General features: G+C 45.8%; 51 protein-coding genes and 1 pseudogene. 25 read left to right on the top strand and 27 right to left on the bottom strand.

Going from position 1 to position 56293, the window contains the following annotated elements; genetic code table 11:
* Positions 1–61: 61 nt before the first annotated feature.
* Positions 62–955 (bottom strand): DMT family transporter, encoded by an 894-nt coding sequence (locus BCT34_RS05575; RefSeq protein WP_076651048.1) that lies wholly within the window; start codon positions 953–955, stop codon positions 62–64.
* 124 nt (positions 956–1079) lie between these two features.
* Here BCT34_RS05575 and BCT34_RS05580 point away from each other — a divergent pair, with 124 nt between their 5' ends.
* Positions 1080–1562: a MarR family transcriptional regulator gene (locus BCT34_RS05580; protein ID WP_017054932.1), complete on the top strand. Its 483-nt coding sequence runs from the start codon at positions 1080–1082 to the stop codon at positions 1560–1562.
* 87 nt (positions 1563–1649) lie between these two features.
* Here the strand turns inward: BCT34_RS05580 and BCT34_RS05585 are convergent, their stop codons facing one another.
* Positions 1650–2090: a heme-binding protein gene (locus BCT34_RS05585; RefSeq protein ID WP_008220964.1), complete on the bottom strand. Its 441-nt coding sequence runs from the start codon at positions 2088–2090 to the stop codon at positions 1650–1652.
* 101 nt (positions 2091–2191) lie between these two features.
* Positions 2192–3817: a malate synthase A gene (gene aceB / locus BCT34_RS05590; protein ID WP_076651047.1), complete on the bottom strand. Its 1626-nt coding sequence runs from the start codon at positions 3815–3817 to the stop codon at positions 2192–2194.
* 314 nt (positions 3818–4131) lie between these two features.
* Here aceB and gcl point away from each other — a divergent pair, with 314 nt between their 5' ends.
* The 6 genes from gcl (at position 4132) to BCT34_RS05620 (ending at position 11767) form a co-directional block, all read left to right on the top strand.
* Positions 4132–5904, top strand: coding sequence for a glyoxylate carboligase (gcl, locus tag BCT34_RS05595; protein ID WP_076651046.1), 1773 nt, complete (start codon positions 4132–4134; stop codon positions 5902–5904).
* A gap of 115 nt (positions 5905–6019) precedes the next feature.
* On the top strand, positions 6020–6796 hold the full coding sequence (gene hyi / locus BCT34_RS05600) for a hydroxypyruvate isomerase (RefSeq protein WP_076651045.1): 777 nt from the start codon (positions 6020–6022) through the stop codon (positions 6794–6796).
* A gap of 37 nt (positions 6797–6833) precedes the next feature.
* On the top strand, positions 6834–7730 hold the full coding sequence (locus BCT34_RS05605) for a 2-hydroxy-3-oxopropionate reductase (RefSeq protein ID WP_076651044.1): 897 nt from the start codon (positions 6834–6836) through the stop codon (positions 7728–7730).
* Positions 7731–7988: 258 nt separating this feature from the next.
* Positions 7989–9299 (top strand): glycerate kinase, encoded by a 1311-nt coding sequence (locus BCT34_RS05610; RefSeq protein ID WP_076651043.1) that lies wholly within the window; start codon positions 7989–7991, stop codon positions 9297–9299.
* Positions 9300–9462: 163 nt separating this feature from the next.
* Positions 9463–10071: a TetR/AcrR family transcriptional regulator gene (locus BCT34_RS05615; RefSeq protein ID WP_076651042.1), complete on the top strand. Its 609-nt coding sequence runs from the start codon at positions 9463–9465 to the stop codon at positions 10069–10071.
* A 259-nt stretch (positions 10072–10330) separates the two neighbouring features.
* Positions 10331–11767, top strand: a complete 1437-nt coding sequence (locus tag BCT34_RS05620) for an amidohydrolase (protein WP_076651041.1) — start codon at positions 10331–10333, stop codon at positions 11765–11767.
* A gap of 88 nt (positions 11768–11855) precedes the next feature.
* Here the strand turns inward: BCT34_RS05620 and BCT34_RS05625 are convergent, their stop codons facing one another.
* From BCT34_RS05625 to uraH, 4 genes are all read right to left on the bottom strand, one after another.
* On the bottom strand, positions 11856–13217 hold the full coding sequence (locus BCT34_RS05625; protein ID WP_076651040.1) for an 8-oxoguanine deaminase: 1362 nt from the start codon (positions 13215–13217) through the stop codon (positions 11856–11858).
* 160 nt (positions 13218–13377) lie between these two features.
* Positions 13378–14829: a nucleobase:cation symporter-2 family protein gene (locus BCT34_RS05630; RefSeq protein ID WP_076651039.1), complete on the bottom strand. Its 1452-nt coding sequence runs from the start codon at positions 14827–14829 to the stop codon at positions 13378–13380.
* A 224-nt stretch (positions 14830–15053) separates the two neighbouring features.
* On the bottom strand, positions 15054–16397 hold the full coding sequence (locus BCT34_RS05635) for an NCS2 family permease (protein WP_076651038.1): 1344 nt from the start codon (positions 16395–16397) through the stop codon (positions 15054–15056).
* Positions 16398–16649: 252 nt separating this feature from the next.
* Positions 16650–17003, bottom strand: coding sequence for a hydroxyisourate hydrolase (gene uraH / locus BCT34_RS05640; protein WP_017069064.1), 354 nt, complete (start codon positions 17001–17003; stop codon positions 16650–16652).
* A 398-nt stretch (positions 17004–17401) separates the two neighbouring features.
* On the opposite strand from uraH, the gene puuE reads away from it, so the two are divergent.
* The 10 genes from puuE to BCT34_RS05685 all read left to right on the top strand — a co-directional run bounded on the left by puuE (position 17402) and on the right by BCT34_RS05685 (position 24708).
* Entirely contained in the window at positions 17402–18319 is a 918-nt protein-coding gene (gene puuE / locus BCT34_RS05645) for an allantoinase PuuE (RefSeq protein ID WP_076651037.1), read from the top strand.
* A 22-nt stretch (positions 18320–18341) separates the two neighbouring features.
* On the top strand, positions 18342–18857 hold the full coding sequence (uraD, locus tag BCT34_RS05650) for a 2-oxo-4-hydroxy-4-carboxy-5-ureidoimidazoline decarboxylase (protein WP_076651036.1): 516 nt from the start codon (positions 18342–18344) through the stop codon (positions 18855–18857).
* A 153-nt stretch (positions 18858–19010) separates the two neighbouring features.
* Positions 19011–19997, top strand: a complete 987-nt coding sequence (gene alc / locus BCT34_RS05655; RefSeq protein WP_017069066.1) for an allantoicase — start codon at positions 19011–19013, stop codon at positions 19995–19997.
* A 14-nt stretch (positions 19998–20011) separates the two neighbouring features.
* Positions 20012–20572 (top strand): ureidoglycolate lyase, encoded by a 561-nt coding sequence (locus tag BCT34_RS05660; protein ID WP_076651035.1) that lies wholly within the window; start codon positions 20012–20014, stop codon positions 20570–20572.
* A 14-nt stretch (positions 20573–20586) separates the two neighbouring features.
* A complete protein-coding gene (locus tag BCT34_RS05665) occupies positions 20587–21903 on the top strand; it encodes a urate hydroxylase PuuD (RefSeq protein WP_076651034.1) in 1317 nt (438 codons plus the stop codon).
* 411 nt (positions 21904–22314) lie between these two features.
* Entirely contained in the window at positions 22315–22587 is a 273-nt protein-coding gene (locus BCT34_RS05670) for a DUF4282 domain-containing protein (RefSeq protein ID WP_076651033.1), read from the top strand.
* Between the two features lie 196 nt (positions 22588–22783).
* Positions 22784–23107 carry a hypothetical protein gene (locus BCT34_RS24200; protein WP_131828348.1) on the top strand — a complete coding sequence of 108 codons (324 nt, stop codon included), beginning with the start codon at positions 22784–22786 and terminating at the stop codon, positions 23105–23107.
* A 76-nt stretch (positions 23108–23183) separates the two neighbouring features.
* Positions 23184–23423 (top strand): hypothetical protein, encoded by a 240-nt coding sequence (locus tag BCT34_RS05675; protein ID WP_076651031.1) that lies wholly within the window; start codon positions 23184–23186, stop codon positions 23421–23423.
* A 21-nt stretch (positions 23424–23444) separates the two neighbouring features.
* Positions 23445–23846 (top strand): hypothetical protein, encoded by a 402-nt coding sequence (locus tag BCT34_RS05680; RefSeq protein WP_017076957.1) that lies wholly within the window; start codon positions 23445–23447, stop codon positions 23844–23846.
* A 337-nt stretch (positions 23847–24183) separates the two neighbouring features.
* Positions 24184–24708 (top strand): hypothetical protein, encoded by a 525-nt coding sequence (locus BCT34_RS05685; protein WP_076651030.1) that lies wholly within the window; start codon positions 24184–24186, stop codon positions 24706–24708.
* Here BCT34_RS05685 and BCT34_RS05690 read toward each other — a convergent pair.
* The 9 genes from BCT34_RS05690 to BCT34_RS05730 form a co-directional block, all read right to left on the bottom strand.
* Positions 24705–25586 carry an AEC family transporter gene (locus BCT34_RS05690; protein ID WP_076651029.1) on the bottom strand — a complete coding sequence of 294 codons (882 nt, stop codon included), beginning with the start codon at positions 25584–25586 and terminating at the stop codon, positions 24705–24707. The two genes, BCT34_RS05685 and BCT34_RS05690, sit on opposite strands and share 4 nt — an antisense overlap.
* A 248-nt stretch (positions 25587–25834) precedes the next feature.
* The gene (gene guaD, locus BCT34_RS05695) at positions 25835–27169 is read right to left on the bottom strand and encodes a guanine deaminase (RefSeq protein ID WP_076651028.1); all 1335 of its coding nucleotides are present in this window, start codon (positions 27167–27169) and stop codon (positions 25835–25837) included.
* Positions 27170–27228: 59 nt separating this feature from the next.
* Positions 27229–28110, bottom strand: a complete 882-nt coding sequence (xdhC, locus tag BCT34_RS05700; protein ID WP_076651027.1) for a xanthine dehydrogenase accessory protein XdhC — start codon at positions 28108–28110, stop codon at positions 27229–27231.
* 49 nt (positions 28111–28159) lie between these two features.
* Positions 28160–30565, bottom strand: a complete 2406-nt coding sequence (gene xdhB / locus BCT34_RS05705) for a xanthine dehydrogenase molybdopterin binding subunit (protein WP_076651026.1) — start codon at positions 30563–30565, stop codon at positions 28160–28162.
* A complete protein-coding gene (gene xdhA, locus BCT34_RS05710; protein ID WP_076651025.1) occupies positions 30558–32003 on the bottom strand; it encodes a xanthine dehydrogenase small subunit in 1446 nt (481 codons plus the stop codon). The genes xdhB and xdhA overlap by 8 nt, the downstream gene beginning before the upstream one ends.
* A gap of 451 nt (positions 32004–32454) precedes the next feature.
* On the bottom strand, positions 32455–33189 hold the full coding sequence (locus tag BCT34_RS05715; protein ID WP_076651024.1) for a GntR family transcriptional regulator: 735 nt from the start codon (positions 33187–33189) through the stop codon (positions 32455–32457).
* Positions 33190–33383: 194 nt separating this feature from the next.
* Positions 33384–34070, bottom strand: a complete 687-nt coding sequence (locus BCT34_RS05720; RefSeq protein ID WP_076651023.1) for a DNA-3-methyladenine glycosylase I — start codon at positions 34068–34070, stop codon at positions 33384–33386.
* A 63-nt stretch (positions 34071–34133) separates the two neighbouring features.
* Complete coding sequence (locus tag BCT34_RS05725) at positions 34134–34760, bottom strand: HD domain-containing protein (protein ID WP_076651022.1); 627 nt, start codon at positions 34758–34760, stop codon at positions 34134–34136.
* A gap of 196 nt (positions 34761–34956) precedes the next feature.
* Complete coding sequence (locus BCT34_RS05730) at positions 34957–35616, bottom strand: HAD family phosphatase (RefSeq protein ID WP_008221043.1); 660 nt, start codon at positions 35614–35616, stop codon at positions 34957–34959.
* Between the two features lie 411 nt (positions 35617–36027).
* Here BCT34_RS05730 and BCT34_RS05735 point away from each other — a divergent pair, with 411 nt between their 5' ends.
* Positions 36028–37356: an anaerobic C4-dicarboxylate transporter gene (locus BCT34_RS05735; RefSeq protein ID WP_076651021.1), complete on the top strand. Its 1329-nt coding sequence runs from the start codon at positions 36028–36030 to the stop codon at positions 37354–37356.
* Between the two features lie 119 nt (positions 37357–37475).
* On the opposite strand, the gene BCT34_RS05740 is transcribed toward BCT34_RS05735, so the two are convergent.
* From BCT34_RS05740 to BCT34_RS05750, 3 genes are all read right to left on the bottom strand, one after another.
* Entirely contained in the window at positions 37476–37799 is a 324-nt protein-coding gene (locus BCT34_RS05740) for a DUF4144 domain-containing protein (RefSeq protein ID WP_076651049.1), read from the bottom strand.
* An 81-nt stretch (positions 37800–37880) separates the two neighbouring features.
* Positions 37881–38672: a CLCA_X family protein gene (locus BCT34_RS05745; protein ID WP_076651020.1), complete on the bottom strand. Its 792-nt coding sequence runs from the start codon at positions 38670–38672 to the stop codon at positions 37881–37883.
* A 120-nt stretch (positions 38673–38792) separates the two neighbouring features.
* On the bottom strand, positions 38793–39482 hold the full coding sequence (locus tag BCT34_RS05750) for a flavin reductase (protein ID WP_076651019.1): 690 nt from the start codon (positions 39480–39482) through the stop codon (positions 38793–38795).
* 297 nt (positions 39483–39779) lie between these two features.
* On the opposite strand from BCT34_RS05750, the gene BCT34_RS05755 reads away from it, so the two are divergent.
* The gene (locus tag BCT34_RS05755) at positions 39780–40187 is read left to right on the top strand and encodes a hypothetical protein (protein ID WP_076651018.1); all 408 of its coding nucleotides are present in this window, start codon (positions 39780–39782) and stop codon (positions 40185–40187) included.
* 69 nt (positions 40188–40256) lie between these two features.
* Here BCT34_RS05755 and BCT34_RS05760 read toward each other — a convergent pair whose 3' ends face one another.
* Positions 40257–41699 carry an N-acylglucosamine 2-epimerase gene (locus tag BCT34_RS05760; protein ID WP_076651017.1) on the bottom strand — a complete coding sequence of 481 codons (1443 nt, stop codon included), beginning with the start codon at positions 41697–41699 and terminating at the stop codon, positions 40257–40259.
* Positions 41700–41931: 232 nt separating this feature from the next.
* Between BCT34_RS05760 and BCT34_RS05765 the strand changes: the two genes are divergently transcribed.
* Both BCT34_RS05765 and BCT34_RS05770 read left to right on the top strand, forming a co-directional pair.
* A complete protein-coding gene (locus BCT34_RS05765; RefSeq protein ID WP_076651016.1) occupies positions 41932–42480 on the top strand; it encodes a DUF2975 domain-containing protein in 549 nt (182 codons plus the stop codon).
* Between the two features lie 10 nt (positions 42481–42490).
* Positions 42491–42724 carry a helix-turn-helix transcriptional regulator gene (locus tag BCT34_RS05770; RefSeq protein ID WP_076651015.1) on the top strand — a complete coding sequence of 78 codons (234 nt, stop codon included), beginning with the start codon at positions 42491–42493 and terminating at the stop codon, positions 42722–42724.
* A gap of 71 nt (positions 42725–42795) precedes the next feature.
* Here BCT34_RS05770 and BCT34_RS05775 read toward each other — a convergent pair whose 3' ends face one another.
* On the bottom strand, positions 42796–43443 hold the full coding sequence (locus tag BCT34_RS05775; protein ID WP_076651014.1) for a glutathione S-transferase family protein: 648 nt from the start codon (positions 43441–43443) through the stop codon (positions 42796–42798).
* A gap of 98 nt (positions 43444–43541) precedes the next feature.
* Between BCT34_RS05775 and BCT34_RS05780 the strand changes: the two genes are divergently transcribed.
* Positions 43542–44393, top strand: coding sequence for a LysR family transcriptional regulator (locus BCT34_RS05780; RefSeq protein ID WP_076651013.1), 852 nt, complete (start codon positions 43542–43544; stop codon positions 44391–44393).
* Between the two features lie 101 nt (positions 44394–44494).
* Here the strand turns inward: BCT34_RS05780 and BCT34_RS05785 are convergent, their stop codons facing one another.
* The 6 genes from BCT34_RS05785 to BCT34_RS05810 all read right to left on the bottom strand — a co-directional run bounded on the left by BCT34_RS05785 (position 44495) and on the right by BCT34_RS05810 (position 52322).
* Positions 44495–46609, bottom strand: a complete 2115-nt coding sequence (locus BCT34_RS05785; protein WP_076651012.1) for a methyl-accepting chemotaxis protein — start codon at positions 46607–46609, stop codon at positions 44495–44497.
* A 378-nt stretch (positions 46610–46987) separates the two neighbouring features.
* Positions 46988–48481, bottom strand: coding sequence for a deoxyribodipyrimidine photo-lyase (locus BCT34_RS05790; RefSeq protein ID WP_076651011.1), 1494 nt, complete (start codon positions 48479–48481; stop codon positions 46988–46990).
* A gap of 102 nt (positions 48482–48583) precedes the next feature.
* Positions 48584–49321, bottom strand: coding sequence for an NUDIX domain-containing protein (locus BCT34_RS05795; RefSeq protein WP_076651010.1), 738 nt, complete (start codon positions 49319–49321; stop codon positions 48584–48586).
* Positions 49322–49561: 240 nt separating this feature from the next.
* Positions 49562–49963 (bottom strand): hypothetical protein, encoded by a 402-nt coding sequence (locus BCT34_RS05800; RefSeq protein WP_076651009.1) that lies wholly within the window; start codon positions 49961–49963, stop codon positions 49562–49564.
* Positions 49964–50177: 214 nt separating this feature from the next.
* On the bottom strand, positions 50178–51017 hold the full coding sequence (gene fghA / locus BCT34_RS05805; RefSeq protein WP_076651008.1) for an S-formylglutathione hydrolase: 840 nt from the start codon (positions 51015–51017) through the stop codon (positions 50178–50180).
* Between the two features lie 156 nt (positions 51018–51173).
* The gene (locus tag BCT34_RS05810; protein WP_076651007.1) at positions 51174–52322 is read right to left on the bottom strand and encodes an S-(hydroxymethyl)glutathione dehydrogenase/class III alcohol dehydrogenase; all 1149 of its coding nucleotides are present in this window, start codon (positions 52320–52322) and stop codon (positions 51174–51176) included.
* A gap of 321 nt (positions 52323–52643) precedes the next feature.
* Between BCT34_RS05810 and BCT34_RS05815 the strand changes: the two genes are divergently transcribed.
* The 3 genes and pseudogenes from BCT34_RS05815 to BCT34_RS05825 all read left to right on the top strand — a co-directional run.
* Positions 52644–52988, top strand: coding sequence for an SMR family transporter (locus BCT34_RS05815; RefSeq protein WP_076651006.1), 345 nt, complete (start codon positions 52644–52646; stop codon positions 52986–52988).
* 275 nt (positions 52989–53263) lie between these two features.
* The gene (pflB, locus tag BCT34_RS05820; RefSeq protein ID WP_076651005.1) at positions 53264–55561 is read left to right on the top strand and encodes a formate C-acetyltransferase; all 2298 of its coding nucleotides are present in this window, start codon (positions 53264–53266) and stop codon (positions 55559–55561) included.
* 216 nt (positions 55562–55777) lie between these two features.
* Positions 55778–56260 (top strand): annotated as a pseudogene (locus BCT34_RS05825) (IS110 family transposase); the annotation flags it as partial.
* Positions 56261–56293 lie beyond the last annotated feature (33 nt).

Genomic DNA, 56293 nt, shown 5'->3' on the forward strand with positions numbered 1-56293 from the left:
TAAACGATCGGCATTACCTTAAATGAGGCGCGTTTTTTATCAATGAGTCAAGAGACTGTATCTACTGCGTAATAGGCTTAACTTGTTTGGACTGTCTTACTGCCAGAATAAGTTGTGGTAGCAGTGACATCACGATCATGCCTGTCATCAATGAATATTGGACTGCTGTAAATGATTCACCCATCAATACCATACCTGTCACGATACCGGCTACTGGGTTTGCAATACCACCGAAGGTAAAATCAACCACTGACATACGTTGCAGTAACCACACGTACATACCGTATCCCAGCGCTGTGTTTAGGCCAATCACCCACACTAGCCCCATTGCATTACGAGTATCGAAATGAGTCACGGCGTTAACATAAGGCTGCGGGTCGATGAAGGCATGAATGCCAGACGCGACAGACAAAATCGTACCGCCCAGAATGAGTTGCCATGTGAGTACCTTCCACCAGTGCATGCGATTACCCAATGATTTGGTAATGCTACTGCCGATAACGATACACATAATTGCGGCGAACATGGCACCTAAGCCTATTGGGCTTAAAGCGATCTGACTTGGGTCGAACAGTATCCAGGCTAAGGTGATTAAGCCAATACCAGACAAGGCTTGAATCAAGTGCGGGCGCTGCTTTTTCACTACCCAGTGAAAGATCATCGCAAATACAGGCACAGAGATCATACCCACGCCAGAAATCGCTGAAGGCAGCGTTAGCGCCATTACGAAGATCAAGCCAAAGAAGGTCGCGATATTGATAAGGCCCAGTGTGAAAATGATCTGCCATTCGCCTTTTTTAGGCAGCGTTGGTTTTACCGCTAGCAATAACAAACCAGCAGGTAACGCACGCAAAGCACCTAATAATAATGGTGGCCACTCCTGTAGCGTAAATTGCGTCACTGCATAGGTTGTTCCCCAAAAGAACGCGGGGATCATTGCTAATAATATGTTCATTTAAAATATCTTTACGTTAAGATAACTATTGTGTGAACTGTATACTGAGAACTAGTGGTTGTAAAGTATCTTTATGTTAAACTAGTTTGAAGTAAACAAGACTAATCACGGAGCTAGATTGCAAATGGATGCTATCGACCGCGTTGTAGAGCAATGGGCAAAGGAAAAGCCCGAATTAGAAACTGAGCCTATGGCAATGATGGGCCGAATTATGCGTATTGCCAAGTATATGGAGACGCAAGTTGCCGAGCTTCATAAAAAATACGACATGAAGCTGGGTGAGTTTGATGTATTAGCCACCTTGCGACGTTCTGGAAAACCCTACCGACTGACGCCATCTGAACTGATCGGCTCGATGATGCTGACATCTGGTGCGATGACCAATCGCCTTGATAAATTGGAAGCTAAAGGGCTGATCAGTCGTGAGCACAGCAAAGAAGACAGACGCAGTGTGAGTGTTCAGCTAACCAAAGATGGTCTCATTCTGATTGACCAAATGATGACTGAGCATGTTGAAATGCAGAAGAAGCTCGTTAAATCCCTGTCTGCGAGTCAGAAGAAGAACACTAACCAACTCCTGAAAACGTGGCTGAGTGCTTACGAATAGTTTTGCTGATTTTTCTTTAGATTCATTAAAAAACCGAAGCCTAATAGCTTCGGTTTTTTCTTTTGTAAATCCCGTAAATTATTGGACTTAAGCTTGCAGCATCTCGTCGCTAAACAGTTCTGCGCAACCAATTCCGTTGATGGCGCAGCTTTCATCGATGTCAGATATGTCACCGCTGACACCAATGGCACCGAGTACCGTTTTATCCTTGTCTCGAATCAGTAGCCCCCCTGGAACTGGCACCATGTTTCCGTGTGCGAGCACGTTTACGGCGGAGATGAATGCTGGTCGGTTGTCAGCATCTTGGGCGAGTTTTCTAGAGGAACAACCCAGTGCGAGTGCCCCCCACGCTTTAGCGATCGCGATGTCTGGTCGCATCATGCTAGAGCCGTCTTGACGTTGCAGAGAAATCAGCTTGCCACCGCTGTCTAAGACGGCGACCGTCAAAGGTTCTGTGTGGATCTTGTTTCCTGCTTTTAAGGTGCCATCGATGATGGTTAACGCTTGTTGTAGAGTCAAACTTCCCATGTTATCTCCTAGTTTTTCAAGGGGCCGTGTACCAAGCTAAGCCAGCCAATCACTACTCTGTTGTGAATAATCATTGACTGATTCAGCTCGGTACAAGAGTCCTAACTGGACTCTTGTAATAGCCCATAGCTGGGTAAAGTGAGGAAGGCAGCGAACTCTTCGGCTGTAGAAAGTTGATAGAAAAGATCAGCCGTCTCTTCAAATCGACCTGCTGCATAGCGCGAGTCTCCGACTTCATGTTTTATTGTGTCTAGCTCTTGGTAAAGCCAAGAGTGGAATAGTGATTTGGTAAAGGTTTGGCCATCATCGAGTGTTACCCCGTGGTGGATCCACTGCCAGATATTGGCTCTTGAGATCTCTGCGGTGGCGGCATCTTCCATCAGTCCGTAGATAGGTACACAGCCGTAGCCTTGGATCCAAGCTTCGATGTAATACAGCGCAATGCGTATATTCTTGCGCACCCCTGTTTCGTCGCGGCTGCCTTCACATGGTTTAAGTAAGGTGTCGGCATTGATGGTGTGTTCAGGGCTTTGGAAATTCATTTGATTTACTTTGCCATCAAGGTGCTTGTCGAAGATCGACATTGCTAAATCAACTAGGGCAGGGTGCGCGACCCATGTGCCATCGTGACCGTTTTGCGATTCTCTTTGTTTGTCTTCAATAACCTTGGCGGTAACACGTGCCATCTCTTGTGGATCTTTTGCTGGAATGAAGGCCGACATACCCCCCATCGCCAGTGCTCCTCGAGCGTGACAAGTACGAACCAGCAGCTGGCTGTAAGCGTTTAGGAACTCTTGATCCATGCCGATCCCGTGACGGTCTGGCAGGATACGATCTTTGTGATTTTTCAGCGTTTTGATGTAGCTGAAGATGTAGTCCCAGCGGCCGCAGTTCATCGCTACGATATGATCACGCATGGCATACAAAATCTCTTCCATCTGGAATACAGCAGGAAGCGTTTCAATCAATACTGTCGCGCGAATAGTGCCTTTTGGTACTTGGAAATAGCTTTCGGTGAAGCTGAAAATATCGTCCCACCACTGCGCCTCTTCCATGCTTTCAAGTTTTGGAATGTAGTAATAAACACCTAAATCTTTTTGTGCTCGTGATTGATAGTTATGGAAAAAGTACAAAGCGAAGTCCATCAAGCAACCGCCGATAGGCTGATTGTTGAATTGGATGGATTGCTCAGGAAGGTGGATCCCTCGTGGGCGTGCGATCAGCAGTGCAGGGTCGTCGTTTAATTGGTAACGCTTCTGCTTCTTCTCATCGAAATAACTAATGGTGCCAAGGTTGGCATCTCTTAGGTTGATTTGCCCTTCGACCATATTGGCCCAAGTAGGAGAAGACGCATCTTCAAAACAGCACATGAAGACTTTCGCACCTGAGTTTAATGCGTTGATCACCATCTTTCTCTCGATAGGACCTGTGATCTCTACGCGGCGATCTAGTAGCTCTGGTGGCGGTGTTGCGACTTTCCACTCTTTATTCTGACGAATAGAGACGGTGTCCTTTCTAAAATTAGGTAGCTCACCGTCATCATATTGCGCTTGTTTTGTGTCGCGATCATTTAGCAGGGCATGACGGCGATCTCCAAACTTTTTAATGATAGCTTCTAAGAACTTCAATGCATCTTTAGACAAGATCTCTTTGTACTTGGGGTTGTCCATATTCCCAAGTACCTGCATACACAGTGTTTCTTCTCTTTCTTTCACGTCATTCATCACTGCTTGTCTCCTTTACACAATACGATGTCATTTTGTATACAAAATGTTCTTTTTAACGGTATTTATATTGTAGAAATTGTAAACAAGCAAATGGTATTTAACATTTATTTATCATTTGATCTTTTTGTGATTTATTTTTACGTAAAGATATTTCATGTAAAGCAATGAATTGTAAGCTTTTCAGGCTTTATTGCTGTTCAGTAGGATAGGTTGATGTAACAAAATTGTTTCAAATTGGGCTTGATAAATGCTGAGGATGATTCATAGTACACAAAAGTTAGTTTAATTGTATACAATCTGAACTGGAGGTTCGAATGGCAATTATGAAAGCGATTGAAGCAGCGGTAGAAGTGCTTAAACGTGAAGGAGTAGACATCGCATTTGGTGTTCCCGGCGCAGCGATAAACCCAATGTACGCAGCGATGAAAAAGCTTGGAGGGATCGACCACGTCTTAGCTCGACATGTAGAGGGTGCCTCTCATATGGCTGAAGGCTACACACGAACTAATCAAGATAATATTGGTGTGTGTATTGGTACTTCTGGCCCGGCAGGAACGGACATGATCACAGGTCTTTATTCGGCATCGGCTGACTCGATCCCTATCCTATGTATCACTGGTCAGGCTCCGCGTGCTCGCCTTCATAAAGAAGATTTCCAAGCGGTCGACATTGAATCTATCGCCAAGCCAGTGACCAAGTGGGCAACCACGGTACTGGAACCTGCACAAGTGCCACGCGCATTTCAAAAAGCCTTTCATTTGATGCGTTCTGGACGTCCCGGCCCAGTGCTGATTGACCTACCTCTAGATGTACAGTTGGCTGAGATTGAGTTCGATATTGATACCTATGAGCCACTTGAACCTTACAAGCCACAAGCAACACGTGCTCAGGTTGAGAAAGCATTAACAATGATGGCACAAGCTGAAAAACCGCTGATTGTATCCGGTGGTGGTGTGATCAACGCAGGTGCATCTGAGCTGCTACAGCAGTTTGCTGAAATCACAGGTGTACCGGTGATTCCAACCTTGATGGGATGGGGCTCTATCCCAGATGATCATGAGCTAATGGCAGGCATGGTTGGGCTACAAACCTCTCACCGTTACGGTAATGAGACCATGTTGAACTCTGACTTTGTGTTTGGCGTTGGTAATCGCTGGGCTAACCGTCATACCGGCTCTGTCGATGTATACACTGAAGGTCGTAAGTTTGTTCATGTCGATATTGAACCAACCCAAATTGGCCGCGTGTTTTGCCCTGATTTAGGCATTGTTTCAGATGCAAAATCAGCACTTGAGCTAATGGTTGAGGTTGCACAAGAGTGGCGTGATACTGGCAAACTACCAAATCGAAATGCTTGGGCAAGCGAGTGTCAGGAACGTAAATCGACCATGCTACGTAAAACCAATTTCGATGAAGCACCAATGAAACCGATGCGTGTTTATGAAGAGATGAACAAGGCATTTGGTCGTGACACTTGTTATGTGAGTACCATTGGCTTGTCGCAAATTGCTGCCGCGCAGTTTCTGCATGTTTATAAGCCTCGACATTGGATCAACTGTGGTCAAGCAGGCCCGCTTGGTTGGACAACACCTGCCGCATTGGGTGTTCGAGCAGCCGATCCGAGTCGCGATATCGTTGCTATCTCTGGTGACTACGACTTCCAATTTATGATTGAAGAGCTGGCAGTAGGTGCTCAATTCAACCTGCCATATATCCATGTGCTCGTGAATAACTCCTACCTTGGTTTGATTCGCCAAGCGCAGCGCCAATTTGATATCGATTATTGTGTACAACTGGCGTTCGATAATCAGAATGCGCCAGAGCTTGAAGGCTACGGTGTTGACCATGTTGCTGTTGTTGAAGGCCTTGGTTGTAAGGCGATTCGTGTTCGCGAACCAGACCAAATTGCAGCAGCGTTTGAGCAAGCTAAAGAGCTAATGAACAAGCACAAAGTGCCTGTGGTGGTTGAGCTGATTTTGGAGCGCGTGACCAATATCTCTATGGGCGTAGAGATCAACGCCATAAATGAATTTGAACCGCTTGCGGAAAGCAGCAGCGATGCACCAACCGCGCTAGCGTACAAGTAATCACGAAGTAATGTGTATCCGTAGAGCGAGATTGAGCTCTACGGAAAGCCTCCAATAGCGCGAGGCTTTACTACAAATAACCAGATTTTCAAAAGTAAAGAATAAGGACAGAGTCATGGCAAAATTTGCAGCAAACTTGTCAATGTTATTCACGGAAGTTGATTTTATGGACCGTTTTGAAGCCGCCGCAGAGGCAGGTTTTCAAGGTGTCGAATACCTTTTCCCATACGCCTTTGATGCGGATGAGATTAAACAAAAGCTTGACGCTAATAATCTAGAGCAAGTGCTATTTAACTTGCCTGCCGGGGATTGGGACGCTGGCGACCGTGGTATCGCGGTTGACCCAGCACGCGTTGAAGAGTTTCAAGCGGGCGTACCTAAAGCGATAGCCTACGCCAAGAAACTTGGTTGTAAACAGGTGAATTGCTTAGCGGGCATTGTCCCACAAGGTGTCACTCTGCAAGACGCTCAGGCAACCTTTGTGATTAACCTTCACTACGCCGCAAATGCTCTGGCTGCCGAAGGCATTAGCCTAGTGATTGAAGCGATTAACACGCGCGATATTCCGGGCTTTTTCTTGAACACCACGGAGCAAGCGAAAACCATCATTAAAGAGGTGGCAAGCGATAACCTTTCTATCCAATACGATATCTATCACATGCAGATTATGGAAGGCGACCTTACGCCAACCATGCAGCAGAACATTGGCCAAATCGCTCACGTGCAGCTGGCTGATAACCCGGGTCGACATGAGCCGGGTACCGGAGAAATCAATTATCCATTCGTACTGAACTACCTTGATGAGCTTGGCTATCAAGGCTGGGTTGGCTGCGAATACAAACCGAAAACGACAACGACAAAAGGCCTTGGTTGGCTAAACCAGTACCGTTAATTGTGCCTGGTAACCCTCAAACGTTAAGGAGAACAACATGTCTAAAATTGCATTTATCGGAACTGGCATCATGGGTAAACCTATGGCGAGTAACCTTCAAAAAGCGGGTCACGATTTGATTCTGTCGGATCATTTCAACGCTGCTCCTGCCGAGTTGGTTGCAGCAGGCGCAACGGTTTGTCATTCCCCAGCCGAAGCCGCGGAACAGGCGGATGTCATTATTCTTATGGTGCCAAACACGCCTCAAGTGGAAGACGTCCTGTTTGGTGATAACGGTGTCGAGCAAGGTCTTACTGCAGGTGGTGCAACGGGCAAGCTAGTTATCGATATGAGTTCAATCTCGCCAATCGCGACCAAAGCCATTGCTGCACGTATTAATGAAGGCGGTGCTTCATACTTAGATGCTCCAGTTTCTGGTGGTGAAGTGGGCGCGATCAATGCCGCGCTAACCATCATGGTGGGCGGTGAGCAAGATGCTTTTGATAAAGCACGCCCACTGTTTGAAATCATGGGTAAGAACATCACGCTGGTAGGTGATAACGGTGCAGGCCAAACGTGTAAAGTGGCTAACCAGATCATCGTTGCACTGAACATTGAAGCGGTCTCTGAAGCACTGGTGTTTGCATCAAAAGCCGGTGCTGATCCTGCGCGAGTTCGTCAGGCGCTATTAGGCGGCTTTGCCAACTCTAAGATCCTTGAAGTGCATGGTGAGCGAATGGTTGAAGGCACCTTTGACCCAGGCTTTAGAATCTCGCTCCATCAGAAAGATCTCAACCTAGCGCTAACGGGCGCACAAGAGCTTGGGGTTGCACTGCCGAATACGGCTAATGCTCAAGAGTTGTTTGGTGAGTGTGCCGAGATGGGCGGTGAAGGCTGGGACCACTCTGCGCTTATCCAAGCGATAGAGAAACGTTCTGATCACTCAATTCGCTAATCCTTAACGAGTAATCCGTCTGATACATTGGTGTTGTCGTTTCTGCTGAAACCAAAACCAATGAATCAGGGCTAACATCAATAAGTTAGCCCCCAGTTTCAAACAATTTGTTTATAAATCGCGTAGTTTCGTCTCCTTTTATACGCGTTCCCGGTACGAGGCAAAGGTTGAAGTTGTTCCTTTCCAACTTGATCTTAGCAGGCACCCTTTCGCCTTGTATTGGGGTTCTTTTTTCCTCCGTCAACTAAGGAGTGGCTGATGGACATTGATGCTAAGCAGTTTCTGCAAACCCTTTTCTCAAGTGCTGTAAATCAGGCGCTACCCCAAAATCACATCGAACCTTTTCTTCCTCAAGACATATTCTATCGCTCGGCAAATCAAGCTGGGCGAACTGTCGTTATCGGGGCAGGGAAAGCGGCAGCATCGATGGCCGCTGAATTGGAAGCTGTATGGCAAGCCAAGAAACAGCAAGACCTTGCGCTACGTGACCTTGAAGGTTTGGTGGTGACTCGCTATGAACACACCACCCCTTGCGAACACATTGAAGTGATTGAAGCAGCCCACCCAGTTCCGGATGCGATGGGACTTGAAGTCAGTCATCGGATGCTGGAATTGGTGAGTAACCTCAGTGAAGATGATACCGTGATATGTCTACTGTCTGGAGGTGGCTCTGCATTACTTAGTCTACCTGGTGGCGATATTAGCTTGGCAGAGAAGCAACAAATCAATAAGGCGCTGCTTAAGTCGGGTGCCGCCATTGATGAGATGAACTGTGTTCGCAAGCATCTATCTTCGATAAAGGGCGGCCGACTTGCCAAAGCAGCTTATCCAGCAAGAGTGGTGTCATTGGCGATTTCGGATGTACCGGGTGATGACATCAGTGTGATTGCATCGGGCCCAACCGTACCCGACACCACTACACGTTTTGATGCGATGGCAATCTTGGAACGCTACCAAATAGAAACACCACACTCGGCATTTGAATGGTTGAATAATCCAGAATCAGAGACCGTTAAGCCAGATGACGTTTGTTGGAAAAACGCCGAGCATCATATCATCGCAACCCCAATGTCTGCGTTAGAAGCTGCCGCCGCAGAGGCCGAAGGTTTAGGCATTCCTGCGCATGTGCTGAGTGATTGCATTGAGGGAGAGGCGAGAGAAGTCGCGAAAGTTCACGCTGCATTGGCCAAACAAGTCGCTAATAATAAGCATCCATTCGAGACCCCTTGTGTACTGCTTTCTGGTGGCGAAACAACAGTAACCGTTAAAGGCAATGGGCGTGGTGGGCGCAATTGTGAGTTCCTTTTAAGCTTGTATAACGAGCTCAAAGGCCAAGACAACATCTTCGCTCTGGCTGCCGATACCGATGGAATTGATGGTGTGGAAGACAATGCAGGTGCGTGGATCACACCTCAAACATGGCAACAAGGTTCGAGCCTGTCGCTTAAAGCGCAAGACTATCTCGATGCCAACAACAGCTACGATTTCTTCAAGCAAGTCGATGTGCTTCTTACTACGGGGCCGACGCTCACTAATGTGAATGACTTCAGAGCGATATTGATCCTTTAATTTGAACAGTTCAAAAGCACGGTATGGAATGGTCGCTTCTTAACAAATAGAGCGACCATTTTATTGTTATCAATGCTGTGACCTTGAGTTCTGAAATTATCTTCTGGACTAATGAAGCACGTTGATTACTATGATTTCAGTAACGAGCTGTAAAGGATGCAATATGTCTAGGATCAGACAAAAGAATCAAGATTTAATCATCGAAGTCGCGTGTGAACAATTCGCCACTCATGGTTATGCCGCAACAAAAATGGCTGACATCGCAAAAGCGGCCGACATTCCCAAACCTAACGTATTCTATTATTTCAGCTCTAAAGATAAGCTCTACAACGCAGTGCTTGAAACCGTCACTCAGCCCTTGCTAGAAGCATCTCGTCCGATTGAAGATCTGAGCGATCCTGTTGAAGCTTTATCTCAATATATTCAAACCAAACTGATTATTTCTCGTGACCATCCACATGCCTCTAAAGTATTTGCCAATGAAGTTATGTCGGGCGCGAAAGTGCTGCCGAAAGAGATTGGTGACGAGCTGTATAAGCAATCACAGATGATTATTGATAAGTTCTCAACGTGGTCAGCACAAGGCTTAATGGATGACGTTCCTGCACACCACCTGATGTTTACCATCTGGGCAGCCACCCAAACCTACGCCGATTTTGGTTGGCAGATTTGCAGCGTGATGCAGAAAGATAAGCTCGATGACAAAGACTACGAAGAAGCCGCGGAGTTCATCACTCAGTTGGTGATTAAAGGCTGTGGTGTCAAAAGCTAATATTGTTTGAACGTTTATTCAGGTGTGTGAGTGCAGGCTTTTTTGTTTGTGCAAGTGAGTGATTATAAGCACAGAGCCTCTTTTGTGACCTGTTGTGCAATAACTCATTTAACTTGAACTTGGCTCGATTAGGTATGCCATTTTATTTAAAGATAAGGGTATAGTGTCGCAAAAATTAGCGGCACTTATTCTTCTGAATAACTCAGAATCCTAGGTGAAGCGACCAACAACATTACACGCACAACATATAGGTTTAGCAATGACGCTTAAAAGCTTGGCATGCACCATCAGCGCAGTTCTACTGGCAGGCTGTGGTTCGACAGTAGCAACTCAAACATACAACGCCGATCTGATTATCACTAACGGACAAGTCCTGACGATCAATTCTGAAATGGATGTGATTGAAGATGGTGTTGTTGTCGTGAAAAATGACCAGATCATCGCAGTGGGTAATGAGGACTTGATTACTCAATACCGAGCTGAAAAGGTGATTGATGCTCAAGATGGGATTGTTATGCCAGGCATGGTTAATGCTCATAACCACCTTCCTATGATTGCGTTTCGTGGCTTAGGCGAAGAGGGTATTTCAAACCGCTTGTTCGCTTATTTCTTTCCACTCGAAGCCGAAAAGCTAAGCCGTGAACTGATTTATAACGCAACCAAGCTAGGCAGCATCGAACTGGCACAAAGCGGTGTAACCACTTATGCCGACATGTATTACCACATGGACGAAATGGCCAAGGCGACCAAAGAAGTCGGCCTGCGTGCCGTGCTGGGTGAAACCGTGATTAAGTTCCCAGTGGTTGATGCCAAAGAACCTTATGGCGGAATTGAATATGCCAAAGGTTTTATCGAGCAGTATCAAAACGATGAGCTGATTACACCCGCTTATGCGCCACATGCGGTGTACACAGTGAGCAAAGACAAGCTGCAAGAAATCAACAAACTCTCTGCTCAATACGATGTGCCTGTGTTGATTCACGTTGCTGAATTCCCGAATGAAGAAAAGCGCATCAAAGACGAAACTAAGGCAACGTCGCCAGTCGAATACATGGATGAAATTGGAGTACTGGACGAGCGCGTAGTGATTGCTCACGGTATCCACCTTTCAGAGAACGACCAAAAGCTATTGAAACAAGCTGATGCGGGTATCTCATACAATCCAATGGCGAACGCCAAAGGGGCGACAGGCATTGCACCTGCGTGGGAGATGTACCGTGCTGATATGCGAATCGGCTTGGGAACAGACGGCCCAATGAGCTCTAACCAAGTCGATATCATGCGTACTCTAAGCTACGCAGCCAACATGCAACGTTTAAAGCATTCTGACCGTACCATCATGATTCCTGAACAAGTGATTGAGATGGCGACATTAGGTGGCGCAAAAGCCTTACACATGGAAGACCAAATCGGTTCTCTTGAAGCGGGTAAGAAAGCGGATATCGTGATTGTAGAGACACAATCGGCGAACATGATGCCAAGCTACGACCCATATGCGACATTAGTTTACCAAGCGAATCCAAGCAACATCGACACTACGATTGTTAACGGCCAAATCGTAATGGAAAATCGAGTGATGCAAACCGTTCAACTGGATGAAATCCGCCAAAGCGTCGATGAGTTCGAAGCAGACATTACCGAGTTTGCTAAAGAGCTTTCTAAGAAGGCGATTAAGTCGAAGAGTTTGATGGATTAAGACATAAACGGCTTCTAAAATCGAACTGAATGAACAAGGCCGACATCACGTCGGCCTTCTGTGTTTTTCCAGTTTAGATAGAGCTTATCTAATTATTCATCGCCAGCTTACCTAGCTTCATTGCAGCAGCGTGGTGACGGTGCATTAGTTGTTCCATGTCTACGCCAATCAAAGCGCCATCGTTAACTCGCCACTTACCTGCAACCATTACCTTATCTGCTTGTTGAGCGCCGCAGAGCAATAGTGCTGCCAGTGGATCGTGGCTGCCAGAAAAGCGAATGTCATCGAGTTTGAACATTGCGATGTCGGCTTGCTTGCCAACCTCTAGCGTACCAATGTCGGTTCTGCCCATCGCAGCTGCAGAGCCTGATGTCGCCCAGCGCAATGCATCAAAGTGAGAAACATTGGCAGAGCCATATTGTAAGCGTTGTAAATACAGCGCCATGCGTACTTCGGCAATCATATTTGAGCCATCGTTTGAAGCTGAACCATCAACACCCAGTCCGACCTTAACGCCAGCCGCTTCAAGGTCGTTGTTCTTACAAATACCGGAAGCCAACATCATATTGGAGGTCGGGCAGTGGCTGATACCAATGCCAGCTTTACCCAAGCGCCTAATCTCTTTTGGGTTGAATTGAATACCATGGGCGAGCCAAGTGCGTTCATTCAGCCAGCCCACATCTTCTAGGTAGTCGACAGGGCGTAGGCCAAACTTCTCGATACAGAAGTCTTCTTCATCCAGTGTTTCACATAAGTGCGTGTGCATCATTACGTTCTCACGCTCACTTATCTTAGCGGTTTCCTTCATCAGATCGGTGGTGACAGAGAACGGCGAACAAGGCGCAAGCGCGATTTGAACCATCGCCCCTTCATTACGCTGGTGGTAATCACGAATCAAGCGTTGGCTGTCATCTATGATGGTCTGTTCGGTTTGAATGGTGTGTCTTGGAGGTAGCCCACCTTCATCTTCCCCTAAGCTCATTGAGCCGCGAGTGAATATTGCTCTAACGCCCAGCTTCTCTGCGGCCTCGACTTGCAAATCAATAGCGTGCTCAAGCCCATTAGGTAACAAGTAATGGTGATCAGAGGCAGTGGTACAACCCGACATCATAAGCTCAACCAGCGCCAACTCTGTAGCAAGGCTCATCATCTCCGAATCGAGATTCGCCCAAACAGGGTAGAGGCTTTGTAGCCAATGGAAGAGTTCTTTATTGAGTGCGCCGGGGTAGGCACGCGTTAGGGTTTGATAGAAGTGGTGGTGCGCATTGATAAGCCCTGGAGTCACAACATGACGAGAGGCGTCGACGCTGTAATCTATGGGAAAGGTCGGCTCTTTGTATTTGCCAACCAGCTCAATGATTTTATTACCTTTAATGACAATTCCGCCTTCTGCATCAGCATTCGAGCCAGTGTAGATTGCGAGAGGATTCTTAATCCAGATGGTTTCCATTCATAGTAGTCCTTAGCCATCTCAGCCTTTTCAGGGAAGAGGGTCTTTATTTGGTATTTGTAGTGAAAGATAAATTCGAATCAAGGGTGATGAAACATTCAGTGTTCTCGTTACACCCGTGATTCTACGGAAATCGGTTTTACGCTCGTTAGCGATTCATCTAGTTCGCTTTTGGCTCAGGATTTTCTGGTGCCGTTTGGGCGTCAGCTTTTGTTGTTGCTTGTTGAATCTCTAGCTGCTCGTGTGAGTGTCGTTCTTCTTCAGCTTGTTCTTTCATTTCTAACTCAACTTGCGCTTGGCTCTCGGCTAACGCTTCTTGCTCTTCTGCTCGTGAAGATTTCGGCAACACAAGGTTTAGCAGAACCGTCATGATGGTTCCTGTTGTAATGCCAGAGTGAAGGAAATTCGCCAAATCATGTGGCAAGTGTTGCAGCAATCGTGGTTCGAAAGTGACGGCCAAACCAGACGCCAAACCTACACAGATTACCAAGGCATTTCGTTTGGTGTCTGCGGCTTTGATCAACATGCGGATACCCGCGTAAGCAATCATTCCGAACATCACAAAGCCCACACCACCCAAAACAGGTTTCGGAATCGTGACGGCAATAGCAGCTAATTTCGGGAATAAACCACCTAAAATTAGTAAACCACCTGTTGTAGCTACTACATAGCGACTTGCTACACCAGTGATACCCACAATACCGACGTTTTGACTGAATGACGCCAATGGCATCGCGGTGAGAATAGAAGAGAGTGTGCTACCAAGGCCATCGCCTAGAAGACCACGTTTTAAGTCTTTGCCGGATACTTGGGTTTGGCAGTTGTTGCCAAGCGCCATGAAGTCACCGGTTGCTTCAGCGATAACCACTATGTACACCAAGCTCATGCTGATGATGGCACTAGCAGAAAAGGTAAAGCCATATTTGAAAGGTTCAGGTCCGCCAACCCAAGCCGCAGAGCTGATTTGTTCAAGGTCGACCATGCCGAGCGACAGCGCCACAATGTAACCGCCTGCTAGGCCAATCACGATAGCGGAAGCCGCAACTGCGCCTTTACAATAAACCGATACGCCAATCACTATCCCCAAAGAGACCAGTGCGAGAAACAGCTTAGGTAGCGTGGCGAATTGTTCGGTGTTTGCAGGGGAATCGCCAACCCAGTTCATGGCAACCGGTAAAATGGTTAAGCCGATTAGGGTAACCACCACACCACTTACCACGGTCGGGAACAGCTTTCGAACCTTGTCCATGTAGAAACTGGCCCCAATTACCACGAATGAGCCGATAAGCGCTGAGCCCATAATGGCAGCAACACCACCTTCGTTACCGATTGAAATGGCCACACCTAAAAAGGCAAAGCTCGAACCCATCACAACGGGCAGTCGAATACCAACAGGGCCGAAACCAAGACATTGAGCGACGGTCACAATACCGGATGCCAATAGCGCAGCATTGATCAGCGAGACGATCTCTGTGTTAGGTAGGCCGATGGAGGCGCCGACAATAAGGGGAACAGCGACGATGCCACCAATCGAGGCGAGCATGTGTTGCAGAGCGAGTAGGAGGGTTAGCCCATGAGGCGGTCTTTCATTAAGGGTGTACAGAAGTTTCATTTGATATTCCTCTGCCTGCGTTTCCGTTTACAGGCGATTGGCGGTCAAATAATGACTTCTACAAACTGCGTAGGGTCATAAAAAAGGTGCACTGAATCGGTAGGGGTTATGCTCTCTCGTCATCAATGCAATTAGCTTTCTTAAAAATCATGTGTTGCTTGGCTTGCGAACGAGCCAAGCAACGTTGTGAGCAATCAAGAAATGACTGCTCAGGAGCTATAGGGTTAACCGATGAACACTAGCTTGGCGATGAAGATAGCCGCTAGGAAGTACATCGAAATTGATACGTCTTTTGTTTTACCTGTCGCCAGTTTCAGCACTGTGTAGGTAATGAAACCCAGAGCGATACCATTCGCGATAGAGAACGTCAGTGGCATCATTAACGCTGTAATAGCTGCAGGAGCACCGTTGGTGAAGTCTTTCCAGTCCACGTGCTGCATGCTGCTCATCATTACGAATGCCACGTAAATCAATGCGCCAGAGGTTGCGTAAGCTGGGATCATGCCTGCAAGTGGAGATAGGAAAATCGCCGCTAAGAACAACACACCAACCACAATCGCAGATAGGCCAGTTCGTGCACCTGCTGCAACGCCCGCTGCACTTTCTACGTAACTGGTTACTGGCGGACAACCCACACACGCACCTGCCACACTTGAAATACTGTCGGCTTTCAGCGCTTTGCTCAGACCTTCAATTTTGCCCGTTTCAGGATTAGTTAGGTTTGCGCGCTCTGCCACGCCCATCAAAGTACCTGCGGTATCGAACATGTTTACAAAAAGGAAAGCCAAGATAACGCTGATCATCGAAACATCAAGCGCACCCATAATGTCCATTTTTAGGAACGTAGGCGCTAAGCTTGGTGGTGCTGCGAAGAAGCCGTTGTAATGCACTAAGCCAAGCATCATGCCGACAAGCGTTACACTCAAAATACCGATAAGCACCGCGCCAAACACTTTACGCTCACTGAGAACCGCAATAATCAAGAATGCGATAGCAGCCAGTAGTGCTTCTGGTTTAGTGAAGTCACCTAGTGATACCAAAGTTGCTGGGTTTTCGACGACGATGCCTGCTGTTTTTAAGCCAATTAGACCTAAGAACAAACCAACGCCTGCAGTCATGGAATAGCGCAAGCTCTCAGGAATACTCTCGATGATCCATTGGCGGACTTTGTAGAAGCTCATCCCGACGAACAAGATACCGGAGATAAACACCGCACCTAGCGCGACTTCCCAGCTGTAGCCCATTTCGCTTACTACTGTGAACGAGAAGAAGGCGTTCAAGCCCATGCCCGGCGCAAGTCCGACAGGCCAGTTCGCAAATAGCCCCATTAACAAACAGCCGATTGCAGCACCAATGCAGGTTGCGACGAATACCGCGCCTGAATCCATGCCTGAAGCAGCCATGATCTGTGGGTTAACGAAGATGATATAAGCCATGGTTGCGAAGGTGGTGACACCACCGACTAACTCATTTTTTACGCTACTTCCGTGGGCCTTAATTTTAAAAAACTTCTCTAAAATTCCGTTGTTCGCATCTTGGTTGAGTATTTCTGTTTTACTCTCACTCATGTCAGCAAGTCCTTTTATGTTGTGATCCATTTATTGAATACAGCGAGATTTCAATATTAAGTTTTAAGGTTTTTCCTAGCCGTTATTTATCTAGTTATCTGTTCTCTAGTCATCAACTTCTAACTAATAACGTTGTTAGTATTTTTATATGAGCGTGTTTAGTGAGTGCACACCTGTTGGGATGCACACATCACGCATGAATCTGTTTATTATTGGGTGATTGAGCCTAGATCGGGATTCTAAGCGTCGGGACTAACTGCCCCGATAAGTCGAGAAACTGTATGGTGAGACTAAAAGCGGAACATGGTAGTGCGCATCGGGATCATCCAAGCCGAAACGAATCACCACATCGTCTAGGAAAGGCACACCATCCAATTCCACACCTTTGCTTTTGTAATAATCCGCAACGTAGAACACCAATTGATATTTCCCTGGTCGGAAATCATTCCCTGCCAGAATCGGCGCATCGGTTCGGCCATCGGAGTTCGTGATTACCGTCGCCAGCTTTTCTGTTGAGTCTTCATTGACCTTATAAAGCTCTACCTTGATCTCTGCACCCGGTAAGCCGTGAGTCGTGTCTAATACGTGTGTTGTTAGTCTTCCCATAGTCCTTTAATAGCGCTTTTGGCGCTCCTCTGTTCCGTGGTTTATCTGTCTGCTTCGACCTTGCAAAGAATGCAACTGGTCACTTTGTTATCACTAACTATGTACGAACTGTACACAATTAGTAAAGCAAATTGTTGGAAAAATGTTAACCATTGTGTCGTTTTTTCTGACTTTATAGATCTTGATTCTCGTTTTTTGGTGAGCTTGTGTTTTGTTAACTTATTGTTTTTAAATAAATGCAGTGCGCGAATTTAACTTGAATAACAAAATCTTTACATTGAGATAAATAATTGTATACAATAAATGTACAGGGGTAAGGTTGCTTTGTTTATCGAGAATCCATTTGGTGACTCAGTTAAAGAGCGGCTAAGCCAACCACTTATGTTAGGAGTACTTGGATGAATAAGGATTATTCAAGAAATTTGATCGGTTACGGAGCTAACCCTCCAAACCCTCAATGGCCAGGTAATGCGCGCGTCGCGGTTTCTTTTGTATTGAACTATGAAGAGGGCGGTGAGCGTTGTTTGTTACATGGAGACGACGAGTCTGAAGCTTTCCTCTCAGAGATCCCGTCAGCACAGCCGATCAAAGGCGAACGTCACATCAGCATGGAATCCATCTATGAATATGGTAGCCGTGTAGGTGTGTGGCGTGTTCTTCGTTTGTTCGATGAATATGAAATCCCACTGACTGTGTTTGCGGTCGCTATGGCGATTGAGCGTCACCCAGACGTAGCGAAAGCCATGGTCGAAGCGGGCCACGAAATCTGTAGTCACGGTTATCGCTGGATTGACTATCAATACATTGATGAGTCTGAAGAGCGCGACCACATGACCAAAGCGATTGAGATCATCCAACAAGTGACGGGTCAGCGCCCGCAAGGTTGGTACACAGGTCGAACGGGGCCAAATACTCGTCGTTTAGTTGCAGAAGAAGGTGGCTTCCTTTACGACTCAGATGCCTATGACGATGACCTGCCTTATTGGCACACCGAAACCGGTCATCCACAACTGGTGATCCCTTACACACTTGATGTAAACGATATGCGCTTCTCAACCGCGCAAGGTTTCAACTCGGGTGAGCAGTTCTTCCAATATCTAAAAGACACGTTTGACACCCTCTATATGGAAGGCGAAACCGCACCGAAAATGATGTCGGTTGGGCTGCATTGTCGTCTTATTGGTCGCCCCGGTCGTATTGCTGCATTAAGACGTTTCTTAGATTACGTAAAACAGCACGACAGCGTGTGGTTATGTCGTCGAATCGATATTGCCAACCATTGGCACCAGCATCACCCTTATCAACCGAACAAATAACAGTGAAGCAAGGAGGCTTAACGTGACTGAATTTCGATCTTGCCAACCAACAACCATGAGCCGCGATACCTTTGTCGCGCACTTCGCTGATGTTTACGAACACAGCCCGTGGGTTGCTGAGGCGGTGTATGACCAAGGTTTGAATGCCGAAGACGATCATATCGAGAACCTTCATCTGAAAATGGCATCGACCTTGTTAAATGCCGAGCAAGGTAAACAGTTGGCTTTGATCAACGCTCACCCGGATTTAGCCGGTCGAGCTGCAGTAAATGGCGAGCTCACTGAGTCGTCGACCAAAGAACAAGCGGGGGCGGGCATCGATCAGTGCAGCGCCGAAGAATTTGAAAAATTCACTTCTTACAACAACAGCTACAAAAGTCGCTTCAATTTCCCTTTTATCATGGCGGTGAAGGGAGCCAATCGTTACCAAATTCTTGAGTCGTTCGAGATGCGATTAGGAAATGATAGTGAAACTGAGTTTGCTATGGCGATTCAAGAGATCAACAAGATCGCGATGTTTCGTCTCTGGGATATGTAAGTTAACGGAGTTAACAGCTATCTCAGCCCAGTCTTAGTGCGCTAAAGGTTTGATTTATCAGAGACTTATTTACCAAAGCCTTATTGAATAAAGCCCGAGCCACTAAGTTCTCATTTTATTATTACTTGATTAATTTCATAGGATTACACGGACATGACCCATAAATTTGAACAGTACATAAACCTTGCAGACGAAAAACTCGGCGCAGAAGCTATCTTTGCAACCGACGATTTTTTCGCAGATAAAAGCCGTCTACTCAGCCACGCAGCGCCAGAGTGGAAAGACGACTTATACGACGACAACGGCAAGTGGATGGACGGCTGGGAAAGCAGACGCAAACGCGGCGAAGGTTACGACTACTGTGTCGTTCGCCTTGGCCTAGCGGGCACCATTGCTGGCGTTGATATTGATACCTCATTCTTCACAGGTAACTTCCCACCTTCGGCATCAATTGACGCGTGTTATTCACCACAAGGTGAGCCAACAGATTCAACAGAGTGGCAAGAAATTCTGCCTTCAATGGCACTACAAGGTGATCATCATCATCTTGAAGACATCGAAAGTGACCAAGTATTTACGCACCTACGTTTGAACATCTACCCAGACGGCGGTGTCGCACGCCTACGTGTTTATGGCCGACCAAGTGTAGATTGGGACGCAATAGATTCTCAACAACAAGTCGACCTAGCAGCCGTTGAACACGGTGGCCGAGCACTCGCATGTAGCGATGAGCACTACGGCAATAAAGCCAACATCTTAGGCCCAGGCCGCGGTGAAAACATGGGTGATGGCTGGGAAACAGCACGTCGTCGTACACCGGGTAACGACTGGGTAATCGTGGCATTAGGCCACCCAGGTAATATCGAACGTATCGTTGTGGATACGGCACACTTCAAAGGTAACTACCCAGACAGCTGCTCAATCCAAGCGGCTTACGTGAAAGGTGGTACCGACGATCAAGTGGAAACACAAAGCCTATTCTGGCGTGAACTCTTGCCAGCACAAAAGCTGCAAGCACACGAGATTCACGAATTCATTTCTGAGGTAAACGACCTTGGTGCGATTACCCACGTACGTGCAAACATATTCCCAGATGGTGGTATCAGCCGTTTGCGTCTATTTGGTACGAAAGCGAAATAGGTAAGGAAATGAGTATGAGTAATGGAATACGTCGTTTATCCATCGAACCGTTAACCAAGCAGGCTTTTGCAGAGTTTGGCGATGTTGTCGAGTCCGATAATAGTGATTTCTTCATGATCAACAGTGGATCAACACGTCGTTACCACAAGCTAGCGACAACGGATGTGCAAGACCAAGACGGAGAAGCGATCATCAGCATCTTCCAGGCCACACCGTTGAACTACCCACTGACCATCAAAATGTTAGAGCGTCATACACTTGGCTCTCAGGCATTCGTTCCATTACTTGGTCAACCCTATTTAATTGTTGTTGCACCAAAAGGCGATAACCCAACGTTAGCCAATAGCCGAGCTTTCTTGAGCAACGGCCGTCAAGGAGTGAACTATCACAAAGGGGTGTGGCATCACCCAGTTCTCGCGCTCACCGATCAAGACCAGTTCTTGATTGTCGATAGAGGCGGAGAAGGACATAACTGTGATGAAGTTTATTTCGAGAACGATCGAGTGGCATTGCATTTGGAAGACTTGCCAACGGAAGACAACAAGGAAGAGCAACGCTTAGCTAAAGCGTTGTGATACAGGAGTTTATTATGGATCCGCATATTACAGAGTGGTTGAATTTAGCGATTCGCTGGATTCACATGATTGTTGGTGTTGCGTGGATAGGCGCATCATTTTACTTTGTTTGGTTAGAGAACAACCTTAATCGAGTAAACCCAAAAACGGGCCTTTCAGGCGACTTATGGGCAATTCACGGCGGTGGTATTTATCATCTAGAGAAGTACAAACTTGCGCCACCAGAAATGCCAGAGCACCTGCACTGGTTCAAGTGGGAAGCCTACTTCACGTGGATCACCGGTGTGTGTCTACTGGGTGTGGTTTACTACCTTAACGCTGAAATCTACCTGATTGCACCGGGCTCTGGCCTTGATTCAACCACCGCAATCGCGATTGGTATTGGTTCATTCGTTGCCGGTTGGTTTATCTACGACTTACTGTGTGACTCACCATTAGGTAAAACCCCCGTGTTGCTTGGCGTTGTGCTGTTTGTGCTGCTCGTTGCTGCGACATATGGCCTAACCCAAGTGTTCAGTGGCCGTGGTGCTTACATCCACGTGGGTGCCATCATTGGTACCATCATGGTGGGTAACGTATTCCGCGTTATCATGCCGGCGCAGCGTAACTTGGTGAAAGCGATTGAAGAGAAACGCGAACCGGATCCGACATTGCCAGCGAAAGGTTTACTGCGCTCTCGTCACAACAACTACATGACACTGCCAGTGCTGTTCATTATGATCAGTAACCACTTCCCAAGCACTTATGGTTCGGAATATAACTGGTTGATTCTTGCTGGCCTCGCGGTCTTCAGTATCTTGGTTCGTCATTACTTCAACACCCGCCATGGCAGTCAGAAGTTTGCATGGACTGTGCCAGTAGCGGCATTGGGTATGATTACTCTCGCGTTTGTTACCTCACCTTACGCGAAAAAACAGATGACTCCGGTTGTGAAAGTGCCAGTGGTTCAAGAAGTGCAAGTGAGCGCGACAGAATCGGCTCCAGAAGAACTTGCTGCGAACAGTACCGCTTCGACAACGACTGATGCTCAACAGGCTCCAGCACACGCAACGCAATCTGCGAGCGCAGGCGTCAGCTTTGAAACCATCAACAAAGTCATTCAAGAGCGCTGTTCTGTGTGTCACTCATCAACCCCTAGCCATGCTGCTTTTGCTGCTGCGCCAGGTGGTGTGATGTTTGATACCCCAGAAGAGATTAAAGCCAACGTACCAAGGATTGTTGCTCAAACCGTAACAACCAAGGTGATGCCGCTCGGCAATATGACTCAAATGACTGATGAAGAGCGTGCACTCATCGGTACTTGGGTAGAGCAAGGCGCGACGCTTCAATAACCGTACTTTTCAATAACAGTACTCAGCATCCTTTACCTAAGAGCATGAGTCTTAGGTGAGGCTTGGGGAGAGTTTGGTTTACGGGCACGCGCCAAACTCATCCCACCCTGTTTCCCCGGTTCCTATAACCGGGGCTTTTTTTGTTTTTGGAGAAAGACATATTAGAGAGTTTATTAGTATGCATATTCTAGAATTTTATGAATCCACCGAAGTAAGTTCGATATTTGCGCTACATAACACACTGAGTTGCATATAAATTGTTGTTGGTCATGAAATTTTGGCTGTATGTTTGGTATGTGTATGTTCTGAAAGGAAAGCTTGTTGAAATTCAAAGCTTTTGATTGCGAAACTTCACAAAGAACTAGTCAGATACCCAAGTATAAATTTCATAAAAAATAAGGAAATATAGTAATGAAATCAGTTTTTTCGTTCGACTCAATGTTAACTCCTAAGTTAGTCACAGGCCTATATTGGTTGTTGTTGCTAATCGCTGTAGTTTCAGGACTAGCAACCATGTTTGGAGGGTATGGAGGCGTAACATTTGAGAAGTTTATTCTTGGTGCGTTTACGATATTAGGCGGCGCTATAGGTGCGAGAATTTGGTGTGAATTGATGATAGTTATCTTCAAAATTAATGAAAACCTGCAGTCTCTAAAGGACTTAAAAGACGAGACTGAAGCCTAGTATTCAGATGCGTGGCAGCTAACATTTCGATGTTAGCTGTCTAACATACTGTTACGGTCCCCCCTTCTCCTAATATTTCATTCGGAGGTTCAGATATTTATCAAACCTCTGACCTGTCAGTAAAGTCTATACATTGCCCTCTATATTGATAATAATTATCACTTGGTTTTTATTATTAATTTAAGTGATGAACAATTTGAGATTTACCAACTATCTTCCTCTTAATCTTTTACTTCTAACCCCTATTACTCTTGCAACGACCTCTGATTTTTTGGATGCAGAAGAGTTTAACCATTCCCAAGATACCATTTGTGAAAGCGTGGTCTGTAATAACCCAACTACACCTTTAATTTTACCAAGGACTGAAACGGAGAATGAAGTTGAAGAACATGTTTCATCATATGAACCCATCGATGAACTTGAGGAATACCGAGTGCTTTCTCAAAAGCGTATACCAAAATATTGTAGCGATCTAAATGAGATGTACGGCGTTCGTTTGAAAGACTGTATGCATATGTAGTTCTGTATAAGACACTTGATATGAAGCTCTACTCATGGCATTTTTTTTACCAAATTGACTTTAATTAGGACAAAAAATGGAAGACTTGATAGTCGCGTATTTTAGGGCATTGAGCTCATTATTTAGGTATCTGTTTCAGTCGATATTGATTGAGTTCATTGGTTACGGAGCTAGCTGGATAGTTTGTAAAGTATTCACATTAGGGCGCTTCCCCCCATTGATTCCAACTGAAAAAGAGCGAACCAGAATCTCTTATATCGGAGCTATTAGTCTCGCACTCCTTCTTTTGGCAATTGGTGTATTTAATAGTTTTTAGGCAGCGGAATAGAGTGTGACCATGGATAGTATTCAAAATAATACGGACAAAAAAGACATGCTTGAGAAAGTTCAGGATATTGCTTCGATTAACGGGCTGGAATATGAAGTGAGCGGGAATGTTCTTAATCTTAAACTAGGCAGAGCCGCTGGAAAGGTTAAGATTAAATACGATTACGTTACGCGTTCATACGTCTACAACTGCAATGAATATGCTGCTGGTTTTTCCAGCCTCATTTTCTTCGCTCTTTCGTTCAATACTCTGTATCAGGCAGACCAACAAGTATGGTCTGGCTACGTCGCAGGTTTGATGTTTGCGGTGGCAGTATTTAATTTGATCCAATTAGTGTTGTCTCACGTGCAAATGCTAGATATTAAAGCGCAGCTAAGAGAGGTCGGTATCTATCTAAAGTCTGCCGCATAAGAGCCTTTAGCTCCTTGTGTATCGTGAACAACTCAGCAATCGCTGAGTAACGATTGGTTAAGTCCTGCCATCGGTAGCTATGTGCTCAAATAAACAGCGCCAACGCCAATTCTTGGTGCTGTTTTTACTTTCCTCTTACACTCTTTTCTAATATCGAACCTAGTATCAAATTACTCTTTGTCATACAGGCAAGTAACTCATTATGAAGCACTTCTTCGATAGCGAACTCATGCTCTCTAGCTCCTTGAATTTCGTTTTGCTATCCCTTGGGCTAACGCTCCTCTTACATATTCCCATTTGGTGTGGATTCAATTTAAGCAGACGAAAATGGAAATTGATGGACTATTTGTGGCCGCTGCTAGCGGGTATCGGCATGCTGGGTGCGGTGTCTGAAATTCGGGCATCGGTAGCCGGTGATTGGGTCGAGACTGAACAAACTAGAGCCGTCACTATTTTAGAGTCGATTCAGCAGTTTTCTTTGGATAAATTAAGAAGCGACATCTGCACAGGTCAGCCATCTTTAGACGCTAATGGACAGCACCATGAAGCGTGTTTGTGGTATTTGAATACAGCGATTACTTTTAAAGATGTCGATTTCACTCTGTTGCCCAACGCCGCAGATTTCACGGTTCCTCCGCCTAGTGTGTCGCTGGTGGAAAGCGACGCCGTGTGGGTGAGTGGCATGCTGAGTCAGTATGAAAAACAGAAGAACCAATACATTAAAACCAGAGAAGCGCAGGTGAAGCAGCCACTAGAAAGCATCTTCTGGTATGTGAGTCCTTACTTAGTCTGTATCGCAATTGCGTTGCGTTTGACGAAAGTGACCGCAGAGCTCAAATTAGATAAATGTGCAAATAATTAGTTCGATAAAGACAGCGCGAACGACAGCAAGATAGGTAAGGTGACCACACTCAGGAAGTTACCAAACAACACCATGGACGCGACCTTGGGTGGCTCGACATTGAAGCGTTCTGCGAACAGGTAGTTCATCACGGCGGGTGGCAGCATGGTGAACAGCACCATCATTTGTAGGTGCAGCGTAGGCAGCGGGATAAAGAAGTAGATGATGGTAAAGGCGATGGCGCCAGTAAACAGCGATTGAGCGGTACACAGCAAGCCTACCTTTAATCCGCTCAGTCTCAAGTTGACCATTTGCGAACCTAGCGACAACAGCATGATAGGCACCGCTGCTTGCCCAAGCAGAGAAGTGGCTTCGTAGATTGGATTCCATACTGCAATGCCAGATAAGTTGAGCGTCATCGCTAATGCGGCGGCTAAGAATATCGGCATTTTGAGGATCTGTTTGATCGGATTGCCTTCGCTTAGTAGCGCCAAACCGACACTAATGTGCACACACGCTGATACCACAAACAGTAATACCGCAGGGGCTAATGCGCTTTCGCCAAAGGTATACGTGAACAGGGGAATAGCCAGGTTGCCACTGTTGCGGAACATGTGTGGAGGAGCCCAAGCTTTGAAGTTGAGCTTAAAAATCTTACAGATTGGAATCATCAACAATGCTGGCACTAACACCGAAACCAAAGACGCAGAGATAAGTGGCAGTTGCTCGGTGTCGAGAGGCATGGTGGTCAGCGATGCAAACACTAAAGCAGGAATACACACATCCATGTTAATGCGATTGATCGGTTTGAAGTCGGGCTTGAGCCAACGACCGACCGCAAAGCCAGCACTGGCTAAAGCAAAAACGGGAAACAGAATGCTGACGACCTGTTCGAACATAGAAATCCTTTCTAAGCGTGTGTGGATGTTGTTTTAAACGGACAAAGCGTGACCGATCATCGTCTAACCTACCAACTTAAATCGGTTGCGTCATGGGTGTGAAGCACACGTTAAGCAATAATTTGTATTTCTTTGAATTAAGGACAAAAAAAGACCAGCTACGTTAAGTGCTGGTCTTTAAAACTAGGCGAATCTGGACGGGTTCTTTAACAACAAAGGTTACCTAGTATGTGTTCATTGTTAGCAAATTAGCTAACGAGCTTTTTGTAGTCTTTGAAATTCACATCGTAGGCTTTCTCACCGTAGATGTAAGTCTCGCTAACGGTTCTGTCGTCACCCAAGCTCATTAGTACAAACAGCTTTTCTTCAAGTTTGGTCGCTTGTTCCATTCTAAAGCGCATCAGTTGAGTGGCGTGCAAATCGAGCACCACGAAATCCGCTTCTTTGCCAACTTCCAAGTTACCAATCTTGTCTTCTAGATGCAGCGAACGTGCGCCACCTAATGTTGCTAAGAACAGGGATTTCGCAGGGTGCAGCTTTTTATGCTGTAACTGCATGATCTTGTACGCTTCGCTCATGGTTTGCAGAATTGAGAAGCTGGTACCTGCGCCTACATCGGTTCCGACACCGACACGAATGCCGTGCTCTTCCATTTCTGGTAATCGGAATAAACCCGAACCTAAAAACAAGTTCGAAGTTGGGCAAAATGCGATAGCAGATTCGGTATCGGCTAGGCGCTTACATTCACAGTCAGACAGATGAATACCGTGAGCAAATACTGAACGCTTGTGCAGTAGTCCGTAATGATCATAGACATCTAGGTAACTATCGCGCTCTGGGAACAGCGATTTCACCCACTCGATCTCTTTCTCGTTTTCAGAAAGGTGAGTGTGCATGTACACGTCTGGATATTCTTCTAGCAGTTTACCCACAGTAGCAAGTTGCTCTGGTGTGCTGGTTGGTGCGAAGCGAGGTGTCACAGCATAGTGCAAACGACCGCGCTTATGCCACTTTTCGATCAACTCTTTTGAATCGATATAGCCAGATTCTGGTGTGTCGGTAAGGTAATCGGGCGCATTGCGATCCATCAACACCTTACCCGCGATCATACGTAGGTTGCGCTTCTCAGCTTCTTCAAAAAATACGTTAACTGACTCTTTGTGTACCGTGCCAAAAACCAGTGCAGTAGTAGTACCGTTACTTGCTAATTCGTCTAGGAATAGCTTGGCCACTTTGTGTGCGTAGACTGGATTTTTGAAGCGCTTTTCTTCTGGGAAGGTGTAGTTCTCTAACCAATCAAGAAGCTGCTCACCGTAAGACGCGATCATCCCTGTCTGAGGGTAGTGGATGTGCGTATCAATAAAGCCAGAGGTGATCAGCTTGTCTTTGTATTGTTTTACTTCGAGTGTTTTAGGTTGGCGAGCCAGTACCTCGTCGGCATGGCCTAAGTCGATGACATGGCCGTTCTCAACCACTAAAACACCGTCTTCAAAATAGTCGTAAGACTCATCGATACCGACATCTTTTGGGTCGGCGACGCTGTGTAAAATACTGGCGCGATAAGCTTTGCGTTGCGTTGTCATGTTTACTTCCTTTTAATGACTTCAGCGACGTGATGGCCACTGAAGCTTTGCGACTTGTATTAGGCGATCTTCTCTTCCAATGGTGGTTCGCCTACATCGCTTGGTTGACTGTTTTGATCGGTCAAATCCTGATTTCGATATTGTTTGGTTGGGCGCTTTTGTTCAAGGGCTTGGCCTTGATAGTGTGCGATCAGTTCACCTGCAACCGATACCGCAATTTCGGCAGGATGTTTGCCATTCACAGCACTAATGCCAATCGGGCAAATCATGGTTTCAATTTGCTCTTGGCTGTAGCCACGTTGCTCTAAGCGGAAGTCGAACTTTTTACGCTTAGTGAGCGAACCAATCATGCCGAAGTAACGGCTGTCTTCACGGTCGATAATCGCTTTGGTTAGATCAAAATCGAGCTGGTGGTTGTGGGTCATCACTAGGTAATAGCTGTTCGGTGGCATGTGTTTTACTTCACCGACTGGATCGTCGCTTACTAGCTTTTTCACACCGTGTGGCAGCGTTTCAGGGAACACTTCTTCACGTTCATCAATCCAAGTCACGCGGAAAGGCAGGGTTGCGACAATGTGCAGCAGCGCCTTAGCAACATGACCTGCGCCGAATAGCACAAGATGGTTCTGCTGAGTGCCAATCGGCTCAAAGCTTAACGTTGCCATACCGCCACAACATTGGCCTAAACGAGCACCTAGGTTGAAGCGTTCCACTTTGAGCGATTTTTCACTGGCAATCAGCATCTCTCGAGCCATTTTAGTGGCCACATGTTCAAGATGACCACCACCAATCGTGGCAATGATTCGGTCACGAGTGACAAGCATCTTGGTACCTGCATCACGTGGAACGGAACCTCTGTCTTCGAGCACCGTCACCATCACACACGGTTCGTAGTTCTCTTCCAGTTTTGCCAGTTCGTGAATCCAATTATCCTTAAACATATGTCCTCCTAAATCCCTTCTATGCTTCCTAAGCTCTATATCAGCCCTATTAAGCCGTTTCTGATTGAGCATCGACCGAGGTCGGGGCTGTTTCTGAGACTTCCTGAATCGCCATCAGAATACGCTCTGGCGTTGCTGGTGTGTTTAGCTTAGGAATCGCGCCATCGACGGCTACATAGCTAATGGCATCTTTCAGTGCGCTCCATACCGACATACCCAACATGAAAGGGGGCTCACCCACGGCTTTCGAGTTGAAGACGGTGTCTTCTGGGTTGTTACGGTTTTCTAAAAGGTGCGTTCTGAAATCAATTGGCATATCAGCAATCGCAGGGATCTTGTAACTTGCAGGGCCATTGGTCATCAAGCGGCCTTGCTGGTTCCAAACCAACTCTTCCGTGGTTAACCAACCGACACCTTGCACAAAGCCACCTTCGACTTGGCCGATATCAATCGCAGGGTTCAATGAAGCGCCTACGTCATGCAGGATATCGACACGCAGAATCTTGTTCTCGCCGGTTAAGGTATCGACGATAACCTCTGAACAAGATGCTCCGTATGCGTAGTAGTAGAACGGACGACCGCGCGCTTTCTCGTGATCGTAATAGATCTTCGGAGTGCGGTAGAAGCCAGTGCTTGATAGCGAGATTTGGTTAAACCAAGCCAGTTCAACAAATGAGTTGAAGGTCATGATCTCATCGCGGATCTGCACCATGCCGTTCTTAAATACCACCTCTTCAGGCCACACTTTGAAGTGCGAAGAAGCGAAGTCGATCAGGCGCTGCTTAATGGTCATTGCGGCGTTTTGCGCGGCCTTACCGTTGAGGTCGGTGCCCGATGAGGCTGCGGTTGGTGATGTGTTCGGAACTTTGTCTGTGTTTGTAGCGGTGATCTGGATACGTTCGACATCGACTTGGAACTCCTGTGCAACGATTTGTGCCACTTTGATGTTCAAGCCTTGCCCCATTTCCGTACCACCGTGATTCAAATGAATACTGCCATCGGTGTAGATATGGATGAGCGCACCTGCTTGGTTCAAGAAAGTCGCAGTAAACGAGATGCCGAATTTCACTGGTGTGATCGCTAGGCCTTTCTTCAAGATAGGACTTTGCTTGTTGAACTCGGCAATGTCTTTACGACGTGCGTGATAGTCACTGCTGCGTTCAAGCTGTTCGGTTATCTCAGGTAAAAAGTTGTCTTCAACGGTTTGGTAGTAATGGGTTACGTTACGGCCTTCTTCGCCGTAGTAGTTCGCCTTACGTACTTCCAAAGGATCTTTTTTCAGGTAACGCGCAATCTCGTCCATGATGTGTTCGATGGTCATCATGCCTTGCGGGCCACCAAAGCCACGGTATGCGGTGTTTGATGCTGTGTTGGTTTTGCATCGATGACCAACTACAGTTGCATCGCCTAAGTAATAAGCGTTGTCTGAGTGGAACATCGCACGGTCGACGATAGAGCTTGATAAGTCTGGTGAGTAACCACAGTTACCTGCAACGGTAATGTCGGCACCTTGAATCACACCATTGTCGTCAAAACCGACGGTGTATTGGTTGTAAAACGGGTGTCGTTTACCGGTTTGTTGCATGTCTTCACTGCGCAGCAGACGCATTTTGGTCGGTCGACTTGTAAGGTGGGCAATCACCGCAGCCATACAGGCAGGAGAGGCTGCTTGAGTCTCTTTACCACCGAAACCACCCCCCATACGACGCATATCAATCACGACTTTGTGCATCGGTACGCCAATCACTTCCGCAACCAGCTTTTGAACTTCGGTCGGGTTTTGAGTCGAGGTGTAGACGATCATGCCGCCGTCTTCGGTTGGCATTACGCTACTGATTTGGGTTTCTAGGTAGAAGTGCTCTTGGCCGCCGATCTCTAGGTCACCAGAGATCACGTGTTTCGCTTTTGCCAGTGCCGCTTTTGAGTCACCACGTTGTTGAGTGTGGCTCTCTGTCACGAAGTGCTCTTTTGCTAGCGCTTCTTTGACATCAAGAATAGCTGGTAGCTCTTCGTATTCAATAATCGCAGCATGTGCGGCTTTGCGTGCGGTTTCTAAATCATTAGCTGCCACGGCAATCACAGGTTGGCCATAGTATTCTACTTTGCCGTCTGCAAGCAGTGGGTCACCCGGAAGGATAGCACCGATATCTAGCTCACCCGGTACGTCTTTCGCTTGAATAGCAATCGCCACGCCTTCGAACTCGTAACACGGTGACAGATCTATTTTTGTGATGTTGGCGTGTGCTTGAGTGCTCAGGCGTGCGTATACGTGCAGCTGATTTGGGAACTCAAGGCGGTCGTCAATGTATACCGCTTCGCCCGTTACTTGTTTGGCTGCACTGTCGTGTTTAACACTTTTACCCACGCCAGTTTTTAGGTCTTGTTTTGCAATGGTAACCATCTCTTCGTGGGTCATCGCATTGCTCTTGTGAACAGAGGAATTTGATTTAGACATAAGACGTTACCCTTGTTTCGATTTGGTTGTTTTTGTTCTGCTGTTCAATGAAGTAACGACGCAGCATGTTAGCCGCCGACAGTGAACGGTATTCTTGGCTTGCACGGAAATCAGAGAGTGGCTCAAAGTCGTTATACAGTTCCTGCATCGCTAACTTAATATTAGCGTCTGTCCACGGTTTGCCTAATAACGTGTTTTCACAACGCGCCGCGCGCTTAGGCGTTGCTGCCATACCGCCAAAGGCGATACGAGCGTAAGAAACCTTGCCATCTTCGATTTGAATATCAAACGCACCACACACTGCAGAGATATCATCGTCTAAACGTTTAGACAGTTTGTAAGCTCGGAAGCTGTCGTTGGTTGGCTTAGGAATGATGATCTGTTCAATGAACTCACTCTCTTTTTGCGCTGTCACTTTGTAGCTGATGAAGTAATCTTCAATCGGCATGATGCGTGATTCATCACCACAACGAAGTTTGATCTTCGCGTTTAGGGCAATCAGCAGAGGAGGCGTATCACCGATAGGCGAGGCATTCGCCACGTTACCGCCTATGGTGCCTTGGTTACGCACTTGCAGTGACGCAAAGCGATGCAGCAGTTCACCAAAATCTGGATAGTGTTTTTTTAGTAGTGAGTAAGAGTCACTGATTGGAAGGTTGGCACCAATGATTAAGTCGGTGTCTGTCTCTTCACATACCTTCATGTCTTCAACAAGGTTTACGCTGATCAGCGTTTCAATCTCACGATGGAATTGCGTCACTTCCAGTGCTAAATCCGTACCGCCAGCAACCAGTTTAGCGTTTGGATGCGCTTGAAAAAGCTTGGCCAGCTCATCGGTGCTTTTCGGGGAAAAAGCGGTGAGGTGACCAAGGCGTAAGTTGGCCTCGGTGTCTTGAATACTTTCTAGCTTCTTGATGGTGTTGCGTTCAAGTTCTGCAAATTGGTCGATCAAAGGTTGGTCTGTTGAAAGCGACATCGCAGCATCAACAATTGGTCGGTAGCCCGTACAACGACATAGGTTCCCTGCCAGTGATTCCATGACGTCTTCTTTGCTCGCATCGGGTTTGTTCTTACCTAGTGCAAACATCGACATGATGAAGCCCGGCGTGCAGTAACCACATTGTGAACCGTGAAAATCGACCACCGCTTTCTGCACCGGGTGCAATGACTTATCTCTGTTTTGCAGATCTTCTACTGTGATTAGCTGTTTACCGTGCAGCGCTGAAACGAACGTAAGGCAAGAGTTCACCGAACGGTATTGCAGTTGTCCATCCACCACTTCACCGAGAACTACCGTACATGCACCACAGTCACCCGACCCACAACCTTCTTTGGTACCGGTTTTATTAACCTTGGTACGAAGGTAATTGAGCACTGTCATATTTGGCGACAGATTGTCTTCACGTCTTATTTCCTGATTGAGCAAAAAAGTAATCAAGAGACCTCCTTGTAAATCGACATATTTCCATGTGTATTCTTTTTGACTTCTAGGTCAATAATTATCCATCCTGACCCTGTGGTCAACTATTTATTTACAAAAATGCAACAAAGAGGTGTCGTGGTAAATTGTGTACAATCCACTTTGTTATCTATTTTTTTGTTTTATATAGATTTGGTGGTCTTTTGATAAGTTTAATGTTGTGAATGTGTTTTTGACGATGTATACAAAAATGTAGGGATTTAAGGAGGCGAGCGCATCAGTGTTATTCAGTTCTATAGCTTCGTTCAGGCTAGTAATAACAAGGCGAATAGGGGAAGTAGTGGTGATTTTCTAACGATGGAAGAGGGTTTCACGCATAAAAAAGAGAAGTAAACGCTGAGGCTTACTTCTCTCCTATTTTGTTAATAAAAAGTTGTTAACAAAAGGTTTGGCTATCTAGTTAGCAAAGCTATGACTTGCTTTTGAGCAGATCAGAGAACACCACGTGCAGGTCGCTCGAAGCTGTGTTGCTGTCTAGGTTGAGCTTGGAGCGAATATGGCTTAAATGCTCTAGCATTAGGTCAACGGCTTGCTCTTCATCGCCAGACTCTATCGCATCAAGTAACCCTTCATGCTCATCGAGAGAGCAATTTGAGTGGCTGCCGGTTTCGTACTGGGCAATAAGCAGTGAAGTTTGCGATACCAAGCTGCGTTGGAAAGCCAGCAGTGGCGCGTTCTCTGCCATTTCAGCCAATTTGATGTGGAACTCACCAGACAAACGTAGGCCAGAGCCGTAATCACCTTGGTCGAAAGCACAGTTCTCTTTCGCGACTAATTTTCTGCATTCTTCTATTTGAGCTTTGGTTGCGTTTTTTACCGCCAGCTCAGTGATAGCAATTTCCATCACTTCACGTGCTTTAAATATCTGCTTGGCTTCGTCTACTGTTGGGGCTGCAATCACAGCACCTCGATTAGGGCGGATCACCACAACTTGTTCTAAAGAGAGGCGCAGCAAGGCACGGCGGATAATAGTACGGCTAACGCCAAAGATTTCTGCAAGTGCTTCTTCGCTCAATTTAGTAGCTGGTGGCAGCCTTTGTTCTAGTATCGCGTCGAAGATATGGCAGTAAACAACATCGTCTTGAGTCTGGCCTGTTACTTTCGTTTTTACACCTTTGGAGACAGAGTTTTTGAGAACTGTCATAGAGATAAGGACCCTTGTTTAGTCTAGTTGGGTTGGTCGAGAATAATTCATGAGTATTACTCTATATTGTATACATTTATCTATACAATGCCACCGGATGAAAGTGCGATGCACGCTTATTTGTTAATGACTTATAACATTTAGTTTGCAGGGAACTGTGTGCAATCTTTGGCTTTAAGTCATATTCGGTTCAACTAAACGCGATTATCGCCACAGCTGTATGCCACTATTTGGCTTATTTCGCTCAGGTTGCGACCTGATTGCTGCTGCCACTCGTTGAAAGCCTTACTCGCTGCGACTTGTGCTCGCTTGGTATTGCGACCGCTATCGACCACATCGGTACTGCGTAGGTGCGCTTCAACGTCCGATGACAAGATGAAGGTGTCTTTACCCATTTGACGCAGAGTGTAGGCACCAGTATTACCACCTAATCGCTTGCCGTGTTTTTTTAGGTAGTCCCAAAGTTCTGTGATGCGTTCTGATGGCCAGTCGGCAACCATTTGTGAGAAGGAATCCGCTTCACGCTTGGCATTGTGGATCATCATTGCGTTGGCAGGGATGGTCATCACCTTTGTGAGGTGCCGAATAATACGCGGGTCTTGTGCTTTCTGTTCCCACATCTCATTCGGCAGCATCAGCATCTTTTCGATGTCGAATTCAAAGAACACTTCTTCAAATTGCGGCCATTTCTTTCTCACCACATTCCATGAAATACCACACTGGAATACCTTTTCAGTAAAGGCTGCCAGCCAACGGTCGTCGGTGATTTGCGATAGCTCGGCTTGTGAAAGAGGCGCACGAACAATCTTTTCGAGCTCTGCCGCTCCGCCTTTACGGTGAGCCGCACGTTGGTAAATGGTGTCGAATTTTTCTTGGGTCATTGGAGGTTCCAAACTAAAGCGATTCTTTATGATATGGGGGCTAATTTCTATATGAAAAGGAGCTTAAGCTTCTGTCGCCAATTGAGCGAGAAAGCCACGCATGTAATTAGTGCGTTTGTCGGCTTCTAATTTGGCGGATTCTGTATTCATGGTTTCAGCGAGCTTGAACAGCTTCACATAGAAGTGATCGACGCTGTAATGCTTGTCATCCAAGTCGCGCTGCTTCGCAAACGGGTCTTCGTGGTTATAGAGTTCGGCATCGAAGCTCTGACCCACGTATAGACAGCGTGCAATGCCGATTGCACCGAGAGAGTCAAGGCGATCCGCATCTTGAACAATCTGAGCTTCCAAGGTTTCTGGCGTGATGTTGGCGCTATAGCTGTGCGTGACAATGGCATGATGGATCTCATCAAGATAGGACGCGGGATAGTCGATAGATTTGAGGAAAGAGATCGCCTTGTCTGCTGCCATTATTGAGCTTTGGGCTCTGTCTGGATGATTCTTAGGAAAGGTGAAGCAATCATGAAGGTAAGCGGCAGGGAGGACGACCTCAAGCTTCGCCTGTTCTTGAGTACATAAAGCTTTAGCAGCTTTGACAACGCGCTTGATGTGGCTGATGTCGTGCGCTGCATCTTGTGTCATCTCTCGCTGTGCAAAATCAAGCAGTTGGTCTTCAAACTTTTCCTTCACGCGTCTCTTTCTCCATATTTAGACGTTAGCAATCTTGCTTATTACTTAGCATATATTTCACATCGACTGTAACAGTTTCAAGTGCGAGTTTTTATCTTTTATAAAAGGAATACCAATAAAAAAACCGACTCTGTGAGTCGGCTTAATGGAAAGGTTATTCTGTGTTGATTAAAGCGTTATCAACGGTAATCAGAACCTAAGCAGCAGCTTGTTGAAGCTGTGCTAACACATCATGCAGAGAAGGGCTGATGGTGTGTCCAAGCGCTTTTACTTCGTCACATGGCTCTACTAAATCAGGGATCTGGAAGCTGATCATATTCGCTGCCATAGAAGCTCGAATGCCGTTGTTTGAGTCTTCAAACGCAAGACAAGTTTCAGGAGCAACACCTAAGCGTTCTGCCGCCAGCAAGTAAATCTCTGGGTGAGGTTTACCGTGAGTCACTTCGCAGCCTGTGCTTAGTGAAGTGAAGTAAGAATCTAGGCCTGCTAGCTCAAGCTTCTTCTTGGCGATATCTAGCTGAGTTGAGGTTGCCACCGCGATTGGAATGTCATTTGATTTTAGCCATTCAAGCAGCTCAATCACGCCATCTTTTACAGGGATTGCTTGGTTTTTAACAATCGCACTGTAGCGAGTGCGCCATTCATTATTCAGTGCAGGGTAGTCTAGGTTTTCACCGTAGCCATTTCGAAAAATCTGTTCGATAGTTTTTGCGTTGCAGCCAATGATGCCTAGGTAAACATCTTGCAAAAACGGAACACCTTGTGCGTGACATGCTTCTTCAAAAACCTGCATACAAAGTCGCTCGGTGTCGAGCAGCAGTCCATCCATATCAAAAATAGCAGCTTGAAAATTCATATACGTGGTTCTTTCTGTGTTGTCGTCGTGAGGGAGGGTATTTTGACATAGTGTCTAGTGATAGGCGAGTCAACGTTCAGTAAGAATGTATCCAATTGGCTCGGTAATATGCCTCTGAATGACTTGGGTTGTGATTGGTTTGTGATTGAATAATATCGTTCAGTTATGAGCTTGATATTTTATAGGTCATACAGATCTAACAGAAACAATTATGATTATTCCACATAACAAACCTCAGCTTTGTATCTGTCTTCTTATTACATTTCATAAACTTACAGGTCGGTTAGCGTGACCATAATCTTATAAAAAACAATTTGCGGGAGCCTGCAATCATAGTGTGACCAAGCAATAAGTAAATGGCTGAGCTTAGGGAGAAAATATCATTAGTCCACATTTTTAGCAGGGTTGCTTATGTTGTATTTTGAGTTTCTATTTTTACTTGTCGTTCTCTATATCGGTTCTCGGTATGGTGGTATTGGCTTAGGTGTTGTTTCTGGTATTGGTTTGGTTATCGAGGTGTTTGTCTTCAAGATGCCACCAACGTCTCCACCTGTCACCGTAATGTTGATCATCCTCGCTGTTGTTACTTGTGCCTCGATCCTCGAAGCGGCTGGTGGCTTGAAATACATGCTACAAGTGGCGGAAAGGGTGTTAAGAAAGAACCCGAAACGCGTTACCATGATAGCCCCGTTCGTGACTTATTCGATGACTTTCTTATTGGGTACTGGCCACGCGGTTTACTCCATTATGCCAATCATCGGCGATGTTGCGCTAAAGAACGGTATTCGTCCTGAGCGTCCAATGGCGGCAGCTTCAGTTGCATCTCAACTTGCGATTACTGCATCACCAATTTCAGCAGCTGTGGTGTACTACCTCGCACAACTTTCAGATATCCAACACTCGATTACTCTGCTTTCCATTTTGATGGTGACGGTTCCTGCAACGCTGTTTGGTACGTTCTTACTTTCTTTGTACAGTTTGAAACGCGGTAAAGAACTGAACGACGATCCTGATTATCAAGAACGTTTGAAAGATCCTGAGTGGAAAAAGCGCATCGAAAACACCACTGCGACGTCTTTGGATGAAGTGCTTCCAACTTCGGCTCGTAATGCGGTTTTGATTTTCCTACTTTCAATTGTCGTGATTGTTATCGTGGCGATGGTGCCTGAGATCAGAACCATCGTAGACGGCGATAAGCCAATTAAGATGTCGGTGATCATCCAAATGATGATGCTCTGTTTCGGCGGAATCATCTTGCTAGCGACCAAAACTGACCCGCGTCACGTGCCAAATGGCGTGGTCTTCAAATCGGGTATGGTGGCAGCGATTGCTATCTTCGGTATCGCTTGGATGTCAGATACTTACTTCCAATACGCAATGCCTCAATTCAAATCTGGCATTGTGGAAATGGTGACTAATTACCCTTGGACGTTTGCACTAGCGCTATTCATCGTATCGGTTGTGGTGAACTCACAAGCCGCAACAGCACGTATGATGCTACCTGTTGGCCTTGGTCTAGGGTTAGATCCAGCCTTGCTTATCGGCTTGATGCCAGCGGTTTACGGCTACTTCTTTATCCCGAACTACCCATCTGATATCGCAACGGTGAACTTCGATGTATCTGGTACCACTAAGATTGGTAAGTGGTACTTCAACCACTCATTCATGTCGGTGGGTTTGATCGGTGTCGTAGGCGCATGTTGTTTAGGTTACGCACTAGCACAGATTTTTATCGCTTAACCTAACTTCTTGTCGCTTAATCTGCTAGCGAGATAAGAAAAGAAAAACAGCGCCTATTGAGGCGCTGTTTTTGTTTGATAGTTCGGATTAGAAACTAGGTTTGGAATTAATAACCAATATTAACGAGGCTCAAAGGCGAGCGACTGAATCGCTTCTTCAATGGTTAGGAAGTGAATCTTCATCAAGCATACTTCGGCTTTCTGGAACTCGTGATTTCGAATCAGCTTAGTCACGTTTTCAACTGAATACTGCTCAGGTCGTTTCGTCAGGGACAGTTGATTTGAGCTCGATTGAAGTGCGTAGCTGTCGCCTTCTGAATCGATGAGGTAATCATCTTCGCCCAAGATCATGTCTGAGCATTCGGCTTGAAAGTCTTGTTCGGACGCGACGTAAATAAGCTCATCGTCACCGTCGAGTTTTACCAAAGATGGCCAACTGATCATTATTGCCTCTAAATCATTCGTATTGAAGTGTGTCAGCACTATAAACGCTTTCGAACCTTTGGTCATGTGCAGTCCCAAGCGCTATTTGCTCAAAGATCGCCCTAATGGTGCGAAGTAACCTTGTAGGGCTTGGTATATCTCTTCTCGATGCGCCATATCGGGATACACGGGGTACATGTCAGGCTTGGTTGTGCCATCCACAAGATAAGCGTTCTTAATATCAGAGCAGGATTCAATCACTGACTCAAAGGCGCGCGCCATCATCTCTGTGGGTAATGAGAAGTAACGGGCAGACATCGCCTTGTCGGCAATAACGCTACGAGCCACGTAATCGTGTTTATCTAAGTTGTTGTCGCTAAGCAATGTGGCATCGAATAATGACATCAGACTCTCGTTTAATGGATGAGGTCTTATTTTTCGATCGTGTAACCAACAGTCACTGGCAAACAAGATGTGTTTTCTTGGGCCAGAGGTGTCACCAATTTCAAACGCCTTCTCGGCAATGTAGTGGTCAAACGCATGCCAAAACTCATGAGCGAGTGCACCTGCTCCAGCATTCTTAGCAAGGGCTAATTCTCGCTGGTTAGGTGCGTAGTGTGCTTGCACGCCTTTTCTGCCGCCACTGCCGAACGCTAAACCTAAGGTTCCGCGCAGGCCAATCGCTTCTGGTGGCAAAGCCAAGATGTAAGCTAAGTCTGCTAGCGAATCGAATATCAAGTTCGCAGCCAAGTCCTTCTCTTCTTTGGTTACCCAAGCGCCCACACGAATGCTGCCCATACCAAAGGTCTGTTTGATGTCCATAAAAGACACCTGGTCGCCATGTCGGTAGTCTGGGCCTTCGCGCGTTTTGTATTTAAAGTGAGTTAACTTCAAAAGGGTCCTTGGAAACAGACAGAAGAATGAATGGGATGCTTAGCGAGAAGCACATATCTGAGATGCATCTCTTAGAATTAAGGGAAGTTAGCACTTTTAGTGGCAAATTGCCGAACAAAATTAGTCTAGGTTAAGCTCAAATGCTTCCCAAGAGGTTGGGTTACCTTCACGAGTAAGTGGGAAGAGGGGCGCTTGTGGTTTTGCATAGCTTAATCGGTGCAGCCTTTGAGTTACGTGGTAGCTGTCAAGCCCTGATACTGTGACTATATCCAACGTCTCTAAATCAAGGTAGCCATCCGGCATTAGTGCGCGCTTTGGTGCGTGGATCGTTACCACCTCACCGATCAGCATTTGAGTTTGATTGCTTTCGATGGTGATCTTTTCTTTGAACGTTAACCCTATTTTTAAATTGCTTTCCAAGACGAAGGGAGCGGGAAAAATGTCGTCATAATAGGGTGTGAGACCGACCGCGTTAAATTCAGAGACTGGTTTGGGATAACGAGCCGAGGTTTGATGTGCCTTTTTTACGAAATCGGCGCCAATGCTGTTAACGGTGAAGTGCTGAGTTTCGACAATGTTTTCTAGCGTATGACGGCGGCTTTTGTCAGGACGAACAATAAAACCAAGCAGAGCAGGATCAGACCCTAGATGGATAACCGAGCTCACTATCGCAAGGTTCTCGACACCCTGTTTATCACAAGTGCCAATGAGGTTGGCGCTTTTGAACCCAGACAGAGAGTTAACTAAACGAATGCGCTGGCGCTGATCCATGGTTTGGATATCTTGTTTAGAAAGGGTTATGTTCTTCATATCTTCTCTTCTCTTCTTCTCATTATTGTTATTTTCGAGCTTGCTCGCTAACGAGCTTATATGTACGAAGAATCACCTTTTATCGATCAAAGAGTCTGCGGCTACTTGCTGGGATGTTTGAGAAAGTGCTTGGGTGTTTTAAAAAGGAAGGGGGACTTAGGATTCTTTGTTACTGTCCTTGCTGGGGCATAATGGTTCAGCAGTCGTGTAAAGATACGAAGTCGCTAAATTTGTTATTGCAGCGGTTTGCTATTGAGCGATACCATATAGGGCTATTTCTTTGGTAAAGATTTAATTATGTCAGATGAAAAACTCGCTCTTGAGTGGATGCGCCAACAAGCTCATAAAGTTGATCCATATGTTATCAACCCATCGTTTGATGAATGCGTTGAGTTGCTTGATCCTGCCTTCAAGAAAGGTAAGAGTGTTGCTCAACTAAAGTATCTGCTATCAGAAGCGGATCGCCGAGCGGGCGCGGCAGAACGTAAACATGCAGCCTTAAAGTATGCCAAAGAAAAAAGCCCTAATGCTGGTCAGATTCTGCGTCTGCAAAGTAAGCTTCAACAAGTCCAGCTGGCATTAAAATTAGCGACGGGCGACAACAACATGACCATCTCTCAGTTCTGTTCTGAGTATGACGTTACCAAGCGTGACGGCAATACGGCATGGAATGAAAAGCTGGTAGAGCAGGGTAAGAGAAAGTAGCCATTAAAAAGCCTGAAAATCGCTTTCAGGCTTTGTCGCATATTCGCTTAATCAGAGTGAACACTCACGCTAAGGTCGAATGTTTTTGAAGCTGACCCTTTGCGTTTCATCGTCTTGATTCTCTAACTTAACCACATCCCCTTGATAGTAGTAAGGCTCCATCGGCATTTGGCTGTTGGTTGGCCTTGCGTAATGTAAGATCGCGGGTTGGTCTTCAATTTGCTGAGCATATAAATAACCAATCAACGCATGTTCAAATTGGTGATAGCCGTTGCCCCATTGGAACGCTTTGGTACTTTTAGGATCAAGCCCAACGCCACCATACTTGTGATCAACCCATACATCATGAAAGGTGGGTAGGGTGTATTGCAGTACGTCTTTCATTGAACCATCGACAAGCGAAACCGTCATTGCTGCTTGATCAAGCTCAGCCCACTCCCATGATGAAGCCCACTGGCTGTGAGGCCTGCTTTGCCAGCCCGTAATCTCTTGTCCTTTCCACGCTTGTTGAAGTTCTTCGCCAAAGTATTGAGATACGCTCACGAACTCTTTTTGATATTGAGCTTGGGCTAAGGTGTGCTTCATCCCATTCATACCGAACTCTTTCCATTCGGAGTTATCCAATGCTTGGCCTGTAAGGTAAGTCATCCAATAGGCTTTGATGGTGTGTCCAAAATCGTTGTGATTGGCGTTTGGCATCATGGCAGCTTTGCTGTGAATCGCACCGTAGAAGCGTTGTTCATCTTCAGAGTGGTAGTGCTCGACCATGGTTTGTGTCAGCCAATTCAGGTCATCAAGCCACTTTGTCTTGGTGGGCTCTTTTAGCAGAGGTGCAACTAACAGCATGTAACCATTAATCTGATCAAGTTGCGCGACCAGTTCACGTTGTGTGGCTTTGCCATCTTCACCGTCAGCAAGTACCCAAGCAAGGCCATTCCCATCTTTAAGTCGATACTTTTCAAAGATAAACGCTTGTTGGGCAATGAGCGCTTCCTCTACCTGTTTGTCTTGGGTGAGATAGTAGTACATCGCTAATCCAACTAATGCATACGCTTGATCTTGAGCCGTTCGCTGTTGCCACTCCAATCCTGCTTTTCCATCTTTGGTGAAGCTGATGAAGCCGCCATTTTGCTGATCTTCTAAGTGTTCAATGAGGAAGTAAGCCCCTTGCTTAGCGAGCGCTAATGCCTGCTTATCGCCAGTCAGGTGGTAGAGCACGCCATAGGCATAGGTTTGACGCGATTTCATGCGCGTAAACTCTTTGCCAAAGTGTGGTGTGATCCAGCCTCTGTCTAATTCAGGACAAACGTTAGATACATCGAGGAGTGTTCCATCATCACAACGGAAAGTGGGGAAGTTGCCTATCGGTTCTCCCTGAGCACTCGGCATTAGCCAATAAGGTGCCAGCCCTTCAGAGGCATGATTGATCCAGTCTTCGCCTGTGGGAAGGGTGACATTGGCAGATATAGCGAAACTGGTCACGCTGAGTAATGCGATGGTTGCTCGTAACATGATGTTTATCTTAATGATTTGAGTTTCGTTGAATATAAACAATCACATCTGCACATTGTGAATCAGCGATCACAATCGACCAAATTATTTGTGGTGTAGATGTAGGATTATCTGGGTCTTACTCATTTAATATTGCAAATAAACAATAAATTATCGTTTATCGATAAATTATTGTTGATCATCGTTTATTTTGATCTTAATATTCTTCCATCAACTCAACAGGAATATAAGTATGTCTAAGATTCAAAAACAAAGTCGCCGTGTGCGAATGCTACTGCAGTCCTTGCTTGCACTCACTCCGATCATGGTGTGTTACTTCTGGCTAACTGTTCAAACACCCTATGACTTTCTTAGTGAGATGGGCATTATTCAGTTTTCTATCGAGATGGACTACTTCACAACCTCTCCACTCACTACGACAACAAGAATCATCGCAATGTTCACCAGTTTGGCGATGTCGAGCATTCTTATGTATGCATTAACGGTTCTGATACGCCTATTCCGTAACTATGAGCGAGGTGAAATCTTCTCTTTAGAAAACGCAATGTCCTATCAGAAACTCGGATATAGCTTGTTTTATTGGGTATTAGGTTCAGTTATCTATGGTTCATTGATGTCAGTGATTCTGTCGTTCAATAATCCACCAGGTGACCGTATCTTTGAGATTAGTTTTGTTGGTATGGACTTTTTAACACTGATATTGGGTATAATTATTTTGATCATCTCATGGGTGATGAAAGAAGGTTATATTCTGGCTGACGAACACAGCCAAACGATTTAAAGGACTTGTCATGACTATCCGCATTAATTTAGACATTATGATGGCCAAACGGAAAATGCGATTAAAGACATTGGCAAAAGAAGTTGGGATAACAGAAGCCAACTTATCGGTACTAAAGAATGGCAAAGCCAAAGCGGTAAGGCTATCGACACTCGACAAGTTGTGTGAAGTATTAGATTGTCAACCTGGTGACATATTGGAATTTGAAGCGAATGTTCACCAAGATAGCGTTACTACCGAGTAGCGAGTCAGCAAATCGTATTTACTAGTTACAACAATGAGTCTCGAAGTTGTTCGAGACTCATTCACTCCACACTAAACAGGCTCTCCCGCCTCGTCTTCTTCAACGATATCTTTTTCTAAGCTTGCCTCTGCTAGCCATTTTTGTATTGATGGGCTGTTCAGCACACGTTGTTGATACTGCTGGGATTTTTCCGAAAGCTTGATGCCATAGGTTTCGACTCGCAGGGCTACTGGTGCAAACATGGCATCAGCAATCGACCATCCACCAAACAACCAACCTTCTGGGTATTGTTCCATCTGCGTCGACCATATCGCATCAATACGTTCGATGTCTTTCAGCGCGCCTTCACTCAGCGTAAGCTTTCTTTTAGCTCGGCAATTCATTGGCATTTCATTCCTGACAGCAAAGAATCCTGAGTGCATCTCTGCGGAAATAGCTCTTGCACGAGCACGCTCTTTGGTGGATTTTGGCCATGCTGCGCCGTTCAAGTGGGCGTCGTTAACGTATTCGAGAATCGCCAATGAATCCCACACCGCAATGTCTCCATCTACTAAGGTCGGAACCTTGGCCGTTGGCGTCACTTTCGCCAGAGTGTCGTAAAAACCTGAGGTGAAGAGCTTAAGTTTGATGATGTCTGCATTCAGGTTGTAGTTGTCGAATATTAGCCATGCGCGCAATGACCAAGTAGAGTAGTTCTGGTTTCCAATATAAAGCTGCATAGGTGCTTCCTTGCGTTTGGTGAGTATGCATTTGAGCTTAGGGGATTGTATTGCGGCGCACTAACGGATAATTTTGATGCAATACATTAATAAAAACGATGGGTGGTGTTTTCAATATGGATATTGATGCGTTGCGAGGCTTTCTCGCGTTTGTGGAGACCAGCAGTTTTACACGTGCTGCAAAGCAGATTAGTCGCACCCAATCGGCCTTTAGTGCTCAGATGCGTAAGTTAGAGGAAGAACTTAACGTCACCCTGTTTCAAAAAGAGGGACGCAATCTAGTTTTGACTGAGGCGGGCTTGGCATTGCGTTCTCATGCGGAGCAGCTCGTCGCACTCCACAATACGGCATTGAAACAAGTAAAACGTTATGAAGACAAACAACCTCTGCGACTCGGCTGCCCTGAAGACTATAACGACAGCATATTGCCGAAAGTGATTAAGCTGTTGCAGAACGCTGAACCTACCTGTTCCATTCAAGTGTTTAGCTTACCGAGCATTACGCTTAGAGAGTGGCTTGATGATGGTAGGCTCGATGCTGCGATTGTGACTCGCGCTCCCGATAGTGAAGAAGGATACTGGCTAACCAGTGATGTGGGCGTTTGGATAAGCAGTCCTGATTTTGTGTTTGATGATTCTAAACCTGTCCCGCTTGCTCTGTTTCAGACTGATTGTAAATACCACGCTGCGGCGGTAAATGGTTTAACTAAGCAGGGGATACCCTATCAATTACTAGCCTGTAGTAACACGGCTTCAGCTCAGCGCGCTATCGTCAAAGCAGGGCTGGCGATTGGAGCTATGGGTAAGCTTAGCGTCACTCCGGAGCTGAAAATCCTTGATGACATGCCACCATTGCCTTCGGTTGATATTGTACTCATCTTAGCGAGCAAGCATCATCCTGTATTGGATAAAGAGGTGCTCAATCAGCTGATTGAGTTGGATTCCAATTAGACTTGTTGCTCGGTGAGAGGCATTGATACTGAGAGTGCTCAAGAAATAGAAAGGCCGAGAACATTGCGTTTCTCGGCCTTGTTTTTATGGAAGAGAGAGAATTAAGAGAGCTTAAATTTACTCAACTCTCCGTGTAGATCTCCGGCTTTTATTGTCAGGTCATTACTGATTTCTACCGAGGATGTCATGGTGTCCATCACTTCCACGGCGGTGTCGTTAATGATGACCACGTTGCGGTTAATCTCTTCAGATACTGAACTTTGCTCTTCAGCTGCGGAAGCGATTTGATTGTTCATGTCGTTGATGACTTCAATGGCTTGGTTAATCTCAGACAGCGCTAAATGGGCGGCTTGAGTTTCGCCTTTGGTATCGTTCGCTTGCTGTTGGCTTTGCTCCATTAATACCACGATTGACTGGGTCTCTTGCTCTAGGCGTGCCAACATTGAGCGGATTTCTTCGGTCGAACCTTGAGTACGGTTTGCTAGGTTACGTACTTCATCGGCTACCACGGCAAAGCCTCGTCCCGCTTCACCCGCGCGGGCAGCTTCAATGGCAGCATTCAGTGCAAGCAAGTTAGTTTGTTCTGCAATGCCACCAATTTCGCTCAAAATGCCTTGAATAGCAGTGCTCGAATCGACCAAGTTTTGCGTTTGTTGCTGCGCATTATTCACTTGAACCGCTAAGCTATCAACCGCGCTGGCAGCATTGTCCATGCGTGTCATGCCGTTAAGGCTATTGCTTTGTACTTGGCTCGCTGCGGCAGCGGCTTGCACGGCTGAGTTCGCCACTTCTTGCGCAGTCGCACTCATCTCATTGATTGCAGTGGCCAGTGAGTTAACTTCGTTTACTTGAGCGTTCAACTGGTCACGTGATACTTCTGCACGCGCTTGACCTTCAGTCGCGTTTTTATCAACTTGGTCTGCTGTCGCCATTACAGTAAGTAGCATCTCTTGTATACGAGATAGGAAGGTATTAAACCAGTGAGCCAGTTGCGCGGTCTCATCTTTTCCTTTTACTTCTATACGATAGGTTAAATCGCCTTCGCCTTGTGCGGCATCTTTGAAGCGTTCGACTAAGTTATTGAGAACTTTGCCCAGAGAGTTGGCGATCAATGCCATAGATATGATGCCTAGAAGAACGGCGACGATCCCTGCCCACACACCTTTCTCAAGCGCTTTCGAATTCTGTTCATCACTCCACTGGGTGTATTCGTCGACACTTTTTGCAAGGTGACTACTGGGAACCGACACCATGACTACCCATGGTGCGTCGCTGGTCTCGATAGCAGTAATGGCGTACTCATCACCACCAAATGTAACCAACCCAGCCCCAGACTGTTTAGCAATAGACTGAACTCGCGACCATTCTTTTTCTAGCTCTGGCGAGACTTTCTTACCGACCGTGTTTCCAGCGCTGCTGTTGGCTAGGGTAATACCTTTCCATGACGTGATGAGGATTTTACCTTGCCCATCGAACAAGTGGCGAGCAAGCCCTTCACTCTGGCTTTGCAGTTCATGAAGTGACAGATCGAAACCAATTGAGCCGATGATCTTACCGTTCTGTTTGATCGGTTGGCTGATGGTGGTAATGAGTTCTTGCTTACCACGAACCGGATAGAAGTATGGTTCCATTACGAACGTTTTGCCTGTTTGGTAAGGCATTAAGTGCCAGTCGTCTTTGCGCTCGCCATTGCTGTTTAGTTCAGTGTTGCTGAAGCTCTCCATTGCGACCGCATCAAAGCTGTTTTGGTCATTGGGAGAGAAGAAAGGGGCAAGATAGCCCTGACTGTTAAAGCCTAATTCGCTGTCCAAGCTGATCTCGCCATTGAGATCGGTTTGTTGTGGCCAAGTCTTGTTTTCCCACACCATGTAGCCAGCAAAGACGGCTTTGTTTTGTGCTTCTAAAGCGGCAGTAAACTGTTTAACGATAAGGCCTGCGCTAGCGTTCGTTTCTGAACTCAACTCAATGATTGAACGTGCTTGTTTTAAGTTGGCTAATACCGGATTAAGTTGGTTGGAAATGTTCAACCCTTGCTGAAGTGCCGTGTTTTGTAAATCGGTTGTCGTAGCGTCGATTAACTGTAGTTTTACTTTCTCTGTGACTTGTTTATTCACATCAGTAAAAGCGCTAGTGGTCATGCCCATTGCGATCAACAGGGTGAAAGCCATCGCTCCGCCTGCACTTACCGCAATTCGCGTTCGTATACTGTTAAACATATGATCTCTCTAGCTAAATAGTGGTAGTTTTGCAGAGATTTTAAACAAGATAAGTGAACGGAAAATGCAAAAAAATGAACACAAAAAGAATAGGGAGATCAAAAATATAAACAAGATTGCATAGTGCGAAGTTTTGGCTTTGGTCGCAACGTTTAGAGGAAGATGAAAATCATCATTTAGCAATCGCTAACTTTCTGTATTTATTAGTTTTAATGATACTTAGGGCAGTTTGATGTTTTCCTAAGGTTGCGATTTTGCCTCTCTAGTTTGTGACCACGACTCTATTACTCATTATATGACGACGATCACAATTAAATTTATTTAACCCAATGAATTACCACTCTTTTTATAAGTAATTTAAAGAGGGAACGCGTTGTATTAGCTAACCCGTGTTGTTTTGCTTTGTTTCTTCGGTGGCCTAACGTGACGTGACAAAATACGATTTCGTTCTCGTTTCACTTCCGTCAGCTTTCTCCATGACCATAAACGCACTCGTGCTTCTTTAGCGCTAGCTTCGAGATCAACGACTGGATTAAGGTAAGGGGAATCTGGTTCAAGCTCGTGCATCATTACTTCCATAGGGGTCATCTTCCAAGGCTCAAACAGAAGTGGAGTGGGTATACCTGAGAGCTCTGGAACCCATTTACGGATGAAGTCCCCATCAGAATCGTGTTCTTGGGCTTGCTTTGTTGGGTTGTAAATTCGGATGGTGTTGATGCCCGTTCCCCCGGCTTGCATTTGAAACTGTGGGTAATGAATTCCGGGTTCAAAATCGAGAAACAGCTGCGCTAAATGAGTGACACCATCACGCCAGTCCATGTTCATATGGTGAGTGAGAAAGCTCACCAGCATTGAGCGCATACGGAAATTAATATAACCCGTATGATGCAGGCAGCGCATACAGGCATCGACCAATGGCACGCCCGTTAGTCCCATCTTCCATGCCTCTAAACCGGCTGGTTCTTTTACCGTTTCATTATGTAATAGTGCTTCGTAGGCGTGATTGATGCAGCGAAATTCCATCTCGCATTCCGATTCAAACTTCTGCATGAAATGACAGTGCCAATGAAGCCTTGAAGAGAGCGCGATCAAGCTGCGACGAAAGCCAGAAACTTGCCAGTGTCCCAATAGATGTTGATAAACTTCGCGCAGGGATATATTGCCCCAAGCCAAATATGGGGATAGACGTGAACAGGCATATCGTGAAGCTTCTGGGCTTGAGATGCTGCGATAGTAATCGCGACCACGGCGCTCAAAAAAGTCATGTAATGTTGCCCATGCCAGTGCGCTTCCACCCGTTTGTATGCCGTTGACTTTGGTCAACCATGCTTCTGGAGGTTCCATCGCTAACTTAAGCTCTTCAGCATCAAGGGTATGCAGTGATTCTGTAGTTAACTGACTTTCTTCTATGGGATCACGCATCACACTGTTCCAGTGCTTGTCCCAACCGATTCGGTCTTTCGACCCTCTCACGACAGCGCCTTGTGCGAACTCTTGCCATGGGATGTTGTGCTCTTTGAGCCAAGCCGTGAGTTGTATGTCACGCTCAAAAGTGCAATTTAATCCTATCTCTTGATGAGAGAAGACGTTTTTGATGTGGTAACGCGTTTGGATCGCTTCGAAGCAGTCGATCGCATTGCCATGAAGTATTGAAACCTCATGTCCATGCTCTTTCAGCGACTGATTCATGCATTGTAGTGACTGCCAAACAAACCGCCAATGTCGCTCAGAATAGTGGGCATTGTTTAGCAGCATAGGTTCGAAAATGTAGATCAACATCGTGGGGTGTTGATCTGATAAAGCGTGTTGTAAGGGTGCGTGGTCGGTGAGTCTTAAATCGCGCTTTAGCCACACTACGTTGATTGTTTGCATCTGAGCCCTCTTTCGTTTTGAAGCATTACGAATCAGAGGGCTAAATGTCTCACTGGAAGTGAATTTTATTTATTAATGACGAAAGGGCTAGCTATGAGCGTTCTAGTTTTGTGAAAAGAAGATTTCTGGCTTGTGGTTCGGGCCCGAATTACCTTCTAGCTGAGTAAGCTCTAATCCTTGTTTCCCTATTAAAGAACCGACCAATTGGCAGTTAAACGGGTAACTGTCGGGGCTGTTTATGTACTCTTCAACATCAATCCATTTAGCTTCTGCAATTTCATCCGTGTCTTGAATCGAAATCTCTTGGGATTGAGCAATAAGGTGACAAACAAAATAGAGATTAGATTTGCCGAATTGATATGGGTGCCTCGTCGCCATGCCAACCACAGACACGAATGTTGCCTCTATGCCTGTCTCTTCCAGAGTTTCTCGAACCACCGACTCTTCAATGCCTTCACCCAACTCAATATGGCCGCCAGGTAATTTGTAGCCTGTCATGCCATGCTCTTTGATCATCAGCACTTGATTGTGTTCGTTGGTGATCAACGCGCCAGCACCTAAGGTGTGGGTAGGGATGAAAGGTACAAACTCGACAATTTCGGATTTATGGATCAGCGTAATTTCGTCTTCCAAACAGTTGTGAAACATAAAGCCAAGCTCGGTCGCTACTGGAATGAGGTGCGAGAGTGAAATAGGTAAGCTAATCCAAATAATACCTTTGTTGTTTTGCTTTGAAAATTCGGTGATTTCACTAAGTTCGGCATGAAATACGTCAGCGTCTTGAGGTGCTGTCGCTGGGTCGATGATGATGCCGTTAAATTTGTCGAGCGTAAATTCCACGGGTGATCCTTTATTGTTTTTGATTTATTGGGAGTCGAGCATGGGTTGAGCCTATCGTATCTCAATAGCTTATAACACCTACACGGAGCGCGACATTTAGATTGTTTGTATCACCTTGGAGAGGAATATCGTGAGTGAACGTAGAGTGGGTAGAGAGAGTTTGAAGCAGGAGGCTAAAAACAAAAACTGCGCTTGGAGGCCAAAGCGCAGTTTTAAAATTAGGTTTATTGCAGTTCGATCTTAGCGAATATAGTTCGCATCGATGCTCACGTACCAGTGCTGTAGTTTGCCGTCGGCTTTTTTGATCCACAAATCGTTGGTGTAGCTCTCAATTTTTCCGTTAACCGTTAAGTTGAATGTGTTCTCGTCGAATTCGCCAAGCTTCACAAACTGGTCCGTGGTAATCAGAAACGGGTCCATGTCATCTACCCCAACCACATCTGAAATTACATAGTAGTGGTAGGTCAGCGGCTTGCTCGCATCGTTCGGGTTGCTGCGGTAAGCCACAAGCTTGAATGGTTCCGTTAATGGAGCATCGAGCGTTTGCTTGTCCATGGTCGCTGGAATCGGGATAAACAGCCAAGCGGTAAATAGACCACTCAATAAAACCATCAGGAAGAAAAGAGTCTTAATTGCTTTCATAGCAACCTTCAAAATAGGTGATGTTGAAGGTGCTATGGTAACAGGTTTGATTTGCTGATTGTAAGAGTATGAATATCACCTGTCTGTTAGGAAGTTTGAATGAATTGACACATTGTTCATAACCCTTGGTTTACATTGATCTGTGCGAGTAATGAACAGGCACAAAAAAGCCCACACCTCACGCTTTTGCAAGGTGCGGGCTAAATAGGTGTGACTACTTGTTTAGGTAAGCTGCATGGAACTCAATGTGCTCATCAATAAAGCTAGAGATGAAGTAGTAGCTGTGGTCGTAACCAGGCTGCATACGTAGCTCTAAATCGGCATTATTTACTTTAGCGGCTTCAACTAACTGTTCAGGTTTCAGTTGTTCAATTAGGAAGTTGTCCGCTTCGCCTTGGTCAACCAACATTGGCAGCTTAGTGCCTTTGGTTTTTAGAAGCTCAGAGGCATCGTACTGTTTCCACTCTTCAATATCTAAGCCTAGATATTGGTTGAATGCTTTCTGTCCCCAAGGGCATTGCATTGGGTTTGTTATCGGGCTGAATGCAGATATAGAGCGGTAATTGTCTTCGTTCTTGATGCCAATCGTTAGTGCACCATGTCCGCCCATGCTGTGACCAGAAATCGATTTTACTGATGTCACAGGGAAGAACGATTCAATCAGCGCTGGGAGCTCTGTTACTACATAATCGTACATGTGGTAATGGCTGTCCCATGGTGCTTGAGTTGCATTTACATAGAAGCCTGCACCTTGGCCTAAATCGTAGCTTTCGTTGTCGGCAACGCCTTCGCCTCGTGGGCTGGTATCAGGTGCAACAATAGCGATGCCTTGTTCAGCAGCGGCTTTGAATGTGCCGGCTTTTTGCATGAAGTTTTCATCGGTACAGGTTAAGCCTGATAACCAATACAAAACAGGAACTGGGTTTTCTTTGCTTGCGTTAGGTGGCAAGAAAATCGCAAAACGCATGTTGCAGTCAAGCGTTGCAGAAAAGTGGGTGTATTGTTTGTGCCAACCACCAGCAACCTTTGCTTGGCTAATGTTTTCGATTGTCATCTATTGTGCTCCGTTAGGTTGATGGTTTGGGAATAAATTTGTCGATATCACTTAAAGTTTCACCACCCACCGGGCTGGAGGTGGTGAAGACAGTTTCGCTCTGATATTTAAGTCAGAACTGTGGTCTCGACACCTAGGCATCGAGACCAACGGGGATTATCTATCCATGTGTAAAACAGTGCGGATAGATTCACCTTTGTGCATTAGGTCGAATGCGTCGTTTACTTCATCAAGGCTCATTGTGTGAGTGATGAACTCTTGAAGACCGAACTCACCAGCCATGTAACGGTTTACGATTTCTGGAAGCTCAGAGCGGCCTTTAACACCACCGAAAGCAGAACCACGCCATACACGACCTGTTACTAGTTGGAACGGACGAGTCGAGATCTCTTGACCCGCACCAGCAACACCGATGATTACCGATTCGCCCCAACCTTTGTGACAACATTCAAGTGCTTGACGCATCACGTTTACGTTACCAATACACTCGAACGAGTATTCAACACCGCCGTCTGTCATATCAACGATAACGTCTTGAATTGGTTTGTCGAATTTCATAGGGTTGATGCAGTCAGTCGCACCAAGCTGTTTTGCTAGCTCGAATTTACTCTCGTTGATATCAACACCGATGATGCGGTTAGCACCAGCCATGCGAGCACCAATGATTGCAGATAGACCGATACCGCCTAGGCCGAATACAGCAACGTTGTCGCCTTTTTCAACTTTAGCTGTGTTCAGTACCGCGCCCATACCTGTAGTTACACCACAACCTAGAAGACAAACTTCTTCAAGAGGCGCTTCTTTGCTTACTTTCGCTAGTGAGATTTCTGGAAGTACTGTGTACTCAGAGAAAGTAGAGCAACCCATGTAGTGGAAGATTGTCTCACCATTGATAGAGAAGCGGCTTGTACCGTCTGGCATTAGGCCTTTACCTTGTGTTTCACGAACCGCTTGGCACAGGTTAGTTTTACCAGACTTACAGAACTTACATTCGCCACATTCTGCGGTGTAAAGAGGGATAACGTGGTCGCCAACTTCAACGCTTGTTACGCCTTCACCAATCATTTCAACGATACCGCCACCTTCGTGACCCAGAATAGAAGGGAAGATGCCTTCTGGATCGTCACCTGAAAGAGTGAATGCGTCAGTGTGACAAACACCAGTAGCTACGATACGAACAAGAACTTCACCTGCTTTTGGTAGTTCAACGTCAACCGTTTCACGTTTTAGAGGCTCGCCCGCTTTCCAAGCAACCATTGCTTTGGATTGAATATGAGTTTGACCAGGTTTGATTTCGATAGTCATTGGATGCTTCCTTTATATGTCAGTACAGCGGATAACTTTGCAATTAAGTTAACTCGTTAAGCGTAGTCGAGCTTAATTGTTTCCGCTCTCTCGTTTTGTTGAAGCTAGTATAGGTGTGAGGACTACTTTTGATAATCCCCTTAAATAGAAAATGATTATTACGTATTTGTAATAATTAGATATTTAAGTTCTTCGTGTTAACCTACAATCGCACTTAAGGATTTTTAAGGTACGTCATAATAATTGCTTACTGAAAATCGCATGAATTGGAAATAAAACTACAATATTCTGAGCGCCGTATTTAATGTTGTGGACTCAAAAATGCTTTTGTCTCTCCCACCTCCAGTGATGTTATCACTCGCTATTGTGCTTGAAGTTGTCGCGACTTCTTTACTGCCTAAAACACAGCAGTTTACTTCTCTACCCGCGACTGTCGCAGTGTTGATAGGCTACGGTTGTGCGTTCTACTTGTTGTCTCTAACAGTGCAAACCATGTCTTTGGGCGTGGCGTACGCGATTTGGTGTGGGGCAGGAATCGTGTTGGTTGCTGCGTTGTCTTGGCTGGTCTACGGCCAGAAACTCGATATTTTTGCGATCATCGGCATCGCTTTGATTTTGGCGGGCGTTGTGATTATTAACTTGTTTTCAACGTCGGTTCGTCATTGAGTTTTACTTTCCATTTTTCCACTTTCTATAGAGAGTTGCGCCAACTCTGCTTTCAATTCCGAAAAACAAAACTGAATAGTACACTTGAACTTGTGCTAATTGCTCATAAGACTATGAATATATGAAACTAATTCTAATAAATGCATTTTGTGCATGTATTTAATGAAAACACGTCACTTTACTCATAGATTGGTCGGTCTAGTATAGCCATCAGAAACCAATGATTATTTGTAATCATCGATACTGTCTATTTATCAATAAATTAGGAGGTCTTTATGACTATTCCGACAACCGATATGATGGAAGCTTGGGCTGGATTTCAAGCTGGCGAATGGCAAACATCCGTAAATGCACGTGATTTTATTCAACGAAACTACACCCCTTATGAAGGCGATGAGTCTTTTCTCGCAGACGTGTCGGAGTCGACGACGCAGCTATGGGAATCTGTGCTAGAGGGTATCAAAGAAGAAAGCCGTACTCATGCCCCTGTCGATTTTGATACTGATATCGTTTCTACGATCACTTCACACGATGCCGGTTACATTGCTAAAGACCTCGAAAAAATTGTTGGTCTACAAACCGACAAACCACTAAAACGCGGCATCATTGCCAACGGTGGTATTCGCATGGTGAAAACATCGTGCGAAGTGTACGGTCGTGAGCTTGAACCACAAATCGAAAAGATCTTCACTGAGTACCGTAAAACGCATAACCAAGTAGCGTTTGATCTTTATACTGATGAAATTAAAGCATGTCGCCGCTCAGGTATTATTACTGGTCTGCCAGATGCTTATGGCCGTGGACGTATCATTGGCGACTACCGTCGTCTTGCTTTGTACGGTATCGACTTCCTGAAATCAGATAAAAATGAGCAGTTCAAATCGACTCAAAAGATGCTTGAAACGGGTGGCGACTTAGATAAGACACTGCGTTTACGAGAAGAGCTTTCTGACCAAATTCATGCCCTTGATGAAATGCGTGAAATGGGGTTGAAGTACGGTATTGATATGTCTTCTCCTGCGCGTACTGCACAAGAAGCGATTCAATTTACCTATTTTGGTTACTTAGCTGCGGTTAAGTCACAAAACGGTGCTGCGATGTCGTTAGGTCGTACATCAACATTCTTGGATGTTTACATTGAACGTGACCTTAAGCTTGGTCTGATTGATGAAAAACAAGCGCAAGAGTTGATTGACCACTTCATCATGAAGCTTCGTATGGTTCGCTTCCTGCGCACTCCAGAATACGATTCATTGTTCTCTGGTGACCCTATTTGGGCAACAGAAGCAATGGCGGGTATGGGTGTTGATGGTCGTACTCTCGTTAGCAAAACGACTTTCCGTTACTTGCACACATTGCACACAATGGGCCCTGCGCCAGAGCCGAACATGACAGTTCTATGGTCTGAGCAATTGCCTCAAGCGTTTAAACAATACGCGGCTAAAGTGTCTATCGAAACCTCATCACTTCAGTATGAGAACGATGATTTGATGCGTGCGGATTTTGATAACGATGATTACGCGATTGCATGTTGCGTGAGCCCGCAGGTAGTTGGTCAACATATGCAGTTCTTTGGTGCTCGTGCAAACCTTGCTAAGGCGCTGCTTTACACCATTAACGGTGGTGTTGATGAAAAATCTAACATGCAGGTTGCTCCTCAAGTTGCTCGTATCGACGATGAGGTTCTTGATTTTGAGAGCTTAATGCCTCGTTTTGATGAAATGATGGACTGGCTTGCAACACAATATGTCACTGCACTGAACGTGATTCATTACTCTCATGACCGTTACAGCTATGAAGCGTCGTTAATGGCATTAATGGATCGCGATGTTCATCGTACAATGGCTTGTGGTATCGCAGGACTATCGGTTGTTGCTGATTCACTAGCGGCTATCAAATACGCGAAGGTAACCCCGGTGCGTAACGAAAATGGCATCGCTGTAGACTTTGAGATTGAAGGCGAATATCCAAAATTCGGTAACAACGATTCACGTGTTGATGATATTGCTTGTGACTTGGTTGAACGTTTTATGAAGAAAATTCAGAAAATGAATACCTACCGTGAGGCAGTGCCAACTCAGTCTATTCTTACTATTACTTCTAACGTTGTATACGGTAAGAAAACAGGTAATACACCCGATGGTCGTCGTGCTGGCATGCCATTTGGCCCGGGTGCAAACCCAATGCATGGTCGTGATGAGAAAGGTGCGGTGGCTTCACTTTCTTCAGTTGCAAAACTGCCGTTTGAGTACGCTAAAGATGGTATTTCTTACACCTTCTCAATCGTACCAAACGCATTAGGTAAAGATGACCTAAGCCAAAAAGTGAACCTAGCAGCACTTATGGACGGTTACTTCCACCATGAGGAGAGTGCAGGATCGATTCGTGTTGAGGGTGGGCAACATCTTAACGTTAACGTGCTTAACCGTGACATGCTGTTGGATGCCGTTGAACATCCAGAAAAATATCCGCAACTGACTATCCGAGTTTCGGGTTACGCTGTACGATTCAACTCACTAACACGTGAGCAGCAACAAGATGTAATTAGCCGTACGTTTACTGCTAAGATCTAACCGTAAACTTCAAGTTATACGGTTCTAAAAAAGCGCGAGAATGACAAACGTCTCTCGCGCTTTTTTGTGCGTTGAAGATGGAAAGCAAAGTTCAAAACTTTTCGATGCTCTTTATCGTAGTTTGTCTTTTGCTGTAGTTTGTCTTTTGCTCTAACTCGCTAATTAGATGGTACGCCCCACACCTACGCTAAAATTAGCAATGTCGATGAACATATAGAGCTTCGTGATCAACTAGACTACTACAACCAACTAAATGAAAAGATTGCTGTTCAAGACCAAAAACTAGTCGAACTCAATAAAGAAAACGAGCTATATACTTTGCTTCAAACGATACCAGGCATAGGGCCTATGACAGCTTCGTGTTGCTTGTCTTCTGTCGGAGACCCAAAAGACTTTGCTAATGGGCGAAACTTTGCAGCATGGATAGGGTTAGTGCCGTTTCAATATACAACGGGAGGAAAACCTCGATTGTTGGGTATATCGAAGCGCGGAAACAAAGAGCTAAGAGAATTATTTGTTCATGCAGCTAGAGCAGTAATGTGGAGGGATGCATCTGCAGAGCGCTACTTTGGTTCGTGGCTCATTGATTTGAAGTGCCGCAAACCATTCAATGTCGCTGTTGTAGCACTAGCTAATAAATTAGCTCGTATTGCATGGTCAGTGATGAACTCTCACAAAGCATTCGAAGTAAAAGCATAACCAAGATTTGCATATGATAAATCAAGATGACAA

The organism is Vibrio sp. 10N.261.45.E2, from assembly GCF_002875705.1.
Lineage (GTDB): Bacteria > Pseudomonadota > Gammaproteobacteria > Enterobacterales > Vibrionaceae > Vibrio.

Coding starts and splice junctions, on each gene's coding strand:
- BCT34_RS05575 (WP_076651048.1), bottom strand. CDS start 955: ATGAACATATTATTAGCAATGATCCCCGCGTTCTTTTGGGGAACAACC.
- BCT34_RS05580 (WP_017054932.1), top strand. CDS start 1,080: ATGGATGCTATCGACCGCGTTGTAGAGCAATGGGCAAAGGAAAAGCCC.
- BCT34_RS05585 (WP_008220964.1), bottom strand. CDS start 2,090: ATGGGAAGTTTGACTCTACAACAAGCGTTAACCATCATCGATGGCACC.
- gcl (WP_076651046.1), top strand. CDS start 4,132: ATGGCAATTATGAAAGCGATTGAAGCAGCGGTAGAAGTGCTTAAACGT.
- hyi (WP_076651045.1), top strand. CDS start 6,020: ATGGCAAAATTTGCAGCAAACTTGTCAATGTTATTCACGGAAGTTGAT.
- BCT34_RS05605 (WP_076651044.1), top strand. CDS start 6,834: ATGTCTAAAATTGCATTTATCGGAACTGGCATCATGGGTAAACCTATG.
- BCT34_RS05610 (WP_076651043.1), top strand. CDS start 7,989: ATGGACATTGATGCTAAGCAGTTTCTGCAAACCCTTTTCTCAAGTGCT.
- BCT34_RS05615 (WP_076651042.1), top strand. CDS start 9,463: ATGTCTAGGATCAGACAAAAGAATCAAGATTTAATCATCGAAGTCGCG.
- BCT34_RS05620 (WP_076651041.1), top strand. CDS start 10,331: ATGACGCTTAAAAGCTTGGCATGCACCATCAGCGCAGTTCTACTGGCA.
- BCT34_RS05625 (WP_076651040.1), bottom strand. CDS start 13,217: ATGGAAACCATCTGGATTAAGAATCCTCTCGCAATCTACACTGGCTCG.
- BCT34_RS05630 (WP_076651039.1), bottom strand. CDS start 14,829: ATGAAACTTCTGTACACCCTTAATGAAAGACCGCCTCATGGGCTAACC.
- BCT34_RS05635 (WP_076651038.1), bottom strand. CDS start 16,397: ATGAGTGAGAGTAAAACAGAAATACTCAACCAAGATGCGAACAACGGA.
- uraH (WP_017069064.1), bottom strand. CDS start 17,003: ATGGGAAGACTAACAACACACGTATTAGACACGACTCACGGCTTACCG.
- puuE (WP_076651037.1), top strand. CDS start 17,402: ATGAATAAGGATTATTCAAGAAATTTGATCGGTTACGGAGCTAACCCT.
- alc (WP_017069066.1), top strand. CDS start 19,011: ATGACCCATAAATTTGAACAGTACATAAACCTTGCAGACGAAAAACTC.
- BCT34_RS05660 (WP_076651035.1), top strand. CDS start 20,012: ATGAGTAATGGAATACGTCGTTTATCCATCGAACCGTTAACCAAGCAG.
- BCT34_RS05665 (WP_076651034.1), top strand. CDS start 20,587: ATGGATCCGCATATTACAGAGTGGTTGAATTTAGCGATTCGCTGGATT.
- BCT34_RS05670 (WP_076651033.1), top strand. CDS start 22,315: ATGAAATCAGTTTTTTCGTTCGACTCAATGTTAACTCCTAAGTTAGTC.
- BCT34_RS05675 (WP_076651031.1), top strand. CDS start 23,184: ATGGAAGACTTGATAGTCGCGTATTTTAGGGCATTGAGCTCATTATTT.
- BCT34_RS05680 (WP_017076957.1), top strand. CDS start 23,445: ATGGATAGTATTCAAAATAATACGGACAAAAAAGACATGCTTGAGAAA.
- BCT34_RS05685 (WP_076651030.1), top strand. CDS start 24,184: ATGGACTATTTGTGGCCGCTGCTAGCGGGTATCGGCATGCTGGGTGCG.
- BCT34_RS05690 (WP_076651029.1), bottom strand. CDS start 25,586: ATGTTCGAACAGGTCGTCAGCATTCTGTTTCCCGTTTTTGCTTTAGCC.
- guaD (WP_076651028.1), bottom strand. CDS start 27,169: ATGACAACGCAACGCAAAGCTTATCGCGCCAGTATTTTACACAGCGTC.
- xdhC (WP_076651027.1), bottom strand. CDS start 28,110: ATGTTTAAGGATAATTGGATTCACGAACTGGCAAAACTGGAAGAGAAC.
- xdhB (WP_076651026.1), bottom strand. CDS start 30,565: ATGTCTAAATCAAATTCCTCTGTTCACAAGAGCAATGCGATGACCCAC.
- BCT34_RS05715 (WP_076651024.1), bottom strand. CDS start 33,189: ATGACAGTTCTCAAAAACTCTGTCTCCAAAGGTGTAAAAACGAAAGTA.
- BCT34_RS05720 (WP_076651023.1), bottom strand. CDS start 34,070: ATGACCCAAGAAAAATTCGACACCATTTACCAACGTGCGGCTCACCGT.
- BCT34_RS05730 (WP_008221043.1), bottom strand. CDS start 35,616: ATGAATTTTCAAGCTGCTATTTTTGATATGGATGGACTGCTGCTCGAC.
- BCT34_RS05735 (WP_076651021.1), top strand. CDS start 36,028: ATGTTGTATTTTGAGTTTCTATTTTTACTTGTCGTTCTCTATATCGGT.
- BCT34_RS05740 (WP_076651049.1), bottom strand. CDS start 37,799: ATGATCAGTTGGCCATCTTTGGTAAAACTCGACGGTGACGATGAGCTT.
- BCT34_RS05750 (WP_076651019.1), bottom strand. CDS start 39,482: ATGAAGAACATAACCCTTTCTAAACAAGATATCCAAACCATGGATCAG.
- BCT34_RS05755 (WP_076651018.1), top strand. CDS start 39,780: ATGTCAGATGAAAAACTCGCTCTTGAGTGGATGCGCCAACAAGCTCAT.
- BCT34_RS05760 (WP_076651017.1), bottom strand. CDS start 41,699: ATGTTACGAGCAACCATCGCATTACTCAGCGTGACCAGTTTCGCTATA.
- BCT34_RS05765 (WP_076651016.1), top strand. CDS start 41,932: ATGTCTAAGATTCAAAAACAAAGTCGCCGTGTGCGAATGCTACTGCAG.
- BCT34_RS05770 (WP_076651015.1), top strand. CDS start 42,491: ATGACTATCCGCATTAATTTAGACATTATGATGGCCAAACGGAAAATG.
- BCT34_RS05775 (WP_076651014.1), bottom strand. CDS start 43,443: ATGCAGCTTTATATTGGAAACCAGAACTACTCTACTTGGTCATTGCGC.
- BCT34_RS05780 (WP_076651013.1), top strand. CDS start 43,542: ATGGGTGGTGTTTTCAATATGGATATTGATGCGTTGCGAGGCTTTCTC.
- BCT34_RS05785 (WP_076651012.1), bottom strand. CDS start 46,609: ATGTTTAACAGTATACGAACGCGAATTGCGGTAAGTGCAGGCGGAGCG.
- BCT34_RS05790 (WP_076651011.1), bottom strand. CDS start 48,481: ATGCAAACAATCAACGTAGTGTGGCTAAAGCGCGATTTAAGACTCACC.
- BCT34_RS05800 (WP_076651009.1), bottom strand. CDS start 49,963: ATGAAAGCAATTAAGACTCTTTTCTTCCTGATGGTTTTATTGAGTGGT.
- fghA (WP_076651008.1), bottom strand. CDS start 51,017: ATGACAATCGAAAACATTAGCCAAGCAAAGGTTGCTGGTGGTTGGCAC.
- BCT34_RS05810 (WP_076651007.1), bottom strand. CDS start 52,322: ATGACTATCGAAATCAAACCTGGTCAAACTCATATTCAATCCAAAGCA.
- BCT34_RS05815 (WP_076651006.1), top strand. CDS start 52,644: ATGCTTTTGTCTCTCCCACCTCCAGTGATGTTATCACTCGCTATTGTG.
- pflB (WP_076651005.1), top strand. CDS start 53,264: ATGACTATTCCGACAACCGATATGATGGAAGCTTGGGCTGGATTTCAA.